This window comes from Serratia sp. SA088 (assembly GCF_049065515.1).
GTDB lineage: Bacteria > Pseudomonadota > Gammaproteobacteria > Enterobacterales > Enterobacteriaceae > Serratia > Serratia nematodiphila.
The window spans coordinates 113770-171440 of record NZ_JBAKGW010000008.1; the positions used below are offsets into that span (position 1 = coordinate 113770).

48 protein-coding genes, 2 tRNA genes and 2 pseudogenes (2 of these 52 only partly in view) are annotated in these 57671 nt (G+C 58.9%); 42 read left to right on the forward strand and 10 right to left on the reverse strand.

Annotation, left to right across the window (positions count from 1 at the left end):
* The 6 genes and pseudogenes from ACOWVD_RS19620 to ACOWVD_RS19645 form a co-directional block, all read left to right on the forward strand.
* Positions 1–44 carry the end of a cyanate transporter gene (locus ACOWVD_RS19620; protein ID WP_031299770.1) on the forward strand. The gene continues 1156 nt to the left of window position 1, outside the view, so the window shows 44 of its 1200 coding nt (coding positions 1157–1200); its start codon lies off the left edge, out of view; its stop codon occupies positions 42–44.
* 75 nt (positions 45–119) lie between these two features.
* The gene (locus tag ACOWVD_RS19625; RefSeq protein ID WP_021504137.1) at positions 120–1463 is read left to right on the forward strand and encodes an esterase-like activity of phytase family protein; all 1344 of its coding nucleotides are present in this window, start codon (positions 120–122) and stop codon (positions 1461–1463) included.
* Between the two features lie 98 nt (positions 1464–1561).
* Positions 1562–1656, forward strand: a tRNA-Sec gene (locus ACOWVD_RS19630).
* Positions 1657–1823: 167 nt separating this feature from the next.
* Positions 1824–2126, forward strand: a pseudogene (locus ACOWVD_RS19635) (hydroxyacid dehydrogenase); the annotation flags it as partial.
* Between the two features lie 862 nt (positions 2127–2988).
* Complete coding sequence (locus ACOWVD_RS19640) at positions 2989–4758, forward strand: S-type pyocin domain-containing protein (protein ID WP_421105746.1); 1770 nt, start codon at positions 2989–2991, stop codon at positions 4756–4758.
* Positions 4755–5027: a colicin immunity domain-containing protein gene (locus ACOWVD_RS19645; protein ID WP_072270057.1), complete on the forward strand. Its 273-nt coding sequence runs from the start codon at positions 4755–4757 to the stop codon at positions 5025–5027. Before ACOWVD_RS19640 ends, ACOWVD_RS19645 begins: the two co-directional genes overlap by 4 nt.
* A gap of 812 nt (positions 5028–5839) precedes the next feature.
* On the opposite strand, the gene ACOWVD_RS19650 is transcribed toward ACOWVD_RS19645, so the two are convergent.
* Entirely contained in the window at positions 5840–6199 is a 360-nt protein-coding gene (locus ACOWVD_RS19650; RefSeq protein ID WP_164096029.1) for a TonB family protein, read from the reverse strand.
* A gap of 228 nt (positions 6200–6427) precedes the next feature.
* Positions 6428–7330, reverse strand: a complete 903-nt coding sequence (locus ACOWVD_RS19655; RefSeq protein ID WP_031299766.1) for a LysR family transcriptional regulator — start codon at positions 7328–7330, stop codon at positions 6428–6430.
* Between the two features lie 140 nt (positions 7331–7470).
* Here ACOWVD_RS19655 and ACOWVD_RS19660 point away from each other — a divergent pair, with 140 nt between their 5' ends.
* The 7 genes from ACOWVD_RS19660 to ACOWVD_RS19690 all read left to right on the forward strand — a co-directional run bounded on the left by ACOWVD_RS19660 (position 7471) and on the right by ACOWVD_RS19690 (position 13709).
* The gene (locus ACOWVD_RS19660) at positions 7471–9006 is read left to right on the forward strand and encodes an MFS transporter (protein WP_164096028.1); all 1536 of its coding nucleotides are present in this window, start codon (positions 7471–7473) and stop codon (positions 9004–9006) included.
* Between the two features lie 41 nt (positions 9007–9047).
* Positions 9048–10091, forward strand: coding sequence for an HlyD family secretion protein (locus ACOWVD_RS19665; RefSeq protein WP_004934076.1), 1044 nt, complete (start codon positions 9048–9050; stop codon positions 10089–10091).
* A complete protein-coding gene (locus ACOWVD_RS19670; protein WP_004934078.1) occupies positions 10088–11533 on the forward strand; it encodes an efflux transporter outer membrane subunit in 1446 nt (481 codons plus the stop codon). The genes ACOWVD_RS19665 and ACOWVD_RS19670 overlap by 4 nt, the downstream gene beginning before the upstream one ends.
* Positions 11514–12287, forward strand: coding sequence for a siderophore-interacting protein (locus ACOWVD_RS19675; RefSeq protein WP_015376223.1), 774 nt, complete (start codon positions 11514–11516; stop codon positions 12285–12287). Before ACOWVD_RS19670 ends, ACOWVD_RS19675 begins: the two co-directional genes overlap by 20 nt.
* A gap of 21 nt (positions 12288–12308) precedes the next feature.
* Complete coding sequence (locus ACOWVD_RS19680) at positions 12309–12752, forward strand: universal stress protein (protein ID WP_049242580.1); 444 nt, start codon at positions 12309–12311, stop codon at positions 12750–12752.
* Positions 12753–12823: 71 nt separating this feature from the next.
* A complete protein-coding gene (locus tag ACOWVD_RS19685; protein WP_164096026.1) occupies positions 12824–13336 on the forward strand; it encodes a DUF962 domain-containing protein in 513 nt (170 codons plus the stop codon).
* Between the two features lie 10 nt (positions 13337–13346).
* Entirely contained in the window at positions 13347–13709 is a 363-nt protein-coding gene (locus ACOWVD_RS19690; protein WP_226988573.1) for a hypothetical protein, read from the forward strand.
* Between the two features lie 20 nt (positions 13710–13729).
* On the opposite strand, the gene ACOWVD_RS19695 is transcribed toward ACOWVD_RS19690, so the two are convergent.
* Positions 13730–14830, reverse strand: a complete 1101-nt coding sequence (locus ACOWVD_RS19695) for an alkene reductase (RefSeq protein ID WP_197763958.1) — start codon at positions 14828–14830, stop codon at positions 13730–13732.
* Positions 14831–15194: 364 nt separating this feature from the next.
* Between ACOWVD_RS19695 and ACOWVD_RS19700 the strand changes: the two genes are divergently transcribed.
* On the forward strand, positions 15195–16361 hold the full coding sequence (locus ACOWVD_RS19700; protein WP_004934092.1) for an MFS transporter: 1167 nt from the start codon (positions 15195–15197) through the stop codon (positions 16359–16361).
* A 33-nt stretch (positions 16362–16394) separates the two neighbouring features.
* Here ACOWVD_RS19700 and ACOWVD_RS19705 read toward each other — a convergent pair whose 3' ends face one another.
* Positions 16395–17144, reverse strand: a complete 750-nt coding sequence (locus ACOWVD_RS19705) for an NAD-dependent epimerase/dehydratase family protein (protein WP_004934095.1) — start codon at positions 17142–17144, stop codon at positions 16395–16397.
* A 660-nt stretch (positions 17145–17804) separates the two neighbouring features.
* Here ACOWVD_RS19705 and bglF point away from each other — a divergent pair.
* The 3 genes from bglF to ACOWVD_RS19720 all read left to right on the forward strand — a co-directional run bounded on the left by bglF (position 17805) and on the right by ACOWVD_RS19720 (position 22610).
* Complete coding sequence (gene bglF / locus ACOWVD_RS19710) at positions 17805–19670, forward strand: PTS beta-glucoside transporter subunit IIABC (RefSeq protein ID WP_197843132.1); 1866 nt, start codon at positions 17805–17807, stop codon at positions 19668–19670.
* Between the two features lie 14 nt (positions 19671–19684).
* Complete coding sequence (locus ACOWVD_RS19715; protein ID WP_004934102.1) at positions 19685–21088, forward strand: glycoside hydrolase family 1 protein; 1404 nt, start codon at positions 19685–19687, stop codon at positions 21086–21088.
* Between the two features lie 151 nt (positions 21089–21239).
* On the forward strand, positions 21240–22610 hold the full coding sequence (locus ACOWVD_RS19720; RefSeq protein ID WP_421105753.1) for a carbohydrate porin: 1371 nt from the start codon (positions 21240–21242) through the stop codon (positions 22608–22610).
* Here the strand turns inward: ACOWVD_RS19720 and ACOWVD_RS19725 are convergent, their stop codons facing one another.
* On the reverse strand, positions 22611–23210 hold the full coding sequence (locus ACOWVD_RS19725) for an HD domain-containing protein (RefSeq protein WP_015376230.1): 600 nt from the start codon (positions 23208–23210) through the stop codon (positions 22611–22613).
* Between the two features lie 97 nt (positions 23211–23307).
* Here ACOWVD_RS19725 and ACOWVD_RS19730 point away from each other — a divergent pair, with 97 nt between their 5' ends.
* The 7 genes from ACOWVD_RS19730 (at position 23308) to ACOWVD_RS19760 (ending at position 30158) form a co-directional block, all read left to right on the forward strand.
* Entirely contained in the window at positions 23308–23772 is a 465-nt protein-coding gene (locus tag ACOWVD_RS19730; RefSeq protein ID WP_004934111.1) for a MarR family winged helix-turn-helix transcriptional regulator, read from the forward strand.
* Positions 23773–23932: 160 nt separating this feature from the next.
* Positions 23933–24358, forward strand: a complete 426-nt coding sequence (locus tag ACOWVD_RS19735) for an organic hydroperoxide resistance protein (RefSeq protein ID WP_004934114.1) — start codon at positions 23933–23935, stop codon at positions 24356–24358.
* Positions 24359–24583: 225 nt separating this feature from the next.
* The gene (gene eptB / locus ACOWVD_RS19740) at positions 24584–26278 is read left to right on the forward strand and encodes a kdo(2)-lipid A phosphoethanolamine 7''-transferase (RefSeq protein ID WP_033631458.1); all 1695 of its coding nucleotides are present in this window, start codon (positions 24584–24586) and stop codon (positions 26276–26278) included.
* A gap of 123 nt (positions 26279–26401) precedes the next feature.
* Positions 26402–26992: a transcriptional regulator UhpA gene (uhpA, locus tag ACOWVD_RS19745; RefSeq protein ID WP_421105747.1), complete on the forward strand. Its 591-nt coding sequence runs from the start codon at positions 26402–26404 to the stop codon at positions 26990–26992.
* A complete protein-coding gene (gene uhpB, locus ACOWVD_RS19750; protein ID WP_164096023.1) occupies positions 26989–28533 on the forward strand; it encodes a signal transduction histidine-protein kinase/phosphatase UhpB in 1545 nt (514 codons plus the stop codon). Before uhpA ends, uhpB begins: the two co-directional genes overlap by 4 nt.
* A 96-nt stretch (positions 28534–28629) precedes the next feature.
* The gene (locus ACOWVD_RS19755) at positions 28630–29961 is read left to right on the forward strand and encodes an MFS transporter (protein ID WP_015376232.1); all 1332 of its coding nucleotides are present in this window, start codon (positions 28630–28632) and stop codon (positions 29959–29961) included.
* Between the two features lie 120 nt (positions 29962–30081).
* Positions 30082–30158 (forward strand) — tRNA-Pro (locus ACOWVD_RS19760).
* 48 nt (positions 30159–30206) lie between these two features.
* Here ACOWVD_RS19760 and ACOWVD_RS19765 read toward each other — a convergent pair.
* Both ACOWVD_RS19765 and ACOWVD_RS19770 read right to left on the reverse strand, forming a co-directional pair.
* Complete coding sequence (locus ACOWVD_RS19765) at positions 30207–30554, reverse strand: hypothetical protein (RefSeq protein WP_015376233.1); 348 nt, start codon at positions 30552–30554, stop codon at positions 30207–30209.
* Positions 30554–30841 (reverse strand): toxin-antitoxin system TumE family protein, encoded by a 288-nt coding sequence (locus ACOWVD_RS19770; RefSeq protein ID WP_015376234.1) that lies wholly within the window; start codon positions 30839–30841, stop codon positions 30554–30556. The genes ACOWVD_RS19765 and ACOWVD_RS19770 overlap by 1 nt, the downstream gene beginning before the upstream one ends.
* A 397-nt stretch (positions 30842–31238) precedes the next feature.
* Between ACOWVD_RS19770 and ACOWVD_RS19775 the strand changes: the two genes are divergently transcribed.
* The 9 genes from ACOWVD_RS19775 (at position 31239) to ACOWVD_RS19815 (ending at position 44927) form a co-directional block, all read left to right on the forward strand.
* On the forward strand, positions 31239–32930 hold the full coding sequence (locus ACOWVD_RS19775) for a glycosyl hydrolase family 18 protein (protein ID WP_004934124.1): 1692 nt from the start codon (positions 31239–31241) through the stop codon (positions 32928–32930).
* A gap of 601 nt (positions 32931–33531) precedes the next feature.
* A complete protein-coding gene (gene dppA / locus ACOWVD_RS19780) occupies positions 33532–35139 on the forward strand; it encodes a dipeptide ABC transporter periplasmic-binding protein DppA (RefSeq protein ID WP_197843134.1) in 1608 nt (535 codons plus the stop codon).
* 170 nt (positions 35140–35309) lie between these two features.
* Positions 35310–36329 carry a dipeptide ABC transporter permease DppB gene (gene dppB, locus ACOWVD_RS19785; protein WP_004934128.1) on the forward strand — a complete coding sequence of 340 codons (1020 nt, stop codon included), beginning with the start codon at positions 35310–35312 and terminating at the stop codon, positions 36327–36329.
* Positions 36330–36340: 11 nt separating this feature from the next.
* Positions 36341–37243 carry a dipeptide ABC transporter permease DppC gene (gene dppC, locus ACOWVD_RS19790; protein WP_004934130.1) on the forward strand — a complete coding sequence of 301 codons (903 nt, stop codon included), beginning with the start codon at positions 36341–36343 and terminating at the stop codon, positions 37241–37243.
* Between the two features lie 15 nt (positions 37244–37258).
* Positions 37259–38239: a dipeptide ABC transporter ATP-binding protein gene (dppD, locus tag ACOWVD_RS19795; protein ID WP_004934132.1), complete on the forward strand. Its 981-nt coding sequence runs from the start codon at positions 37259–37261 to the stop codon at positions 38237–38239.
* Positions 38236–39225: a dipeptide ABC transporter ATP-binding subunit DppF gene (gene dppF / locus ACOWVD_RS19800; protein WP_015376237.1), complete on the forward strand. Its 990-nt coding sequence runs from the start codon at positions 38236–38238 to the stop codon at positions 39223–39225. The genes dppD and dppF overlap by 4 nt, the downstream gene beginning before the upstream one ends.
* 372 nt (positions 39226–39597) lie before the next feature.
* Complete coding sequence (gene hmsP, locus ACOWVD_RS19805) at positions 39598–41604, forward strand: biofilm formation regulator HmsP (protein WP_204348668.1); 2007 nt, start codon at positions 39598–39600, stop codon at positions 41602–41604.
* Positions 41605–41877: 273 nt separating this feature from the next.
* Complete coding sequence (locus ACOWVD_RS19810; RefSeq protein ID WP_016929514.1) at positions 41878–43164, forward strand: dicarboxylate/amino acid:cation symporter; 1287 nt, start codon at positions 41878–41880, stop codon at positions 43162–43164.
* Positions 43165–43424: 260 nt separating this feature from the next.
* Positions 43425–44927, forward strand: coding sequence for a M16 family metallopeptidase (locus tag ACOWVD_RS19815; protein WP_015376247.1), 1503 nt, complete (start codon positions 43425–43427; stop codon positions 44925–44927).
* A 24-nt stretch (positions 44928–44951) separates the two neighbouring features.
* Here ACOWVD_RS19815 and ppiC read toward each other — a convergent pair whose 3' ends face one another.
* Complete coding sequence (ppiC, locus tag ACOWVD_RS19820; protein ID WP_004934175.1) at positions 44952–45233, reverse strand: peptidylprolyl isomerase PpiC; 282 nt, start codon at positions 45231–45233, stop codon at positions 44952–44954.
* 109 nt (positions 45234–45342) lie between these two features.
* Here ppiC and rep point away from each other — a divergent pair, with 109 nt between their 5' ends.
* Entirely contained in the window at positions 45343–47367 is a 2025-nt protein-coding gene (rep, locus tag ACOWVD_RS19825) for a DNA helicase Rep (RefSeq protein WP_049242600.1), read from the forward strand.
* Positions 47368–47399: 32 nt separating this feature from the next.
* On the opposite strand, the gene ppx is transcribed toward rep, so the two are convergent.
* Positions 47400–48896, reverse strand: coding sequence for an exopolyphosphatase (ppx, locus tag ACOWVD_RS19830; protein ID WP_049242602.1), 1497 nt, complete (start codon positions 48894–48896; stop codon positions 47400–47402).
* 5 nt (positions 48897–48901) lie between these two features.
* Positions 48902–50188 (reverse strand): ATP-dependent RNA helicase RhlB, encoded by a 1287-nt coding sequence (gene rhlB, locus ACOWVD_RS19835; protein ID WP_164096006.1) that lies wholly within the window; start codon positions 50186–50188, stop codon positions 48902–48904.
* 131 nt (positions 50189–50319) lie between these two features.
* On the opposite strand from rhlB, the gene trxA reads away from it, so the two are divergent.
* The 8 genes and pseudogenes from trxA to rffC all read left to right on the forward strand — a co-directional run.
* The gene (trxA, locus tag ACOWVD_RS19840; RefSeq protein WP_004934187.1) at positions 50320–50646 is read left to right on the forward strand and encodes a thioredoxin TrxA; all 327 of its coding nucleotides are present in this window, start codon (positions 50320–50322) and stop codon (positions 50644–50646) included.
* A gap of 400 nt (positions 50647–51046) precedes the next feature.
* A complete protein-coding gene (gene rho, locus ACOWVD_RS19845; RefSeq protein ID WP_004934188.1) occupies positions 51047–52306 on the forward strand; it encodes a transcription termination factor Rho in 1260 nt (419 codons plus the stop codon).
* 303 nt (positions 52307–52609) lie between these two features.
* Positions 52610–53707 (forward strand): UDP-N-acetylglucosamine--undecaprenyl-phosphate N-acetylglucosaminephosphotransferase, encoded by a 1098-nt coding sequence (gene wecA, locus ACOWVD_RS19850; RefSeq protein ID WP_049242628.1) that lies wholly within the window; start codon positions 52610–52612, stop codon positions 53705–53707.
* A 20-nt stretch (positions 53708–53727) separates the two neighbouring features.
* Positions 53728–54783 (forward strand): ECA polysaccharide chain length modulation protein, encoded by a 1056-nt coding sequence (gene wzzE / locus ACOWVD_RS19855; RefSeq protein ID WP_049242605.1) that lies wholly within the window; start codon positions 53728–53730, stop codon positions 54781–54783.
* Positions 54784–54869: 86 nt separating this feature from the next.
* Positions 54870–56000 carry a non-hydrolyzing UDP-N-acetylglucosamine 2-epimerase gene (gene wecB / locus ACOWVD_RS19860; RefSeq protein WP_049242607.1) on the forward strand — a complete coding sequence of 377 codons (1131 nt, stop codon included), beginning with the start codon at positions 54870–54872 and terminating at the stop codon, positions 55998–56000.
* The gene (gene wecC, locus ACOWVD_RS19865) at positions 55997–57259 is read left to right on the forward strand and encodes a UDP-N-acetyl-D-mannosamine dehydrogenase (protein ID WP_197800701.1); all 1263 of its coding nucleotides are present in this window, start codon (positions 55997–55999) and stop codon (positions 57257–57259) included. Before wecB ends, wecC begins: the two co-directional genes overlap by 4 nt.
* A gap of 14 nt (positions 57260–57273) precedes the next feature.
* A pseudogene (locus tag ACOWVD_RS19870) lies at positions 57274–57408 on the forward strand (glucose-1-phosphate thymidylyltransferase); the annotation flags it as partial.
* Positions 57386–57671, forward strand: the beginning of a protein-coding gene (gene rffC, locus ACOWVD_RS19875) for a dTDP-4-amino-4,6-dideoxy-D-galactose acyltransferase (protein WP_049242630.1). Its footprint extends 446 nt past the window's final position; 286 of the gene's 732 nt are visible here — the first part of the coding sequence; its start codon is at positions 57386–57388; its stop codon lies off the right edge, out of view. The pseudogene ACOWVD_RS19870 and the gene rffC, both read left to right, overlap by 23 nt.

Sequence of the window (57671 nt, forward strand, 5' to 3'; positions counted from 1 at the left end):
GGCGCTTCCACCCGCACAGCTACCGGCGGGCGTTCGCCGAATAATATTTCTGTCATTGCCGCTCCCTATAGTGACGTTGCTTTTACTTCTGGGCGATAACAACGAAAAGGGACAATGACATGCACAACACCAAAACCCGGCTGGCGCTGCTGGTCGGCTGCATGGCGCTGAGCGCCAACCTGTGGGCCGAGGCGCAGCCGGTGCAGGCGACGCTGGCCGGGCATGCGCTGCTGCCGGTAAAATCCGCCGTTTCCACGCCGAAAGATGCACCGAGCGATCTGCAACAGAGCGGCAAATACACCAGCGGCAAACGCGTCACCGAGCTGGGCAGCGTGGCGGGCAAATCGGCCGACCGCCTGACCGGGATCGGCCTGCCGATCAACGGCCAGCCGCTGCAGGGCCACTCCGGCATCAAACACATGCCCGACGGCACCTACTGGGTGCTGACCGACAACGGTTTCGGCAGCAAGGCCAACTCCCCGGACGCCATGCTGTACCTCAACCACTACAAGATCGATTTCAAAGACGGCACGGTTGCGCCGCTGAAGACAGTGTTCCTGCACGATCCGGATAAAAAGGTACCGTTCCACATCATCAACGAGAGCACCGAGCAGCGCTATCTGACCGGCAGCGATTTCGATCCGGAAAGCTTCCAGTTTGCCGACGATGCCTTATGGATCGGAGAAGAATTTGGGCCTTACCTGATCAAGGCCGACCTGAACGGCAAAGTGCTGGCGGTGTTCGACACCCAGGTGGATGGCAAAGTAGTGAAATCGCCGGACAACCCGACGCTGACCCTGCCGGGCGCGCCGGACGGCAAGCAAAACTTCCAGGTGGCGCGTTCCAAGGGCTTTGAAGGCATGGCCGCCTCGCCGGACGGCAGCAAGCTGTACCCGCTGCTGGAAGGGGCGTTGTGGGACGGCGAGCAGTTCGAGAACGTCGGCGGCAAACGCTACCTGCGGGTGCTGGAGTTTGACGTCAAACGGCAGGCCTGGACCGGCCGCAGCTGGCAGTACGTGCTGGAAGACAACCAGAACGCCATCGGCGACTTCAACATGATCGACGCCACCCACGGGCTGGTGATCGAGCGCGACAACGGCGAAGGCACGCCGGACAAAGCCTGCGCCGCCGGCGCGCCGACCGACAACTGCTTCAGCCAGGTGGCCAAGTTCAAGAGAGTGTATAAAATCGCCTTCTCGGACGCTAACGTCGGCAAACCGGTCGAAAAACTGGGCTATATCGACCTGATGAACATTCAGGATCCGAACAAGCTGGCGCGCAAGCCGCTGAACGACGGCGTGCTGACCTTCCCGTTCTTCACCATCGAGAACGTGGACGTGGTGGACGCCAACCACATCATCGTCGGCAACGACAACAACTTCCCGTTCTCCTCCAGCCGCCAGCCCAATATGGCGGATGACAACGAATTCATCCTGCTGGACGTGAAGGATTTTCTGAAGTAGCTCCCCCCCGGCCGCCGAATCGCCGGCGGCCGCCATTTCCTGCTTAGCGCAGCGAACGAACTGCGCTATAATCAGCGCCTTGCTTCCCTCTTCTCCAAGGAAGATCCTCGTCCCCGGTGGGGCGGCCGGACTTCAAATCCGGTTGGGGCCGCCAGCGGTCCTGGGCAGGTTCGACTCCTGTGATCTTCCGCCACCTTACTGTTTCCACACTTTCTTGAATTCAACGAAATAATATCCGAGCGAATCAGCTTCCAGGAATTTTTTGGGGAAACAACCGTTATTCGGATAATGAGCTTCGATGGGTTTCTCTGACATACAAGGACATTATTGCACGGTAAGTTAGATTAAAGCGGAGGCGGCATGACAGAGAAACATTTAGCCCAATCCCCGGCAGGTGAATTTGTCATGTTTGCCAGCGGTGATGGAAAGGTGCGCGTTGAATGCCGCTTTGAAAGCGATACTCTGTGGCTATCCCAGACAATGATCTGCGAACTGTACGGCAAAGCTAAAGCGACTATCAGCGAACACATAAAGCATATCTTTGCAGAAGGTGAACGGGTCGAAAATTCAGTTGTTCGGTTTTACCGAACAACTGCCAGCGACGGGAAAAACTATAAAGTTCAATATCTTAGCCTGCCGTTAATACTCGCTGTTGGCTACCGCGCCACAGTGTTCCAACCGTAGGGATACCGAGTGTTTTCACTTTGTTTGGCTATTGATTTCGTGATAAACGATTGCACCGTTTGGGATTTCAGCAGACTGAATCCCCACGCACCGTCGATCAACGAAAGATTGAATTGTGCCCCCACCGCTACAGACGCTTGTGCTTCCGGAAACAGACTCAGGTTAACGTTGCTCCCGGGATCCCTGTCCCCACCATTGTTGCCACCACCAGTATGCCCGCCAGTGTCCTTATTCTTACCTCCCCATGGGTTATTCTCCGAGCTCCAGCCAGAGTGATCGGATGCATCCACACCTCCACCCAACTCCGTCGGCCCACTATTCACCCCACCGCCAGGACCGCGGCTGTCTTTACCATCACCACCACTAATAACTCATCTCCTGTTGAAATCGCATACAAACACTGTATGCACATCCTGTTTTTAGCGAGAGTTAAAGGAGTTTACATGCCATTAACCCAGCTGGTTGTTGTGCTGTATATCAAACAAAACAGAGAGGAGGTTTGGGGTGAATGGGGTTTGAGGGCCAATGGAACGAAAACGTACGTTAAGTAGATAATTAATTGTTTAAGCTGAAATTTAATGCTCTCTACTCTCCCTTCAGAATATCCTCCGGGAGTATGACTGGTTGCAGAAGCTGGAGTGGGAACGGACGCGCAGCCGGGATTAACCCACATTTGTCAGTGTGACAGCTGTCGCAGGCGGCTGCTTTTTTGTGTCACGCTTAGCACATATGAGAATGATTATCATTTGATTGACGGGTTTGAGAGGAGGGTTTAGCATCAAACACTATATATAAACACAGTGTTTGTGTGCAAAATGACAGATATCAAAAAGGAGATTTTATGGAGCATAAATGGGAAGTTAAATACGATCCGTATAATTATAATAACGGGGTGGCACCTGAACCTGGATTATATTGGCAAAACGGATCTTGGAGTTGGGAAAATGGAGAGGAGACCCTGACAGTCACTGCAATTCCGATCCCTGGGTTGGATGAAAAAGTCAAAGAATGTCTGGCCAATAATATTTGTTTTATCTGCGGAAAGAAAAATTGCCCATATATAAAAAACGACAAGCATTATCGTGAATTGCTGGATGCCTGTCGTCGAGGCGATGGTGCGAACGCAAAAAGAATATACATGCAGCGGTTTGCGCCACTTCTCCATGTATTCAGCGGGCAACGTAACGAAGGGTTGCAACGGGAACTGGACGCGCAGGCAAGAGCGAAAGCCGAAGCAGAAGCCCGAAAGGCCGAGGAAGCCCGCAAGGCCGAGGAAGCCCGAAAGGCCGAGGAAGCCCGCAAGGCCGAGGAAGCCCGAAAGGCCGAGGAAGCCCGCAAGGCTGAGGAAGCCCGCAAGGCCGAGGAAGCCCGCAAGGCCGAGGAAGCCCGCAAGGCCGAGGAAGCCCGCAAGGCTGAGGAAGCCCGCAAGGCCGAGGAAGCCCGCAAGGCCGAGGAAGCCCGTAAGGCCGAGGAAGCCCGTAAGGCTTTGTTCGACAAAGCCGGGGTGAAACCCGCTCCCGTGTATACACCGGCGATGGTAGCAGAAGCGAATAAGGCGCTCAAAGCGCCGGGCGCTATGGTGCTGAATCAGACGCCGGGGACGGCGCAGATAGCGTTGGCTGGAGCTGGAGTGTGGACAGCTGCCGGTAATGTGGCAGGCAGTATTACCAACTGGTTCAGTAATGCGCTGTCCAAACTGTCCGTTCCGGCGGTCAGTCCGGGGCTTCTTAAGGCATCGATGGCGACTCTTTGGTTCCATTCAAAACCTGCTGGTCAGGGTAGTGATCAAGTTCCAGGGCGCGACGTTCCTGCGCTGTTTGCGTTTCCGGCGCGGGCTCTGGCGGATGCGAAGGCGATAGAGGCCGGGATGAAAACCGTGAATATGCCGGCGCGTGGGAGTCTGGTGAAGAGCAATGGGCAACTGGCGCTGCAGCTGCTGAAAACCGGTAACGGCGGTATTCCGGCGGCGGTGCAGGTGCTGACGGGGGTGCGTGATCCGAAAACAGGTCTGGACCGTATTACCGTTCCGGCAATTGCCGGTGCAGGCGTCCCTGCGCGGACCATCCTGATTAACCCGGCTCAGCCGCCCTCAGAGCCGTCAAATACCGGCACACCACCGCCTCCGGTCCCAGTGACCCCCGTCCATACTGGCACGGAAGTGAAACCGATGGACACCATCACGGTGACCACGACGCCGGTCGCAGACCACAACGGACTACAGGATTTTATCTACTGGCGTCCGGACGCGGCCGGAACAGGTGTAGAGCCGGTGTATGTGGTGCTGAGTGATCCGCTTGATTCTGGACGATTTACACGTAAACAATTGGATAGAAAATACCTCAAACATGCTAGTGATTTTGGGGTTAGTGACACGAAGAAAAATCGTGAAACGTTGACTAAGTTCAGGGATGCTATTGAGGCGCATTTGGCGGATAAAGGAACTGTGGAGAAAGGGACTTACCTTCATGAAAAAGGATCAAAAGTATTCTTTAATCCAAAAACAAATAACGTCGTTATTTTGAAGGAAAATGGTGACTTTATATCTGGGTGGCATTTAACTGTGGGAACACCGCAATATGAGGTTTACATTAAAACGGGGAGTTTGAAATGAGTATTAAATTAATTGATTTGACGAAAGATTTAGTGTCATCCAAGGTTTCACCTGAAGATTTTGAATCTCGCTTTTTTAAGTTATGGCGAGATGAGGGTAATTCAGGGGTACTGGCAAAGGATAGCAAGGAGATTAGTGGGTGTTTATACGAAATTTTTGATCTGGCTGAGCGGTACACATCAGATCCTGATCGTTCATCAATTGAAATTGATGAAAAAACGCTGAAAAAAGAAGCTGAAGTAACATTGAGAAAATTTAAATTCATCTGAGAATTCTTTGAATATGTTCTTTGCGCCATCCGAACGGGTGGCGTTTTTTATGCATGCAATTCGATGGGGGGAGACGGGGCCTGACGCTCAGTGGAACGAAAACTCACGTTAAGATATTTTCTGCCTTTGACGCCGCTTTTAACGGCCTCAGATGTCCTTGGGGTTTGAGGGGCAACCGTACGAAAACGTGCGGCAAGCTAAAAATGAACGTCTGAAAAATCGATTAGCAGACAACGCTGTCCGTTAAATGCCAATTTTCGATTAAAAAGACACCATTTTAAGGGCATTTTTCTATGCCTATTATTTTTATATATCAGATAGTTACTTCGCTAACGTACAATCGCGTTCCATTGGCCCTCAAACCCCTGAATAAACTCGCCGACATGACAACAGATAGCATTAAATGTGCATATTAAAAAATTGTTACATTGCCATTGTTGGTTTCTCTTCATAAGCCTCAAGCGCCTTTGAAACCGAAGAAGTTGTCGTCATAAGGTGAGGAATACCGACAAGATAGAGGGCTGAAACCTAACAGGGGATTTATCACGCCTTCAATTAGCTAAAATCGAACGGTCAAAATATGAGCTTAACGTACAATAATTTTCGATATCCAAACTGACCCTTAAACCCCACAAGTAAAATCATTTGGGGGCATAATAGGGGGCATGGTTCAAAATCTAACTTGATAAAACTGAGTAAATTCAAATGAATTGGCTATCAAATGCGACTCCTGTGATGTCCGGTAGGGGTAATTTGCTTCCTTCCTTTTGTGAGAGCACGGCTTGTGTGGGTAGAGAAAATTTAGCGTACGATCAGCGAAACGGAACCCCATTGCCATAGACTGAGTTGTGCGGTTTGGTGGTGAAGTTAAAAGTAAATTCACGATCCTTCACTGGCTGACCGCGTTCAAAGCGCCAGCTTTTCATGGCAGTCAGCACCGGCTCGTCAAAGATCCCGGCGGGTTTCGCCTGCATAATACGCACATGGCTGACCGTGCCGTCGTGCTCGATATCATATTTCACCTTGACGATGCCATTGGTGTTTTTCAACAGGGCCTGTTCAGGGTAAACGGGAGCCGTTTTAATGAGAGCTTTGGGGGACGGTGCGGCACCGAGCGCCAGCGCAGGCGTCAAACACAGTAGCAGGAGGGCGACAAACGTATGTTTTCTCATGTCATAATCCATTGGTTAAAAAGATAGCAAATACAATGTAAGACCGTGAGCTCCTCCTAATAGAGCGGAACTCAAGATACTGATTTTTTAACTAATTGAATAATTAATGCTTTCATCGAATATACCGAGTATGCGCAGGGCTTCGGCAAAATGCCATATTACCGGCTTATCTGGCAGGCGTATTTGGGTTCTGCCGCGAGCGTCTTCTCTCCCCAACACCTAACCCCCTCACTCCCTCTGCAAAAAGAACTGCTTGATGGTCTGCCGCAGCCAGCGATGCGCCGGATCGCGATCCAGGCGCGGGTGCCAGGCCTGCACGATAAACACCGATTCCAGCTCGAGCGGCAGCTCGATCTCCGCCAACGGCAGGTGGATGTTGCTCACCCCCTGCAGTACGTGGCGCGGCAGCGGCAGGATAAAGTCCGATTTCATGGTCAGCATCATCGCCGAGTGGAAGCCCGGCAGGGTCAGGGCGACGTTGCGCTGCAGGCCGAGATCGCGCAGCGCGTCGTCGATCGGCCCCTGCGTGCGCCCACGGCGGGAGACGCTGATATGCGGGTAATGAGTCAGGGTTTCGGGCGTTACCCGGCCGATGATTGGGTGCCCAGGGCGCACCAGCGCCTGAAAGGTGCTGGTGAACAGGCTCTGCGTCTTGATTTCCGGGTGCCAGTCGCGCGAGGAACCGATCACCAGATCCACCTTGCCGCTGCGCAGCGCGTCATCCTCGCCGTCGCTTTCAGCGATAAACTTCAGGCCGCTTAACGGCGCCATGTCCCGCAGCGTCTCCAGCAAGCCGCCCGCCAGCGCGCCGATAAAAATGTCGTTGGCGCGAATGGTGAAGGTTCGGGTCAGCTTGCCGGGTTCGAACGCATCATTCGGTGCGATCAGCGCGGCGGCCTGCTCGATGATCTCGCCGAGCTGGCGTTTCAACTCCAGCGCGCGCGGCGTCGGCACCAGATGTTTGCCGGCCCTGACCATGATCGGATCGTCGAACTGCCGGCGGATGCGCCCCAGAATGCGGCTCATCGCCGGCGCGCTCAGATTCATCTTCTCGGCGGCGCCGCTCACGCTCCCTTCTTCCAGCAGCAGATTCAGCGCATAGATCAGGTTGAAATCAATTTTTTGCGGCATGGCCTCTCCGGTGGTGGTGCGTTCAATGGATTGCGTTTTGTGCAATTAGTTAATTACATCATTTCATTTTAAACAATCGAAATAAGTCCGGATACTGCCCACGACAACAAAGATTGAGGCTGAAACAGCAGGAGTGGGGAATGGTTGAGGTGTCTGTTACGCCGCACCACAAAAATCGATGGCTCGCCAGCGCCGGCGAAATCAACGGCCGCACCTGGCTGGGGTTGTTCGGCGTGTTTTTGGCGGTGATGGCCAGCGGCGTGGGGGAAAACGCCAGCAAGTTCGCGCTGGCGGATATACAGGGCGGCATGCTGCTGAGTTTCGATGCCGGCAGTTGGCTGACCACCTGTTACGTTACCGGCTTTGTGATCGGTTCCGGGTTCACGCCCTGTTTTTGGCCGACCTTTTCGTTGCGCCGGGTGGCGTTGACGATGTGCGGCATTTACCTGGCCGGCGGGCTGCTGACGCCCTGGTTGGGAGAACAGTATGGCGTGTTGCTGGCGGTGCGCAGCCTGCAGGGCTTCGCCGGCGGCGCGTTGCCGCCGATGCTGATGACGGTGGTGCTGCGTTTTATGCCGCCGCTGATCAAGGTGTTGGGGCTGGGCGCCTACGGCTGGGTCTCGGCATGGAGCGCTACGCTGGGCGCCACCGCCGCCGCTTTCGCCTTTCACTGGAGTTGGAGTGGGTACTTCTACTGGAACCTGCCGCTGATGGCGATTGCCGCTGTGTGTATCGGCTACGGTCTGCCGCAGGATCCTCTGCGGCTGGAGCGCCTGCGGCAGTTCAACTGGCGCGGCCTGCTGCTCGGCGGCATGGCGCTCGGCATGCTGACGGTGGGCATTTCACAGGGGGAGCGGCTCGACTGGCTGAACTCGCCGCTGATCTACGTTTTATTATTGGGCGGCGGCGGATTATTGGCGTTATTTCTGATTAACGAATGGTATCACCCGCTGCCTTTTTTTAATTTGCAGCTATTAAGCAAAAGGAATTTGTCTTTCTCCTTAATTACGCTGGGTGGCGTGCTGTTAATTATGGTGTCGCTGGTCAATATTACGTCGGGATATTTATCCGCGATTCAGGGCTATCGTCAGGAACAAACTTCCGACTTAATGCTGTGGGTGGCGTTGCCGCAATTAATTACGCTGCCGATTGTCGCCATTATTTGCAATACGCCGCGGGTGGATTGCCGCTGGGTACTGGCGATCAGCCTGCTGTTGATGGCCACCGCCTGCGTGCTGGCCGCCCAGCTGACGCCGGAATGGAACGGCGAGACGTTTCGCGTTATCGCGCTGTTGCAGGCGGTCGCGCAACCGATGGCGATCATCCCCCTGCTGATGCAGGCGACCGGTGGGCTGTTGCCGACCGACGGGCCGTTTGCGGCGGCCTGGTTTAACGCGGTGAAGGGCTTCGCCGCCACCGCGGCCGGCGGCGCCATCGCGCTGCTCAGCCGACAGCGCGGAGACTATCACGCCGGCACGATCGCCGACGGTTTTGGCTCGGCCTACAGCAGCGCATCGGGGTCGGCGGAGCAGCTGGCGCAGCTTGCCGCCCGGCAGGGCCACGTGCTGGCCAGCGCCGATCTTTATCTGTTGGTTGCCGGCCTGGCGTTATTACTGACCGCGCTGATTTTAGTTATGCCGACCCGTATTTATCCGCCGCGTTCGGTCGCCGCCTGACATTTTATCATCAGAAATAAATATTAAGTGGAGTCACTTTTATGGCTAACAAAAAAGTCGCCGTCGCCGTATTGGCGGTTACCGTCATTACGCTGGGGTTATTAATGAATAAGTTTTTTATTAAAGAGACACAGCAGAATACCAACGACGCCTATATTCGCGCCGATATCTCGCGTATTTCTCCGCAGATTGCCGGTGAAATTGCGCAGGTGTTGGTCAGGGACAACCAGTGGGTTAAACAGGGGGAGTTGCTGGCGGTGATCGATCCGCGTGAATTCAACGTTGCCCTTGCGCAGGCGACGGCGCAGGAGCAATCCGCCCGCGCCCGGCAGGACGACGCCAGGGCCAACCTCACCCGGCAGAGCGCGCTGATCGCCGCCGCGCTGGCGGAGCGGCAGGCGGCGCAGGCGGAGCTGGCGTTTGCGCGTCAGGAGCAGAACCGCTACCAGAGAATGGCCAGCAGCGGCGCGGGGTCGCAGCAGGCGGCGCAGCAGGCGACAACGCGGGTGCACACGCTTTCCGCCAATGTGGCGCAGGCGGAGGCGACGCTCAAAGCGGCGCGAAACATGGAGCAGGTGCTGCAGGCCAAGCTGGCGGACAGCGATGCCGAGCTGATGCTGGCGCAGGCCAAGAAAGCGATGGCCGAACTGAACCTGTCTTACACCCGCATCACCGCGCCGATCGGCGGCGTGATCGGCAAGAAAAGTCTGCGGGTCGGGGAGTTCGTCAAACCGGGCGATGCGCTGCTGGCCATCGTGCCGCAGGACAAGCTGTACATCATCGCCAACTACCAGGAAACCCAGTTGGAAAACATTGCGCACGGGCAGTCGGTAGACATCCATATCGATACCTTTCCCGGCCAAACGCTGAAAGGGCAGGTGGACAGCATCGCGCCGGCTTCCGGCGTCAGCTTCGCGGCCGTGGCGCCGGAGAACGCCACCGGCAACTTCACCAAGATCGTGCAGCGCATCCCGGTGAAAATTGTATTTGATATCAACAAAGAGCATGCCGCCTTGTTGAGCGCCCTGCGCGTCGGCATGTCTGCGGACGTCAGCATCAATACGCTGGACGGAGGCCTGCAATGAACAGAGCCGTGATCCCGCTGCTGTTGATGGCGCTGAGCGGCTGCCGGGCGGTAGGGCCGGACTACGCTCGGCCGCAGAGCGCGCTGCCCGAGAGCTGGGGTGAGCAGGCCGGCGGCGGGGCATTGCCGGTGGCCTGGTGGTCGATATTCAACGATGCGCCGCTGTCGCAGCTGGTGCAGCGCGTGGCGGCCGGCAACCTGGATCTGCAGCTCGCCACGGCGCGCCTGCAACAGAGCCGCGCCCTGCTGGGGGTGACGGAGGCGGCGCTGATGCCGGATCTGAGCCTGGATGGCGCCTATCAGCGCCAGCGCGCTACCTCGGTGGGCAGCATGGATCCGTCCGGCAACGGCGGAGAGGCGGATTACAACCTCTGGCGCGGCGGCTTCAGCGCCGCCTGGGAGCTGGACATGTGGGGCAAGCTGCGCCGCGCCTCGGAAAGCGCGCGCGCCGGCTTCGCCGCTTCGCAGGAGAATCGGCGCGCGCTGCTGACGTCGGTGACGGCGGAGGTGGCGAGCGACTATCTGCGCCTGCGCGCCACGCAGCAGCAGCTGGCGGTGGCGCAGGAAAACCGCGCCACGGCGCTGCGCACGCTGCAGTTGACGCAAAGCCGCTATCAAAGCGGCGCGGGCAACGAACTGGATATCGATCAGGCGCAGGTGCAGTTGGCGCAGGTGGATGCCCTGCTGCCGACGTTGGCCGACCGGCAAGAACGGCTGATTAACGCCATCGGCCTGTTGTTGGGCGAGCGGCCGGGCGCGCTGAACGCGATGCTGTCGCCGCCGGGGCCGCTGCCGACGCTGGCGCGCGCGGTGCCGATGGGGGTGCCGTCGGATCTGGCGCTGCGCAGGCCGGATATTCGCGAAGCGGCGGAGCGTTTGCATCAGGCGACCGCCGAGATCGGTGTCGCCACCGCCGACTACTACCCGCGCATCACGCTGACCGGCAACGCGGGCTACCAGGCATTGGCCTTGTCGGATATGGGCAGCTGGTCCACGCATACCTTCGCCATCGGCCCCGTTTTGTATCTGCCGTTGTTCGACGGAGGGAAAATCACCCAGCGGGTACGCCTGAGCGAATATCGCCAGCAGGAAATGGCCATCGCCTACCAGCAAACGGTGCTGCGCGCCTGGCACGAGATCGACGACGCGCTTTCCGGCTATCGCGCCCAACAGCGCCGCCAGACGCACCTGGCCGAGGCGCTGGCCGCCAACCGGCACGCGTTTGCGCTGGCGCGCGACAGCTATCTGAACGGCGCCAGCGATTTTATCCACGTTCTGAGCACGCAGCGCGCGCTGCTGGATCTGCAGTCCGCGCAAATTGTTTCAGAGGAGGAGACGGCGATCGCCGTGGTGAATATCTATCGAGCGCTGGGCGGCGGCTGGGAACTCACCTACCCGTCTGCGGCGCCACAGGAGAAGGCTGATGCACAACACGCTGAATAAGATTGTCGACGAGATGCTGGAAAGGGACACCCGCCGCAAACGAGAGGCCCGGGTGAGCGCCGTGCGGCAAGTCACCGCTCGGATCAGGCGCATCACGTTGAGCGGCGACGATGTGGATAAGTTTATCGCCGATCCGCGCGCGCAGGAGCCGGCCAGCTGGGTCAAGGTGTTCTTCCCGTGGCGCGACACGCTGGCCGGGCGGGCCTACACCCTGAGCGGCATCGACAAACTCGCCCGCACCTTCGATATCGACATGGTGCTGCACGGCGAAGGCCCGGCGTCGAACTGGGCGCGCGACGCGATGCCGGGCGACAAGCTGGGGTTCGCCGGCCCTTGCTCCGGCGGCTTTCGGCTGTTGCCGCAAACTCGCTGGCTGCTGTTGCTGGGTGATGAGACCGCGCTGCCCGCCATGCGCACCATTATCGCCTCGCTCTCCGCCCCGTTGCCGGTGCTGTGGTTCGCCGAGGTGGGCGATGCGCAGGAGATCCAGGACGTCGATTGCTCCTTTTTGCAGGTGAACAGCTGGCAAATCCGCACCCGACATTTCGACAGCGTGATGAACAGCCCGCTGGTGCAGGCCGTCAGCCATTGCGAGCTGCCGGCCGGCGAAGGGCAGGTGTGGCTGGCCTGCGAGCATCAGGTCGCCGCCTATCTGAAGGCGCGTTTTATCAACGAAATGGGCATTTCCCGCGCCGCCTTGTTTGCCAAAGGTTATTGGAAAAAGGGCGAAGCCAATTTCAAGGGCGCGATTTAACTCGGGCGAGTGAGGATGGTTATGATTGAGAGAGTGTTATTGGCGGTGGACTGCTTTGAACACAGCGGCAACGCCCTGGAATTTATGGCGCGCCTGCAAGGCAGCATCGGCGGCGTGATTGTGCTGACGGTGGTGGACAATGCCTTCACGCTCAGCCGCAGCGGCCTGCGTTTCGACAGCGATGAGCGCGAGGAGTATCCCGCCGCCCAACGGGAAGAAGCGCTGGCGGAAAAGCAGGTCGGGCAGGTGACGCGGGCGCTGAAACAGCAGGGCTTCAATGCCCAGGGCTTGCTGGCCGCGGGGTCGCCCATCGAGGTGATCCCGGAACAGATGGCGCTGTTCAACTGCGATCTGTTGATCATCTCGCACCGCCACCTGTCTTCGTTGGGGCGCTGGCTGAACGCTTCCATCACGCGTGGCCTGCTGGATGAGATCGGTCAACCGGTATTGGTGATCCCGCGCTAAGCTATGGGTAAGGGCAGCCGCATGCGGCTGCGCGCGTTCGGCGACGAAGGCCGCACATACCGGAGGTCAACATGCGAAGTCTGGAAGATCACCTTGCCGCTTATGCCGCCTATCACCGCGATGCGCGCAATATCGCCACGCATTTTATCGGTATCCCGCTGATCGTCATCAGCCTGCTGGCGCTGCTCTCCCGGCCGGCGTGGGGCGCGGGAGGGCTGCCGTTTTCGCCGGCCTGCGCGGCGGTTATCGTCTCGGCGCTCTATTACCTGCGGCTGAACCTGCGCCTTGGCATCATGATGCTGGCGTTGCTGCTGCTGTGCCTCGTGTTCGGCGCCTGGGTGGCGTCGCTGTCGACGGCGGCGTGGTTGAGCGTCGGCATCGGCGGCTTCGTCATCGGCTGGCTGTTTCAGTTTGCCGGGCACTTTTGGGAGGGGCGAAAACCGGCGTTTATGGACGACGTGACGGGCCTTATCATCGGCCCGCTGTTCGTGCTGGCGGAAGCCTGCTTCCTGGCCGGCGGGCTGCGCGAACTGCAGCGGAACATCGAACTGCGCGCGGGCAAAGTGCGCAGCGGGAGGGGATGAGGTGGCGTTGATGAAGCGTTGGCGCCGGAGCATCGCGCTGGCGGTCAATGCTGATTTACGGCCCGCGTTGGCGCGTTATCGGGAGCAACTGCTGCAGGCAAGGACGGTATCGGATGAGAGGCGCTTAAAGCGCGAAGCGGCCAGAAAGCTGATCCGCGCCACCAATATGTTGCGCGCCGAGGGGAGCCCGTTCTGGCCGATAACGCTAACCGACTATGCCGATCAGCTGTTGGCGCTTTATGCAGAGCAGCGCGATGAAATGGACTATTGGTTAGCGCACGCGGCAGGGGAGGCGAATGACGCGGATTTTAGCGACAGAATGATGCAATTTCTTGACTGGATCGAAGCACAGAAAAAAATAACGCCGGCTTGAGCCGGCGTTGTCGGCGATCGTTACCCGATCGCCGGGTAATCGGTGTAGCCTTCCCGGCTGCCGCCGAAGAATTTCTCTTTAATGGGCGCATTCAGCGCCAGCCCGTGTTGCAGGCGGTGAGGCAGATCCGGGTTGGCGATGAACGGGCGGCCGAAGCCGATCAGATCCGCCCAGCCTTTGGCCAGCGCTTCTTCAGCGCGTTCACGCGTGTATTTGCCCGAGTAAATCAGCGTGCCGCGGAAAATCAGGCGCAGTGATTCTTTGAACGCCGCCGGCATCACCGGGGCGTCATCCCAGTCCGCTTCGGCGATGTGAATGTAAGCGGCGCCGATATCGTTCAGCACGCTGGCCGCCGCCAGATAGGTGGCTTCCGGGGTATCGTCCTGCGAGCCCATCAGGGTGGTCAGCGGCGCCAGGCGCACGCCCAGTTTCTCTTTGCCGATGGCGTCCGCTACCGCCTGCGCCACTTCCCGCAGGAAACGCAGGCGATTTTGCAGTGAACCGCCGTATTCGTCGTCGCGCTGATTCTCCCGCGAGTCGATAAACTGATTGATCAGATAGCCATTCGCGCCGTGCAGCTCTACGCCGTCGAAACCGGCGGCGATGGCGTTGCGGGCCGCCTGAGCGTAGTCATTGACGATCGCCGGAATTTCTTCCCGCGTTAAGGCGCGCGGTGCGGAGTGTTGCACCATTTCACCCACGCCATGTTCCGGTCCGCGGCCTTCGACATCCACAAATACCTTGACCCCATCGGCCTGGATGGCGGAGGAGGAGACCGGCGCGGCGTGGCCAGGCTGTAGAATGGTATGCGACACGCGGCCGACGTGCCAAAGCTGCGCGAAGATCTTGCCGCCGGCCTGATGTACGGCGTCGGTGACTTTTTTCCAACCGGCGATGTGTTCCGGGGTGTAAATGCCGGGCGTCCAGGCATAACCCTGGCCTTGCTGGCTAATCTGCGTGCCTTCGCTGACGATCAGCCCGGCGCTGGCGCGCTGGGCATAATATTCAGCCATCATGTCGGTGGCGACGTCGCCGGCGCCGGCTCGAGAGCGGGTCATGGGCGGCATGACGATGCGATTGTTCAGCGATAAACCGCTTAAAGAATACGAGTCAAAAAGCATGGCGCTTCCCTCTGTGTGAATGGGGCCGTAGGGCATTGATGTTTTACTGAGGCCATTATATTTCGTCGTTTAATTCTAAAAACGCGCACAATAACAAAACACTTTTGCTCTGTGTTCAATAGTTGCGGTGGCCGCCGGCTTGCCGCCGGTGGCGGGAATGAACCCGATGTGCGCTCGGGCGACGGCGGCTATTGCCTGTCGGCGCGTGGTTGAGATAGAGTCGGCTGCTGTTTTTCCCCACGATTTTTAACAAAATCGCAAAAGTCTTTTAGCCTCCCGCCTGCTTATCTTTGGTGTGATCAATGTCATACTTTTGGCATCTTAACTTTCCCGCGCTTCGGCAGCGGTTAACCGGAGTTGTTGAATGAAAATTAACTTTCCCTTATTAGCCCTGGCGGTGGGGGCGTTCGGCATCGGCACGACCGAGTTTTCCCCGATGGGGTTGCTGCCGACCATCGCCAAAGGGGTGGACGTCTCCATCCCGATGGCCGGCATGTTGATCAGCGCCTACGCCGTCGGCGTGATGGTCGGCGCACCGCTGATGACGTTGCTGCTTTCTCACCGGGCACGCAGAAGCGCGCTGATCTTCCTGATGGCTATCTTTACTCTGGGTAACGTGCTGTCGGCGGTTGCGCCTGACTACACCACCCTGATGCTGTCGCGCATCATCACCAGCCTGAACCACGGCGCGTTCTTTGGCCTCGGATCGGTGGTGGCCGCCAGCGTGGTGCCGAAGGAGAAACAGGCCAGCGCAGTGGCGACCATGTTTATGGGCCTGACCATCGCCAATATCGGCGGGGTGCCCGCCGCGACCTGGCTGGGTGAAACCATCGGCTGGCGCATGTCGTTCCTGGCGACGGCCGGGCTGGGCGTGATCGCCATGCTGGGGCTGTGGTTCTCGTTGCCGCAAGGCAGCGCCGGCGCGCGTCCTGATGTGAAACGCGAGTTGTCGGTATTGGTGCGCCCTCAGGTGCTGTCCGCCTTGCTGACGACCGTGCTGGGCGCGGGCGCGATGTTCACGCTCTATACCTATATCTCGCCGGTGTTGCAGCACATCACCGATGCGACACCGCTGTTCGTGACGTCCATGCTGGTGTTGATCGGCGTCGGTTTCTCCATCGGCAACTATCTCGGCGGCAAGTTCGCCGACCGCTCCGAAAGCGCGACGCTGAAAGGCTTCCTGTTGCTGCTGGTGGTCATTATGCTGGTGATCCCGTTCCTGGCGCGCAGTGAAATCGGCGCTGCAGTCAGCATGGTGATTTGGGGCGCAGCGACCTTTGCCGTGGTGCCGCCGCTGCAGATGCGCGTGATGCGTGTCGCCAGTGAAGCGCCGGGGCTGTCGTCTTCGGTCAATATCGGTGCCTTTAACCTGGGCAATGCGCTGGGCGCCGCCGCCGGTGGCGCGGTAGTCTCCGCCGGGCTGGGATACAGCTTCGTGCCGGTGATGGGGGCGATTATTGCCGGATTGGCGCTGCTGCTGGTGCTGTTCACCCACCGTCAGGCCGAAAAAGTGGCCTACGCCAACGGTTAAAACGACAGCGTGCGGCGGGGTTCCCCGCCGCGCTCACTCAAAGCCGAGCAGGCTGAACGCATCGTCCTGCGGGGCGTAGCCGAGCAGGCGACGGGTCTCTTCCAGCGATAAACGCGTGTAGCGGTTATTGGAAACCCCGTGCACCACCGCATATTGCACCCCGTCGACACGAATGCAGCGCTCCAGCAGATCGGCGGCGTCGCGATGGCTGAGAAACGCGCTCATGTCGCGGGCGCTGAGCCGATCGCCCGGGCTGAGGGTGGTGAAGTTGGCGATGCGCACCGACAGGGCGGAAAGCCCTTCCTGATGGGCGAAGTAGGCGGCGATGCCTTCGCCGAACGCCTTGCTGGCGCCGTACAGGTTTTTCGGTTTCGGCGCGTCATCCGGGCGGATTTGGTAATCGAGCGGATAGCCTTCCACCGCCTGCGCGCTGCTGGCGAACACTACCCGGCGGCAGCCGGCGTCTTTCGCCGCGCGGAAGATATTGAAAGTGCCGAGAATATTATTGTCCATCAACGAACCGCAAAAGTCGGCATCGGGGGAGGGATCGGCCGCCAGGTGCAACACGGTGTCGATATTGGCGCAGGCCGCGCGGCAGGCGTCGAGATCGGCGATGTTGAAGCTGATGACTTCGTCGCCGGGCTGCAGATCGCGCAGCAGGCTGACATCCCTTTCCGCCAGCCGCAGCGCGTAGCGATCGCCCATCGCCTGGCGAAACGCCGTGGCTACCCGGCCGCCGGCGCCGGTGATCAGAATCCGTCCCAACTCAGTCCGCAACGTCATGGTCGCTGTCATCCTTACAATCGATTACGCGTTGACCAGTAATAATCGCCCGCGTGACTTTTGTCCAGTCGTTTTAATTAGTCATTCTGATGTTTCTTTCACCATTATCAATTGCGCATGGTGATTTTTGCACAGGTGAATATCGTGGAATGTTAACGATGCGCAATCAAGTTTGGCGATCTATTTGCCTTATGGATTGCCGATTTCGACCAAAAAAGCGGGGATTGACAGTGGATGGACGAGCGCTTTGCTTTCGCCTGACTGTGAATTATTAGGTTAGTTAATCTTATGTTTTTGCCTGAAGCGGGCGATATTCCGCCCCCTCTCTATTCCGCCTGCGCGATATATCACTGCTGTGCTGAAGCCGATAGAGGGCGACAGGCCTTATTTGGTACCTCAGTTCGGTTTTGCCCGCCCGATCACAGTTCGGCAATTTGCCGACGCAAAGGCTTGCCCCGGCAAAATCCGCGGTGTTAACGTCATAACTCAACCGATTTAGGGTTGTTACTGCTACGGCAGGCAAAACCTAAACCTCGCGTTTCTGTTCCCCGATGGGGCAGAGGCCGCGAGGTTTAGGTTTTTTTTTGCGCCGAATTTTGCCTCAGCGCCAGGCCAGCGTGGGGCGGGGAGCGGCAGAACGCGAAGTCTAAGGATAACTGTATGAAATATGACACATTAGCCAGTGAGATTTTGGCCGGCGTCGGTGGCCGCGACAATGTGAAAAGCCTGGTGCATTGCGCTACCCGCCTGCGTTTCAAGCTGCACGACGACAATCGCGCCAACGCGGCAGCGCTGAAGAAAAACCCCGGCGTCATCATGGTGGTGGAGAGCGGCGGCCAGTTCCAGGTGGTGGTGGGCAACCATGTGGCGGAAGTGTTCGACGCGGTTAACCGCGTTGGCGGATTGGCCGAAGGCGCGCCGAGCGACGACGCGGGCGGCAAAAAAGACAACTTGCTCAGCCGCTTTATCGATCTGGTGTCCGGCATTTTTACCCCGCTGCTTGGGGTGATGGCCGCTTCGGGGATCCTGAAAGGCTTCCTGGCGCTGAGCCTGGCCTGTGGCTGGCTGCTGGAGAGCGGCGGCACCTTCAAAATGCTGTTCGCCGCCAGCGACGCGCTGTTCTACTTCTTCCCGATCATGCTCGGCTACACCGCCGGGAAAAAATTCGGCGGCAACCCCTTCGTCACCATGGCGATCGGCGGCGCGTTGACGCATCCGCTGATGATGGCGGCCTTCGAAGCGGCGCAGCAGCCGGGCGCGGTGCGCGAGTATTTCTTCGGCATTCCGCTGACCTTCATCAACTACAGCTCGTCGGTGATCCCGATCATCTTTGCGGCCTGGGTGTCCTGCCGCCTGGAGCCGCTGTTTAACCGGGTGATCCACAGCGCGCTGCGCAATTTCATCACGCCGCTGCTGTGCCTGGCGATCACCGTGCCGTTGACCTTCCTGCTGATCGGCCCGGCGGCAACCTGGCTCAGCCACCTGCTGGCCAACGGCTATCAGAGCATTTACGCCTTTAACCCGATCATCGCCGGCGCCTTTATGGGGGCGATGTGGCAGGTGTGCGTGATCTTCGGCCTGCATTGGGGATTGGTGCCGTTGATGATCAACAACCTGAGCGTGCTGGGGCGCGACACCATGGTGCCGCTGCTGTTGCCGGCGGTGATGGGGCAGGTCGGCGCCACGCTGGGCGTGATGCTGCGCACTCGCGACGCCAAACTGCGGGCGCTGTCCGCTTCAGCCATCGGCGCCGGCATTTTCGGCATCACCGAGCCGGCGGTGTATGGCGTCACGCTGCCGAACAAACGCCCATTCATCTTCGGCTGCATCGGCGGCGCGCTGGGCGGCGCGGTGATCGGCTACTTCCATACTTCGGTTTACTCGTTCGGCCTGGTGAGCGTGTTCACCTTCGCGCAGATCATCCCCGGCGGCGGCATCGACGCCACGGTATGGGGCGCGATCGGCGGCACCCTGCTGTCGTTCGTGTTCGCCGCGCTGGCCAGCTATCTGTTCGGCGTCGCGCCGGCGGAAGAGGCCGCCGCACAGCCTGAAGCCGCCGCGCCGCTCAACCGCAAACAGGCGATTCTCAGCCCGATCGCCGGCGACATCGTGCCGCTGGATCAGGTGAACGACGCGACTTTCGCCAGTGGCCTGCTGGGGAAAGGCGTGGCGATCGCGCCGCAGCAGGGGCGCGTGGTGGCGCCGGTGAGCGGCAGCGTGGCGTCGCTGTTCAAAACGAAACACGCCATCGGCATCGAATCGGACGACGGCGCGGAGATTCTTATTCACGTCGGCATCGATACCGTGAAGCTGGACGGGGCGCATTTCACCGCCTACGTGCGGGAAGGCGAGCGGGTCGCCCCGGGCGATCTGCTGATCGAGTTCGACCAGGCGGCGATCCATGCCGCCGGCTATGACACCACCACGCCGATCATCATCAGCAACAGCGATGATTACGTGGACGTGTTGACCAGCGGCCTGTCTCCGGTGCAGGAACAGGCGCCGCTGCTGACTTTATTACGCTAATTGAGGAGCAAGCGATGAACGGCAAGTTTCCGCAACATTTTCTGTGGGGCGGCGCGGTAGCGGCGAACCAGGTTGAAGGCGCGTATCAGGCCGACGGCAAGGGGCTGTCGACTTCCGATCTGCAGCCGCAGGGCATCTTCGGCGCCATCACGCCGCGCGCGGCGGGCGACAGCGGCATCAAGGACGTGGCGATCGATTTCTATCATCGCTATCCGGAAGACATCGCGCTGTTCGCCGAGATGGGCTTCAAATGCCTGCGCACCTCGATCGCCTGGACGCGCATTTTCCCGCAGGGTGACGAAGAGACGCCGAACGAAGCCGGGCTGGCGTTTTACGATCGGCTGTTCGACGAGATGGCGAAGTACGGCATTCAGCCGCTGATCACGCTGTCGCACTATGAAATGCCTTACGGCCTGGTGAAACGCTACGGCGGCTGGGGCGATCGGCGCACCATCGACTTCTTCGAGCGCTACGCGCGCACGGTGTTCGAACGTTACAAGCACAAGGTCAAACACTGGCTGACCTTCAACGAGATCAACATGTCGCTGCACGCGCCTTTCACCGGCGTCGGTCTGCCGCCGGAGAGCGACAAGAGCGCCATCTATCAGGCGATCCACCATCAGCTGGTGGCCAGCGCCAAAGCGGTGAAGGCCTGTCACGAGATCGTGCCGGAGGGCAAAATCGGCAACATGCTGTTGGGCGGCATTCTGTATCCGCTGAGCTGCAAGCCGGAAGATCTGCTGGAAACCCAGCGGCAAAACCGCGACTGGCTGTTCTTCGGCGACGTGCAGGCGCGCGGCTATTACCCGGCCTATATGCAGCGCTTCTTCCGTGAAAACGGCATTCAGGTGGCGATCACCGAGGAAGATCGGCGAACGCTGCGTGAAACCATCGATTTCATCTCGTTCAGCTACTACATGAGCGGCTGCGTCACCGCCGACCCGGAGCAGTATGAGACGGCGCGCGGCAACATTCTCGATATGGTGCCGAACCCGCATCTGGCCAGCTCGGAGTGGGGATGGCAAATCGACCCGATCGGGCTGCGCTACCTGCTCAACGTGCTGTACGACCGCTATCAGAAACCGCTGTTCATCGTCGAAAATGGGCTGGGCGCCAAAGACCGCGTCGAGGCCGACGGCAGCATCAACGACGATTACCGCATCAACTACCTCAATGATCATCTGGTGCAGGTGGCGGAAGCGATCGACGACGGCGTCGAGGTGATGGGCTACACCAGCTGGGGACCGATCGATCTGGTCAGCGCTTCGAAGGCCGAAATGTCGAAGCGCTACGGCTTCATTCACGTCGACAGGGACGATGCCGGCAACGGCAGCCTCGAGCGCCGCCGCAAGAAGAGTTTCTACTGGTACCGCGATGTGATCCACAGCAACGGCGCCAGCCTGAAAGACCGACGCTAACCCTTCAGCCCGGCGGCAAGCGCCGGGCGTTAACCTAACGTTATTCGCTGCTGTTCATGATGGGAAATTCTCTCCCAGGGAATGCTGTTGCCCGCAGTCAGCCGTTATGCGGAGAAATATAATAATGATGAAAAGCTTATTACCTCGTTCCATGACCCTGGCGGCGCTGGCGCTGCTCTGTAGCCAGGCGCAGGCGGAAACGCTGCAAACCGGCAAGGACGTCGAAGCCCCCACCGCCAAATGGGAAGGGGTGGCGCTCGGCTTTGAGCCGCCGCAGCCCGGGCTGTTGGGGGATATGCTGGGGATCAGGCCGATCCTGGAGGATCACGGCTTCCACTATAATCTCGGCTACCTCAGCCAGCTGTCGTATAACGCCGGTGGCGGTTACAACCACGATAAACAGGCGTCGTATATCGACCAGTTTTCGCTGACCTTCAGCCAGGATTTGCAGGCGCTGACCGGCATTCCGGACGCGGCGATCGAAGGCAATATCGTCAACCGCAACCATGACAACAACCTGACCCGCGATCGCCTGCAGGATCCGCGCGTCGGCCTGACCGATCTGTCGCAGGAGAGCTTTGGCGGGCAGTCGATTACCCGGCTGGGTTGGTTGACCTTTAGCCGCTCCTTCCTCGATCGCCGGCTGCAGTGGCGCATCGGCATGATGAACAAGGTGCAGGATTTCGATCAGATCATCCCCTGCGATTTTCAGACGCTGACGCTGTGCGGCGGCAAGTCCGCCAACTCGTTGACCTGGTACAACTGGAACGTGCATTACTGGGGCACGACGCTGCAATACAAACTGACCGACGGCCTGACGCTCAAGGGCGGCGTGATGGAACAGAACCCGAGCGCCCCCAGCCGCAGACACGCCTGGAGCTGGTCCACCAAGGGCAGCAAAGGCTTTCTGCTGCCGATGGAGCTGGAGCTGAAAACCCACGCCGTCAACCAGCTGCCGGGGGTGTATAACCTGGGCGTGCTGTTCACCAACGCGCGCCAGAGCGATCTTTATGAAGGGGTGTCCGGCGGGCCGGGCGCCAGCGATCCGCAGGGCTATCGCAGCCACGATCGCACCTGGTTCCTGTATACCGGTTTCAACCAGCAGGTGACGCGCCATGCGGACGACGTCAACCGCGGTCTGAGCGTGTTCTACAGCCTGGGGCTGGGAGATCAGCGCAGCAACTACCTGCACTGGTCCACCTCGACCGGCATCCGCTATCGCGGGCTGTTCGATGCGCGGCCGGACGACTGGCTGGGGCTGGGTGTTTCGGTGGTGAAGCTGAGCGACCGCTACAAAGACAATCAGCGTTATCTCAACCAGATGAGCGGCATCAGCGATTATCACGATCCGAACTATCGGCCGGTGCCGGGCCATTCGGTGACGGCGGAGCTCTATTATCGCGTTAACGTCACGCCGTGGCTGCAGCTGCAGCCGGGCCTGCAATACTGGCATCACCCCGCGGGCGTCAGCGAGACGCAGGACGCCTGGGTGACGGCGTTGAAAACGGTGGTGACCTTCTGATCAGGCCGCGTCGCTCTCGCGGTAGCGCCGGCGGGCGTGCTCAAACCAGCTGGCCGGCACGTTGTGCGGCGGCTGCTGCAATCTGAGCAGCCCCTGTTCGACGATATGGCTGGCCTGGCGCCACAGCGTCGGGTCGCCTTCGGTCAGCACTTCCAGCAGGCGCTGTTTCTCGATCAGATAGGTTTGGGCGAAGTGGCTGTCGTAGTCCAGCAGCGAGCGGGTGTTGTCGATCAGATCCGCCAGCTTGATGGTTTTGGCCTGCGGCGACGCGCCGGCGCTGTGGCGCCGATCGCGGTTTTTACGCTCGAAGCGGTTGCCGTCCTCGGCGCGGCTGACGTTGGTCAACATTCGCACCAGTTCCGCCACTTTTGGCCCAAAGTGGCTTTCGATATCGCCGAGGGTGGTGGGCGTATCTTCCACCGTGTCATGCAGCCAGGCGGCCGCCAGCATCTCTTCGGTGTGCGGCACGCTGCGCACCAGCTCCATCACCGCCTGTGGGTGGACGATGTACGGATCGTCGGTGTATTTGCGGCGCTGATCGATGGCCGCATGCGCCTTGGTGGCGTAGCGACGCGCGCGTTCTGCAAGCGTATTCGTCATTTCCTTTCCCTCCGAGCATCCTCTGCATGAAAAAAAGGTAGCATACCTCACAAGAAATAGCTTGCGATTACATCGTGCACTATCTATATTCACAAACATGAAAAGCACCGATACCGCACAACCCAACGCGAAGAACCTGCTGCAGCTCGATCAGCAGCTCTGTTTCGCGCTGTACTCCGCCAACCTGGCGCTGCACAAAGTCTACCGCAAGCTGTTGAATCAGCTCGAACTCACCTACCCGCAATACCTGGTGATGATGGTGCTGTGGGAGCGCGATCGGGTGACGGTATCGGATATCGGCGAGCGGCTGTTCCTCGATTCCGCCACGCTGACGCCGCTGCTGAAGCGGCTGGAAACCGCCGGTTTGCTGGTGCGCTATCGCGCCACCACCGACGAGCGGCAGGTGATCATTGCCCTCACCGAAGCCGGCCGCGCGCTGCGTGAGCGGGCTCAATCGGTGCCCGAGGCGGTGATGTGCGCCACCGACTGCAGCCTGGACGAGATCGTCTCGCTCAAACAGCAGTTGGAAAAGCTGCGCGGCAGCCTGATCGATCAGATTTGATCCTCCAGTGCCGGACGCAAGAACGGCAGGGGTGGTCTACACTGGTTAATAAGCGTCAAAAATAAGTAGTGCGCGATTTAATCGCAAAAGATAAATATGTGACCGGCTTTACCTCGTGGAAGCCGTAGTCATCTCGCCAACCAGCAAGAAGGAATGAACGATGTCTATTGAGAAAGTGGTTTACCGCGCTCACGCCACCGCAACCGGCGGCCGCGACGGCCGTGCGACCTCCTCCGACGGCGTGTTGGACGTGAAACTGGGCGTGCCGAAAGAGATGGGCGGCGCCGGCGGCGAAGTCACCAACCCCGAACAGCTGTTCGCCGCCGGTTACTCGGCCTGCTTCCTCGGCGCGTTGAAGTTTGTCGCGGCGAAAGAAAAGGTCAAAATTCCGGCCGAAGCCAAGATCGACGGCACCGTCGGCATCGGTGAAATCCCGAATGGCTTCGGCATCGAAGTGCAGCTGGATATCTCGCTGCCGGGCATCGAGCGCAGCGTGGCGGAAGATCTGGTGAAAAAGGCGCATGTGGTGTGCCCATACTCCAACGCCACCCGTGGAAATATCGATGTAACTCTGAACGTTAAGTAAAATTTTTGTCGATATCTGGAAAAAATGGAGGGTTTATCCCTCCATTTTCTTGCGTGCCCTGTCTGAAAACCGCTCAAAAAAACGGTAAATTTTGTCCGTTTTGTGAGAATTCTCTTGATTATTACCCGCAAAATAACGCTTATTGCCGGTTGGCTGAACCAGAAGCCGCAATCAGTGTCTGACTGAGTCAGAACCGCTACACCGTCCCCGGAGCCACCGCGTTACATGAACAAAGTTAAATCGCTATCACAGCAGAATTTATCGTTATTGTTAGCGATCTATATCGGCATCTTTCTAAACCTGTCCGTTTTTTATCGCCGTTTTGATTCGCTGGCGCACGGCATTCAGGGAATTAAGCTTATTTCGGCGGTGACGGAAGTCATCGCTATCGTCCTGTTTACGTTCTTCATTATGCGGCTGGTATCGCTCGGCGGCCGGCTGTTTTATCGCATCGTCGCCTCGCTGCTGGTGTTGATTTCGGTTGCCGCCAGCTACTACATGACGTTTTTCAACGTGGTGATCGGCTACGGCATCGTGGTGTCGGTGATGACCACCGATATCGATCTGTCGAAAGAGGTGGTTGGCCTGCACTTCGTGCTGTGGATGGTGGCGCTCAGCGCCTTGCCGCTGCTGCTGATCTGGAAAAACAACCTGCGCTATACCCTGATAGAACAGCTGAAAACCCCTGGTCATCGCATCAAGCCGCTGCTGGTATTGCTGGCGGTGGTGGCGCTGGTCTGGCTGCCGCTGCGCATGCTGGACGACGAGCAGAGCGTGCAAGAGAAGCTTTCCAACGTCGATTTGCCAAGCTACGGCGGCGTGGTGGCGCACTCGTATCTGCCGTCCAACTGGCTGTCGGCGTTGGGGCTGTTTGCTTACACCCGCTATGACGAAAGCCAGGATCAGAGCACGATGTTCGATCCGGGCAAACACTTCACCTACGTACCGCCGGCGGACATCGACGACACCTACGTGGTGTTCATCATCGGCGAGACCACGCGCTGGGATCACATGGGCATGCTGGGCTACGAGCGCGATACCACGCCGCGGCTGTCTAAAGAGAAGAATCTGGTGGCGTTCCGCGGCGAGTCGTGCGATACCGCCACCAAGCTGTCGCTGCGCTGCATGTTCGTGCGTGAAGGCGGCACCGAAGACAATCCGCAGCGCACGCTGAAAGAGCAGAACGTGTTCGCGGTGCTGAAGGATCTGGGCTTCTCTTCCGAGCTGTTCGCCATGCAGAGCGAGGTGTGGTTCTACAACAACACCGAGGTGAACAACTATTCGTTCCGCGAGATGATCGCGTCCGAGAAGCGCAACGACGGCAAGGCGGTCGACGATATGCTGCTGGTGGACGAAATGAAGGAGTCGCTGGCGCGCTATCCGAAGGGCAAACACCTGGTGATCCTGCATACCAAAGGCTCGCACTACCTGTACTCGCAGCGTTATCCGCGCAGCTATGCGCGTTATCAGCCGGAGTGCATGGGGGTGGACGATTCCTGCACCAAGGCGCAGCTGATCAATGCGTTCGACAATACGGTGCTGTATACCGACAGCTTTATCGCCAATGTGATAGACCAGGTGCGCGACAAGAAAGCGATCGTGTTCTATGCCGCCGATCACGGCGAATCGATCGGCGAGAATACGCACCTGCATGGCACGCCGCGCGAAATGGCGCCGCCGGAGCAGTTCCGCGTGCCGATGATCGTGTGGGCGTCGGACAAGTTCCTCGAAAACCCGCAGCACCTCAGCGCTTTTGAGCAGCTGCAGGCGCAGCAGCGCATCGGCAAAACGCATCGCCACGTCGAGCTGTTTGACACCATCCTTGGCTGCCTCGGCTACACCTCTCCTGATGGCGGCATCGTGGATAAAAACAACTGGTGCCATCTGCCGCAGGATAAAACGGCGCCTGCCCGCCTGTGATCCCTCCCGCCGGGTGCCTGCCTTGCGCACCCGGTAATTTCACCCAATACATTCTCTTCATCAATTATTCCGGTGTGCGCATACGGTATACTTGCGCACTTCCCCTGCTAACCGGAGATTTCCATGACCCTGCGCGTGGCGTTTATCGACGATCATGACATTGTGCGTTCGGGCTTTGTGCAACTGCTGTCGCTGGAGGCCGATATTCAGGTGGTGGGCGAGTTCAGCAGCGCGGCACAGGCGCGCGCCGGCCTGCCGGGGCTGGAGGCGGAAATCTGCATTTGCGACATTTCGATGCCGGACGGCAGCGGGCTGGATCTGCTGGCGGACATTCCCTCCGGCATCCGCGTGGTGATGCTGTCGATGCACGATAACCCGGCGCTGGTGGAAATGGCGCTGGAACGCGGCGCCAGCGGCTTTCTCTCCAAGCGCTGCAAGCCGGAAGATCTGATCACCGCGGTGCGCACCGTCGCCGGCGGCGGCGTCTACCTGATGCCGGAAATCGCGCAGCAGCTGGCGCGGGTGAGGGTCGATCCGTTGACCCGCCGCGAGCGCGAGATCTCGCTATTGCTGGCGCAGGGCCAGGAGGTGCGTGAGATCGCCGCCGCCTTGGGGCTGTCGCCGAAAACGGTGCATGTGCACCGCGCCAACCTGTTCGCCAAGCTGGGCATCAACAACAACGTCGAACTGGCCAGACGGATGCTGAACCTGTGACGCAGCGCCTGATCACCCAGCTGGCGCTGTTTTTCATCTACGCCGCCAGCGCGTTTTGCCTGTGGGGCATCGGCACCGCGCTGATCGACCCCCCCTGGCAGGCGCTGCTGCTGTTTCCGTTCGGCCTGCGCATGGGCATTTTGCTGCAGAGCCCGTACCGTTTCTGGCCGGGGATCCTGCTGGCTGAGCTGCTGCTGATGGCGTTGCTGGCGGATCAGTTCGGCTACGGCCCGGCGCTGTGGGCGTCGGTGGCGGTGCTGGTGTTGACGGTGCTGCTCAGCCTGCTGGCCTCGCCGTGGCTGTTGCGCCATCAGCAGAGCGACAGCGAATGGCGCTGGCCGCTGTTGCAGGGCGCGGTGGTCGCCATCGCCGCCTTGCTGCAGGCGTTGGTCTGGCAGCTGGTGAGCGGCGAAGGCGCCCGCGCGCTGCTGCTCGGCCTGACCGGCGGTTTCACCATCGCGCCAACCTGCCTGCTGTTGTGGCACTATCTGGCGCGCCAAATCTGGGTGCCGCTGGAGCCGGGGCTGATCCACAAGCCGGTGGATCTGCGTCTGGGCCACCTGGCCAGCTATCTGTTGCTGTTTGCGTTCAGCATCTGGCTGCAGCAGCAGGTTAACGCCGCCGAGCTGCGCCGTTTCGCGCCGTTCTGCCTGGCGATCCCCATCGTGTTCATGTCTTATCGCTATGGCTGGCAGGGCGCGCTGTTGGCGACGCTGCTCAACGGCGTGGCGCTGATGGTCAACGAGCCGCCGCAGCCGGAGTCGCACCGCGATCTGTTGCTGTCGCTGCTGGCCCAAAGCCTGACCGGGCTGCTGCTGGGCGCCGGCATTCAGCGCCAGCGCGAACTGAATCAGCAACTGCGGCTGCGGCTGGCGGAGAATCGGCAGCTGGCGCGGGCGCTGGTGACGGCGGAGGAGCAAACCCGGCGCGAGGTGGCGCGCGAGCTGCACGATGAAGTGGGGCAGACCATCACCGTGATCCGCACTCAGGCCAGCATCGTCAAGCGTCTGGCGCCGGAACCGGCGGTGATCGGCTGCGCCGACACCATCGATGCGCTGGCGCTGCGGGTCTACGACGGGGTGCACGATGTGCTGACCCAGCTGTGGCCGGCGGCGCTGAACAACCTGCCGCTGTCGGCGGCGGTGGCGGCGATGCTGCGGGAGTCGCTGCCGCAGGACGCGTCGCTGGTGAGCAGCATGCAGTGGCAGGTGCCGGACGAGCTGCTGGATGAAACGCTGAAAATCACGCTGTATCGGGTGTGTCAGGAAGGGGTGACCAATGTGTGCCGCCACGCCGGCGCCAGTCGCCTGGAGCTGGATGCGCGGCTGCAGCCGCGCAAAGGCGCCGCGCCGCAGATCGCCCTGACCATCCGCGACAACGGCGTGGGCTTCGATGCGGAAAACCATCAGCCGGGGTACGGCCTGCGCGGCATGCAAGAGCGCATCAGCGCCCTCGGCGGCAGCCTGCGGTTCACCGCTGAGCGGGGTGCCTGTTTGAGTGTGATCTTGCCCACAGTTTCACCGGCGCAAACGCAAAACTAGGAAAAACTCCTAACCGCCTCGAGAATCCGGCGTAAGCCCCCTGCGCGCGCGAGGAGCATCATAGCGGCACTTTAATTCAATCCTCTGAGGTTCCACATGTGGTCTTTCCTTAAAAGCCGCCCGGATGCGCCGCAGGTCACCGATCAACGGCAGATCGACGCCAGCTACAAATACTGGCGCATTCAGCTGATGTGCACCATGTACATCGGTTATGCCGCGTTTTACTTCACGCGCAAAAGCTTCAACTTCATCATGCCGGCGATGCTGAGCGATCTGGGTCTGACGATGTCCGACGTCGGCATCCTCGGCACGCTGTTCTACATCACCTACGGCTGCTCGAAATTCATTTCCGGCATGATCAGCGATCGCTCCAACCCGCGTTACTTTATGGGGCTGGGCCTGATCATGACCGGGGTGCTGAATATCTTCTTCGGCCTCAGCTCGTCGTTGATGATGCTGGGCACGCTGTGGATCCTCAACGCCTTCTTCCAGGGCTGGGGTTGGCCGCCGTGCTCTAAAATCCTCACCAGCTGGTATTCGCGCTCCGAGCGCGGCAGCTGGTGGGCGATTTGGAACACTTCTCACAACGTCGGCGGCGCGCTGATCCCGCTGCTGGTCGGCTTTATCTCGCTGCACTTCAGCTGGCGTTACGGCATGATCATTCCCGGCATCATCGGCGTGGTGCTCGGCCTGCTGATGTGCTGGCGCCTGCGCGACAAGCCATCCACCCTGGGGCTGCCGAGCGTCGGCAAATGGCGCAACGACGCCATGGAGCTGGTGCAGGAATCGGAAGGCCAGGGGCTGAGCAACCGCGAGATCATCAAGCGCTACGTGCTGACCAACAAGTACATCTGGCTGCTGGCGGTCTCTTACGTGCTGGTGTATATCGTGCGTACCGCGATCAACGACTGGGGCAACCTCTACCTGACGCAGGAAAAGGGCTATTCGCTGATGACCGCCAACTCGGCCATCTCGCTGTTTGAAGTGGGTGGCTTTATCGGTTCGCTGGTGGCCGGTTGGGGTTCCGACAAGCTGTTCCGCGGCAACCGTGGCCCGATGAACCTGATCTTCGCTATCGGTATCTTCCTGTCGGTAGCCGCGCTGTGGCTGATGCCGGGCGTGACTTACCTGCTGCAGGCCTGCTGTTTCTTCGCCATCGGCTTCTTTATCTTCGGTCCGCAGATGCTGATCGGCATGGCGGCGGCGGAGTGCTCGCACAAGGATGCGGCGGGCGCCGCGACCGGTTTCGTCGGCCTGTTCGCCTACCTGGGCGCGGCGCTGTCCGGCTACCCGATCGCGCGGGTGATGGAGATCTGGCACTGGAACGGCTTCTTCGTGGTGATTTCCATCGCCGCCTGCCTGTCGGCGCTGTTCCTGCTGCCATTCCTGCGCGCGCAGACGCCGGCGCTGAAACCGGCCAACGCCTGAGTAAAATACGCTGCGCAACCCCCGGCGCAGCGTATTATGGCGCTTTTATCACCACTTGAAATGCAGGGGCAAAAAAGTGATTGACGCCTATAACCGCCAGCAGTAAGATGCGCCCCGCATCGGCGAGTAGCGCAGCTTGGTAGCGCAACTGGTTTGGGACCAGTGGGTCGGAGGTTCGAATCCTCTCTCGCCGACCACCATTCGAAAAACCTGCTTTTTAAAGCAGGTTTTTTTTCGCCTGTCGTTTAGGCGGCTTTGCCTACAACGAAGTCAAAATGGATTTCGTCATAGGGGAAAATCACGCCTTGTTGACCTTTATCGACGATGCCGCAGCCTAACAGCGCCTGCAGATCGGTATGCACCGCTTTCACATCGCGTTTCACTCGGCGTGCAACTTCCCGAATGGAAAGTTCGCCGGCGCCGGTCATGGTATGCAAGATATGCATTTTCTTGGGTGATAAGGCTTTCCACAGACTCTCCCAATCCAGGAATGTGATGTAATGCCCTTGAGCGCTTTGCTGGCCTGTTGCGGCTTCCTTCAGTGCGAGTTTCATTTCTTCGACGGAAGCGACTCGAATGGTGACTGTATTCATCATGACTCCTCTGTGAGCAGCATAACCTCGCGCCAGAAACTGTCGAGCAAGGCATCAATGGTCGTGAAATTAAGCGGCTCTTCTTTTCCATCGATATGTTTGTGATCGCCTTTACCCGCTTCATTGTCATAGCGCAGTCGACAAATGCCGTCTTTTACATAAGCAAATCGGTATTTATAACTGTGGCCGCTGGCCTTGACGGGCGGCACCACCCGCCAAATGACGAGCTGCGCAAATGCGGCAGGCGTCAAGGGTATCCTGTCTTGGTAGATTAGCTGCGAAGGCATGCTCTTTCCTTAAGTGTTGTTCACAGTACCAACACAGTCAGGGTGTTGTCAATAATGACAACACCCTGACTGCAGAGTGTGGTGCAATCCTGATAAATATTTATCTTTCCTTAATAAAAAATTCACTATCCATATTTGTCGTGCTTTCTTTTATTTATATTAAAATAAATTCACGCTTGCTGAATAAAACCCAGTTGATAGCGCTCTTGTTTTCACGCCTTTTTTATTTATAGTCTGAATGTACGCGGTGGGAATGATTATTTCGCCACGTGGAAAGACGCTGTTGCTATTTATTGATTTTAATCTTCGAGGATTATTGCGGAATTTTTTCGCTTCGGCAATGCATCGCGACGATTAACTCTTTTATGTTTATCCTCTCGGAATAAAGGAATCAGTTATGCGCAAATTTAATAAACCGCTGTTGGCGCTGTTGATCGGCAGCACGCTGTGTTCCGCGGCGCAGGCCGCCGCGCCGGGCAAGCCGACCATCGCCTGGGGCAACACCAAGTTCGCCATCGTTGAAGTTGACCAGGCGGCTACCGCTTATAATAATTTGGTGAAGGTAAAAAATGCCGCCGATGTTTCGGTCTCCTGGAATTTATGGAATGGCGACACCGGTACGACGGCAAAAGTTTTATTAAATGGCAAAGAGGCGTGGAGCGGCCCTTCAACCGGTTCTTCCGGTACGGCGAATTTTAAAGTCAATAAAGGCGGCCGTTATCAAATGCAGGTGGCATTGTGCAATGCCGACGGCTGCAGCGCCAGCGACGCCACCGAAATTGTGGTGGCCGACACCGACGGCAGCCATTTGGCGCCGTTGAAAGAGCCGCTGCTGGAAAAGAATAAACCGTATAAACAGAACTCCGGCAAAGTGGTCGGTTCTTATTTCGTCGAGTGGGGCGTTTACGGGCGCAATTTCACCGTCGACAAGATCCCGGCGCAGAACCTGACCCACCTGCTGTACGGCTTTATCCCGATCTGCGGCGGCAACGGCATCAACGACAGCCTGAAAGAGATCGAAGGCAGCTTCCAGGCGCTGCAGCGCTCCTGCCAGGGCCGTGAGGACTTCAAAGTCTCGATCCACGATCCGTTCGCCGCGCTGCAAAAAGCGCAGAAGGGCGTTACCGCCTGGGATGACCCCTACAAGGGCAACTTCGGCCAGCTGATGGCGCTGAAACAGGCGCATCCTGACCTGAAAATTCTGCCGTCGATCGGCGGCTGGACGCTGTCCGACCCGTTCTTCTTCATGGGCGATAAGGTGAAGCGCGATCGCTTCGTCGGTTCGGTGAAAGAGTTCCTGCAGACCTGGAAGTTCTTCGATGGCGTGGATATCGACTGGGAGTTCCCGGGCGGCAAAGGCGCCAACCCGAACCTGGGCAGCCCGCAGGACGGGGAAACCTATGTGCTGCTGATGAAGGAGCTGCGGGCGATGCTGGATCAGCTGTCGGCGGAAACCGGCCGCAAATATGAACTGACCTCCGCCATCAGCGCCGGCAAGGACAAGATCGATAAGGTGGCTTACAACGTTGCGCAGAACTCGATGGATCACATCTTCCTGATGAGCTACGACTTCTATGGCGCCTTCGATCTGAAGAACCTGGGGCATCAGACCGCGCTGAATGCGCCGGCCTGGAAGCCGGACACCGCTTACACCACGGTGAACGGCGTCAATGCGCTGCTGGCGCAGGGCGTCAAGCCGGGCAAGATCGTGGTCGGCACCGCCATGTATGGCCGCGGCTGGACCGGGGTGAACGGCTACCAGAACAACATTCCGTTCACCGGTACCGCCACTGGGCCGGTCAAAGGCACCTGGGAGAACGGCATCGTGGACTACCGCCAAATCGCCGGCCAGTTCATGAGCGGCGAGTGGCAGTATACCTACGACGCCACGGCGGAAGCGCCTTACGTGTTCAAACCTTCCACCGGCGATCTGATCACCTTCGACGATGCCCGCTCGGTGCAGGCCAAAGGCAAGTACGTGCTGGATAAGCAGCTGGGCGGCCTGTTCTCCTGGGAGATCGACGCGGACAACGGCGATATTCTCAACAGCATGAACGCCAGCCTGGGCAACAGCGCCGGCGTTCAATAATCGGTTGCAGTGCGTTGCCGGGGGATATCCTTTCGCCCCCGGCTTTTTCGCCGCCGAAAGTTTTTTTACGCCGCACAGATTGTGGCTCTGCCCCGAGCAAAACGCGCTCATCGGACTCACCCTTTTGGGTAATCCTTCAGCATTTCCTCCTGTCTTTAACGGCGATCACAAAAATAACCGTTCAGATATTCATCATTCAGCAACAAAGTTTTGGCGTTTTTTAACGGAGTTAAAAACCAGTAAGTTTGTGAGGTTCAGACCAATGCGCTAAAAATGGCCGCTTAGCATAAATTTTCATGCTGGAACTGTTAACAAAAGGTTTTTTTTATGTTTGTTTGCTGTTTCTCACAGTCTGCGTAAATCCCCACTGGTTATATTGACGACACCCCAAACAGTTGGCAACTTGATAGCCTCAGGGGTAAGAGCGAGAGTTGTTTGAGTGAATTCCACGCGCTCAGACGTCCCCGCCGCGATGCGTTCCATCCGGCATTCTCTTCTCGTACGCCTTCTGCCTTCGGGCGCCGATCGCACAGGCCACGCAATAAAAAATACAGGTCTGGCGGCAATTACACACATCACATCACACAATGGAGCACTAACGATGACACGTTCCTTGGGTAAATCGGGGATTCTGAAATTCGGTATTGGGCTGATCGCGCTGACCGTGGCGGCCAGCGTACAGGCCAAGACGTTGGTTTACTGTTCTGAAGGTTCCCCGGAAGGGTTCAACCCGCAGCTGTTTACCTCCGGCACCACCTATGACGCCAGCTCGGTACCAATCTACAACCGGCTGGTCGAATTCAAGACCGGCACCACCGAGCTGCAGCCGGGCCTGGCTGAGAAGTGGGACGTCAGCGAAGACGGCAAAACCTACACCTTCCACCTGCGCAAAGGCGTGAAGTGGCAGAGCAGCAAAGACTTCAAACCGACGCGCGATTTCAACGCCGACGACGTGGTGTTCTCCTTTGAACGCCAGTTGGATGCGAACAACGCCTATCACAAAGTGTCCGGCGGCAGTTACGAATACTTTGAAGGCATGGACATGCCGAAGCTGATCGCCAAGATCGAAAAAGTGGACGACAACACCGTGCGCTTCGTGCTGAACCGCCCGGAGGCGCCGTTCCTGGCTGACCTGGGCATGGACTTCGCGTCCATTCTGTCCGCCGAATACGCTGACGTGATGATGAAAGCCGGCACGCCGGAGAAAGTCGATCTGAACCCGATCGGCACCGGCCCATTCCAGCTGCTGCAATACCAGAAAGACTCCAAGATCCTGTACAAGGCGTTCGACGGTTTCTGGGGCACCAAGCCGAAGATCGATCGCCTGGTGTTTTCCATCACGCCTGACGCCTCCGTGCGCTACGCCAAACTGCAGAAAAACGAATGCCAGGTGATGCCGTATCCGAACCCGGCCGATATCGCCCGCATGAAGCAGGACAAGTCCATCAACCTGATGGAACAGCCGGGCCTGAACGTGGGCTATCTGTCGTTCAACGTCGAGAAAAAGCCGCTGGATAACCTGAAGGTGCGTCAGGCGTTGACCATGGCGGTCAACAAGCAGGCGATCATCGACGCGGTCTATCAGGGCGCGGGCCAGGCGGCCAAGAACCTGATCCCGCCGACCATGTGGAGCTATAACGACGCGGTGCAGGATTACGCTTACGATCCGGCCAAGGCGAAAGAGCTGCTGAAAGAAGCGGGCATGGCCGACGGTTTCAGCATCGATCTGTGGGCGATGCCGGTACAGCGTCCTTACAACCCGAACGCGCGCCGCATGGCGGAAATGATCCAGGCCGACTGGGCCAAGATCGGCGTGAAAGCCAAAATCGTGACCTATGAGTGGGGTGAATACCTCAAGCGCGCCAAAGCGGGCGAGCACCAGACGGTGATGATGGGCTGGACCGGCGACAACGGGGATCCGGACAACTTCTTCGCCACGCTGTTCAGCTGCGCGGCGGCGAAAGACGGCTCCAACTACTCCCGCTGGTGCTACAAGCCGTTTGAAGATCTGATTCAACCGGCGCGCGCCGAATCCAACCACGACAAGCGTATCGAACTGTACAAACAGGCGCAGGTGGTGATGCACGATCAGGCTCCGGCGCTGATTGTCGCACACTCCACCGTGTATGAGCCTGTGCGTAAGGAAGTGAAAGGCTACGTCGTGGATCCGCTCGGTAAGCATCACTTCGAGAATGTCTCTGTAGACTGATTTCGACCGCTTTACCGGAGACGCACGAATGGACTTGCAGGGGCGCAACAGGTTTGCGCCTCTGCTGACCAGTCTCCGGCGTATGGCCGTCGAATCGTTCAAAGGCATGTGAGCGTTAATAAGCCTGGCGGACGATGAGCTGCCGGGCATTGATACAGAGAGTTCGGGATATGTTGCAGTTCATACTCCGACGTTTGGGGTTAGTTATCCCAACGTTTATCGGCATTACGTTGCTGACTTTTGCATTCGTCCATATGATCCCCGGCGACCCGGTGACCATCATGGCCGGGGAACGCGGTATCTCCGCCGAGCGCCACGCGCAGCTGATGGCGGAAATGGGGCTGGACAAGCCGCTCTATCAACAATATTTCTCCTACGTGTCCAACGTGCTGCACGGCGATCTGGGCACCTCACTCAAAAGCCGCATCTCCGTCTGGAGCGAGTTCGTTCCGCGCTTCCAGGCCACGCTGGAGCTGGGTTTCTGCGCGATGCTGTTCGCGGTGCTGGTGGGCATCCCGGTCGGGGTGCTGGCGGCGGTCAAACGCGGTTCGGTCTTCGATCACACCGCGGTGGGCATCTCGCTGACCGGCTATTCGATGCCGATTTTCTGGTGGGGCATGATGCTGATCATGCTGGTGTCGGTGCAGCTTAACCTGACGCCGGTGTCGGGGCGCATCAGCGACACGGTATTCCTCGACGACAGCCAGCCGCTGACCGGCTTCATGCTGATAGACACCCTGATCTGGGGCGAGCCTGGCGACTTCGTCGACGCGGTGATGCACATGATCCTGCCGGCCATCGTACTGGGCACCATCCCGCTGGCGGTGATCGTGCGCATGACCCGTTCCTCGATGCTGGAAGTGTTGGGCGAAGACTATATCCGCACCGCGCGCGCCAAGGGCGTGAGCCGCATGCGAGTGATCGTCGTCCACGCGCTGCGCAACGCGCTGCTGCCGGTGGTGACGGTGATCGGGCTGCAGGTTGGCACCATGCTGGCCGGCGCTATTCTGACGGAAACCATCTTCTCCTGGCCGGGGCTGGGCCGCTGGCTGATCGACGCGCTGCAGCGCCGCGATTACCCGGTGGTGCAGGGCGGGGTATTGCTGGTCGCCTGTATGATCATTCTGGTTAACCTGCTGGTAGACGTGCTCTACGGCGTGGTCAACCCGCGTATTCGCCACAAGAAATAAGGGGCGCTCTCATGTCTCAAATCACTGAGTCTGCAGTTAAAGGTGCGCCGAAGCCGATGACCCCGTTTCAGGAGTTTTGGCACTATTTCAAGCGCAATAAAGGGGCCGTGGTCGGCCTGGTGTATATCGTTCTGATGCTGGTGATCGCGCTCGGCGCCGGCGTGCTGGCGCCGCATGCGCCGGCGGACCAGTTCCGCGACGCGCTGCTCAAGCCGCCGGTGTGGCAAGAAGGCGGCAGCTGGCAATATATCCTCGGCACCGACGACGTGGGCCGCGACGTGCTGTCGCGCCTGATGTACGGCGCACGGCTGTCGCTGTTGGTCGGCTGTCTGGTGGTGGTGCTGTCGCTGATCATGGGCGTGATATTCGGCCTGCTGGCCGGTTACTTCGGCGGCGTGGTGGACGCGATTATCATGCGCATCGTCGACATCATGCTGGCTCTGCCGAGCCTGTTGCTGGCGCTGGTGCTGGTGGCGGTATTCGGGCCGTCGATCGTCAACGCCTCGCTGGCGCTGACCTTCGTCGCCCTGCCGCACTATGTGCGTCTGACGCGCGCGGCGGTGCTGGTGGAGGTCAACCGCGACTACGTCACCGCTTCGCGGGTGGCGGGCGCCGGCGCGCTGCGCCAGATGTTCGTCAATATTCTGCCTAACTGCCTGGCGCCTTTGATCGTGCAGGCTTCTCTCGGTTTCTCGAACGCCATTCTGGACATGGCCGCTCTCGGCTTTCTGGGCATGGGCGCGCAGCCGCCGACGCCGGAGTGGGGCACCATGCTCTCCGACGTGCTGCAGTTCGCGCAAAGCGCCTGGTGGGTGGTGACCTTCCCCGGCCTGGCGATCCTGCTGACGGTGCTGGCATTTAACCTGATGGGGGACGGTTTGCGTGACGCTCTCGACCCCAAACTCAAGCAGTAACAGAGGACGAGAGAGATGGCGTTATTGAATGTAGACAAGCTTTCGGTGCACTTCGGTGACGAAGGCACCCCGTTCCGCGCGGTAGACCGCATCAGTTACAGCGTGGAGCAAGGTCAGGTGGTCGGCATCGTCGGTGAATCCGGCTCCGGAAAATCCGTCAGCTCGCTGGCGATCATGGGCCTGATCGATTTCCCCGGCAAGGTGATGGCCGACAAGCTGGAGTTCAACGGCCAGGATCTGCGCAAGATCTCCGAAAAAGAGCGCCGCCAGCTGGTGGGCTCCGAAGTGGCGATGATCTTCCAGGATCCGATGACCAGCCTGAACCCGTGCTATACCGTCGGTTACCAGATCATGGAGGCGCTGAAGGTGCATCAGGGCGGCAACCGCCGCACCCGCCGTCAGCGCGCTATCGACCTGCTGACGCAGGTGGGCATTCCCGATCCGGCTTCGCGGCTGGACGTATACCCGCACCAGCTTTCCGGCGGCATGAGCCAGCGCGTGATGATCGCCATGGCCATCGCCTGTCGGCCGAAGCTGCTGATCGCCGACGAGCCGACGACCGCGCTCGATGTGACTATCCAGGCGCAGATCATCGAACTGCTGCTGGATCTGCAACAGCGCGAAAACATGGCGCTGCTGCTGATCACTCACGATCTGGCGCTGGTGGCGGAAGCGGCGCATCACATCATCGTGATGTACGCCGGCCAGGTGGTGGAATCCGGCAAGGCGGCGGAGATTTTCCGCGCGCCGCGCCACCCGTACACCCAGGCGCTGCTGCGCGCGCTGCCGGAGTTCGCCGCCGACAAGGCGCGGCTGGCTTCGCTGCCGGGCGTGGTGCCGGGCAAATACGATCGCCCGACCGGTTGCCTGCTCAACCCGCGTTGTCCGTACGCCAACGAACGCTGCCGTAACGAGGAGCCGGAACTGCGCAGCATTCCCGGCCGTCAGGTTAAATGTCACACACCGCTGGATGATGCGGGGAGGCCGACCGTATGAGCCAGAATCAACCTTTACTGCAGGCGATTGACCTGAAGAAGCATTACCCGGTGAAAAAGGGCCTGTTCGCGCCGGAGCGGCTGGTCAAGGCGCTCGACGGCGTGTCCTTCACCCTGGAGCGCGGCAAAACGCTGGCGGTGGTCGGTGAGTCGGGCTGCGGCAAATCAACGCTCGGCCGCCTGCTGACGATGATTGAAGTGCCGACCGGCGGCGAGCTGTATTACCAGGGGCAGGATCTGCTGAAGCCGGACGTCTCGGCCGAGAAACTGCGGCGCCAGAAGATCCAAATCGTGTTCCAGAATCCTTACGGATCGCTCAACCCGCGCAAGAAGGTCGGGCAGATCCTCGAGGAGCCGCTGTTGATCAACACGTCGCTCAGCGCCGCCGAACGGCGGGAAAAAGCGCTGGAGATGATGGCGAAGGTCGGCCTGAAGACCGAGCATTATGACCGCTACCCGCACATGTTCTCCGGCGGCCAGCGCCAGCGTATCGCTATCGCCCGCGGGCTGATGTTGAATCCGGACGTGGTGATCGCCGATGAACCGGTGTCGGCATTGGACGTGTCGGTGCGCGCGCAGGTGCTGAATCTGATGATGGATCTGCAGCAGGAGCTGGGGCTGTCCTATGTGTTCATCTCGCACGATCTGTCGGTGGTGGAACACATCGCCGACGAGGTGATGGTGATGTACCTCGGCCGCTGCGTGGAAAAGGGCAGCAAAGAGGCGATCTTCAACAACCCGCGCCATCCGTACACCCAGGCGCTGCTGTCGGCGACGCCACGGTTGAACCCGGATATGCGCCGCGAGCGCATCAAGCTGACCGGCGAACTGCCCAGCCCGATGAATCCGCCGCCGGGCTGTGCGTTCAATGCCCGCTGCCGCCGCGCTTTCGGCACCTGCGTGCAGCTGCAGCCGCAGCTAAAACAGTACGGTGAGCAGATGGTGGCCTGCTTTGCGGTCGATCAGGACGAACATCCGGGGGCGTAAAGCGTCGAACGTCATCGCTTAAATTCACGCCGGCATCACGCCGGCGTTTTGATCTGCAGCGAGTCACGTTCCGTTCTTTCTGCGTTACTCTCTGGCGGCTGACAAGATGATCTCGGCTTGCCGCCTGTGAAGTCTTCAAGGAACTGGAAGGGGAAAGATTCGGAGTGTCGGAGCCGGGGAGTTTTGTTACCCTGTGTCCGGGTCGCGTTTGTTCGCTTTAGGAAAAGACTGAAACCCGCGATTTTCTTGGTTTTGCCTGCGGCATAGCCAGATAAAAACAGCCGATGATCGAGTATACTCAGCCCGGTTCGAGGGGGCGGGTGAGAGTCAGCCCCCTTTTTTTGTTTCAGCCCGATTTCACGGAGAGCAGGTTTGCGGGTCAGGCGTTCGTTAACGATTAAGCAGATGGCGACAGTGTCCGGTGTGGCGCTGGTCACGATCTGCATTTTTATCGTGATCCAGTTATTCCACTTTGTGCAGCAGCGCAGGGATGACTACGCCCAGCAACTGGAGAATATCGCTCACTCCGTGCGCCAGCCGCTGGCGGAAGCGGTGCTGCGCATGGACGTGCCGGAAGCCAAAAGGGTGCTGAACACGCTGTTGCCGGTCGGCATTCTCAGCCGGGCGGATATCGTGTTGCCGAACGAGTTTCAGGCGCTGCACGCCAATTTCCCGCCGGAGCGGCCGGTGCCGACGCTGATCGCCCGGCTGTTTGAGCTGCCTATCCAAATTTCCGTGCCGCTCTATTCGCTGGAGCGGGTGCCCGCCAACCAACAGCCGCTGGCCTATCTGGTGCTGCAGGCCGATTCGTTCCGCATGTACCAGTTTATCCTCAGCATTTTGTCGACCATGCTGTCGACCTACCTGCTGCTGGCGCTGATCCTGTCGGTGGCCATCACCTGGTGCATGAACCGGTTGATGGTGCATCCGCTGCGCGCGATGGCCAAAGAGCTGGAGAACATCTCGCAGGACGAAGCGCCCTATCACCAGCTGATGCTGCCGGCGCTGCACCAGGACGACGAGCTCGGCCTGCTGGTGCGCAATTACAACCGCAATCAACAGACGCTGGCCAAGGCGCATGCCGATATGAGCCGCCTGAGTACCCGCCACCCGGTGACCGAACTGCCGAATCCTGCATTGCTGAACGCGTTGCTGGAACAGCATATCGCCTCCAGTCTGCGCCCTGAGCGTTTTAACCTGCTGGTGATCGGCATCGAGACGCTGCATGAAGCGTCTGGCGTGATGAGCCCGGCGATGCGTGAAGCGCTGCTGCTGGCGCTGGCGAAGAAGCTGCGCGGCTGCATCGACGAAAACGGCGTGCTGGCACAGCTGAGCAATACCGAATTCGCCATTCTGGCCAAGGGCATTGAGCGGCCGTTCCACGCCATGCAGCTGGCGCGGCGCATCATGGCGGAGATCAATGCGCCGTTGACGCTGGAAGGTCTGGCGCTGCGGCCCAACGCCAGCATCGGCATCGCGCACTACCTCAATCAGGGGGAGAGCGCGGAACAGCTGCTGCGCAGCGCCACCTCGGCGATGATGTCCGCGCACCGCGAAGGAAAAAATCAGATCCTGTTCTTCGAACCCAGCCTGACGGAACGCACGCAGAAGCGGCTGACGCAGGAGAGCGAGATCCTGCACGGCATCGAGCAGCGGCATTTCACGCTGTTCCTGCAGCCGCAGATCGACATGCAGTCCAACGAGGTGATCGGCGCCGAAGCGCTGCTGCGTTGGCAGCAGTATGACGGCAGCTATACCCTGCCGGCCGACGTTATCCCGCTCGCGGAAGAGCTGGGCGTGATCGTGCCTCTCGGCAACTGGGTGCTGGAAGAGTCTTGCCGTATCCTGGCGGACTGGCAGCAACGCGGCATTGCGCTACCGCTGGCGGTTAACGTTTCCGGTATTCAGATGCAGGATGAAGCGTTCGTCCCGCATTTGAAAAACCTGCTGGCGCAGTATCGGATCGATCCGCGCAAGCTGCTGCTGGAGATCACCGAGACGGTACGCATCGACGATCTCGATCGCGCCCTGGCGCTGCTGCGCGAGCTGCACGACCTGGGGCTGTCGATCGCGCTGGACGACTTCGGCATGGGCTACTCCAGCCTGGAGTACCTCAACCGCTTGAAATCCCTGCCGATCGATTTGATTAAGATCGACCGCAGTTTCATTCAGGGGCTGCCGGGCGACGATGCGATGGTGCGCATCGTCAGTTCGATCTCCGAAGTGCTGGCGTTGCCGGTGATGGCCGAAGGCGTGGAAAACGCCGAACAGCGCGACTGGCTGCTGCAGCACGGCATTTGCAGTGGGCAAGGATTCCTGTTCGCTCGGCCGCTGCCGCGCGAAGCGTTCGAAGCCGAGTTTTGCCGCGCGGCGCCGTGAGCGTCGCGATACCTTTCCGGTACTTTTCCTCGTCCGAAAATCGCCATTCTTTATCTACCTCTTTTGCGTTAGTGCAAACAAAGGCTTACGCAATTTTCAGCTTTGCACCCTGACTGACGCGTTTCAGCTCTTAAATTCACATCAACCCCACACGGTGGGTGCAACAAATTATTTCCATGTTGTTAAGTGGGTGTTATTTTCCGCGCAAGCGATGAACAGGCTGGATTTTTAGACTGCTGCCTGGTGCGTGTCTTCCCCCCATAGGATGTTCATATGAAAACAACGATCTTTAAGAGCCTCTATTTTCAGGTGCTGACGGCGATCACGCTGGGTATCCTGCTTGGCCATTTCTACCCTGACCTCGGCGCCGAGATGAAACCTCTGGGCGATGGTTTCGTCAAACTGATCAAGATGATCATCGCGCCGGTGATCTTCTGCACCGTGGTGACCGGCATCGCCGGCATGGAAAGCATGAAGGCGGTGGGGCGCACCGGCGCCATCGCGCTGCTGTATTTTGAAATCGTCAGCACCATCGCGCTGATTATCGGCCTGGTGATCGTCAACCTGGTGCAACCGGGCGCCGGCATGAACGTCGATCCCGGCACGCTGGACGCCAAAGCGGTGGCAGTCTACGCCGAGCAGGCGCAGCAGCAGGGCATCATTCCGTTCCTGCTGGACATCATCCCCGGCAGCGTGATCGGCGCGTTCGCCAGCGGCAACATTCTTCAGGTGCTGCTATTCGCGGTACTGTTCGGCTTCGCCCTGCATCGTCTGGGCGACAAAGGGCAGCTGATCTACAACGTGATCGACAGCTTCTCGCGGGTGATTTTCGGCATCATCAACATGATCATGCGCCTGGCGCCGCTGGGGGCCTTCGGCGCCATGGCGTTTACCATCGGTAAATACGGCGTCGGCACGCTGGTGCAACTCGGCCAGCTGATCGTGTGCTTCTATATCACCTGCATCCTGTTCGTGGTGGTGGTGTTGGGCAGCATCGCCCGCGCCAACGGCTTCAGCATCTTCAAATTCGTCAACTACATCAAAGAAGAGCTGCTGATCGTGCTGGGAACCTCGTCGTCCGAATCCGCGCTGCCGCGCATGCTGGATAAAATGGAGAAGTTGGGCTGCAAGAAATCGGTGGTGGGTCTGGTGATCCCGACCGGATACTCCTTCAACCTGGATGGCACCTCTATCTACCTGACCATGGCTGCGGTGTTTATCGCTCAGGCGACCAACACCCACATGGATATCATGCATCAGATTACCCTGCTGGTGGTGTTGCTGCTCTCCTCCAAAGGGGCGGCGGGCGTGACCGGTAGCGGCTTTATCGTGTTGGCCGCCACCATCTCCGCCGTCGGCCACCTGCCGCTGGCCGGCCTGGCGCTGATCCTCGGCATCGACCGCTTTATGTCGGAAGCCCGCGCGCTGACCAACCTGGTGGGCAATGGCGTGGCGACCGTGGTCGTGGCCAAATGGTGTAATCAGCTGGATGAGAAACAGCTGAAAGACACCCTGAACAACAAAAACACCGGCGCGGACAAAACGCTGCCTTCCGCCTGATTTCGGTGGTAAATCACCGGCCGCAGCCGCGGCCGGTGAGCTTCTTCCCCTGCCTCGTAACGATTTTTTGCATTAAAAACCCCGCAATCTATTATTTTTCACTCTAATGGGTGACATCCGCAAAGGCGCGCGGTCTAACACGATGGTACACTTTCTGCTTTCCGCCCCACTGTGAAACTCAGGGCGTATTTTTATGATTCCATTGAATGGAATACACGCATTTGCATAAGAAATTGGATAGTCATTAAGTAGGGGTTCACATGCAGGGCACCAGAATTCATCTTATAGTTGGTGGGCTGCTACTGGCGGCAGCCAGTAGCAGCGTGCAGGCTGAAGCACTACAACCCGATCCTGCCTGGCAGCAGGGGGCGCTGGCCAACGGGTTTTCATGGCAGATTCTCGATACGCCGCAGCGGCCAAGCGACCGCGTGGAACTGCGGCTGATCGTCAATACCGGCTCTCTGGTGGAGTCTTCGCAGCAGACCGGTTTCGCCCATCTGCTGCCGCGGCTGGCGTTGGCGCGCAGCGAAAGCTTTACCGCGCCGCAGCTGCGCGCCCTGTGGCAACAGAGCGTGGATAACGAGCGGCCGCTGCCGCCGGCGATCATCTCGTATGATTTCACCATGTATAACCTCAGCCTGCCGAACAACCGGCCCGACCTGCTGAAAGAAGCGCTGGCCTGGCTGGCGGACACCACCGGCAAACTGGCGATCGACGAGCATACGGTGCACGCGGTGATGAATTCCAGCATCAATCCGGTCGGCACTTTCCCGCCCAATACCCAAGATGCCTGGTGGCGTTACCGCCTGAAAGGCTCGACGCTGCTGGCGCACGATCCGGCGCAGCCGGCGAAACGGCCGGTCAATCTCGAGCAGCTGAAGAAATTCTATCAACAGTGGTATACCCCGGACGCCATGACGCTGTTCGTGGTCGGCAAGGTCGACAGCCGCAGCCTGGGCGAGCAGATCAACAAGGCGTTCTCGCCGCTGCAGGGCAAACGTGAAACCCCGGCCCCGATGCCGACCCTGACGCCGCTGCCGCAGCAGCCGGTGAGCCTGATCAGCGAGCAGGTGAAACAGGATACGCTGTCGATCATGTGGGATTCGCCGTGGCACCCGATTCGCGATTCGCAGAGCCTGCTCCGTTACTGGCGTGGCGATCTCGCCCGCGAGGCGCTGTTCTGGCATCTTCAGCAGACGCTGGAAAAAAGCGACCAGAAGAGCCTGCATCTGGGCTTTGACTGCCGCGTGCAGTACCAGCGGGGGCAGTGCGCCATCCATCTGGATACGCCGAACAACAATCTGAACGGCAGCCTGGGCTTTATCGCCCGCGAGCTGGCCAACGTGCGTGATAACGGTCTGTCGAAAGAGGAATTCGATGCGCTGCTGGCGCAGAAAAACGATCAGCTGAGCAAGCTGTTCGCCACCTACGCCCGCACCGACACCGATGTGCTGATGAGCCAGCGCCTGCGTTCGCAGCAGAGCGGGGTGGTGGATATCGCGCCGGAGCTGTATCAGAAGCTGCGTCAGGAATTCCTGTCCAGCCTGACGCTGGAGACGCTGAATCAGGCGCTGAAGCTGCAGCTGTCTCAGGAGGCGACCCTGGTGCTGATGCAGCCGAAAGGCGAGCCGGAAATGAGCATGAAGCAGCTGCAGGAAACCTATGATGGCATTATGATGCCGGCGCCGGCGGTGGTGACGGAAGAAGCCAAACCGGCCGACACCGCGGTGGCTGCGCCGGTGACGGACGCCGGCGCGCAGTAATTCGCAGCAGGGGGCGCAGGCCCCCTAGTTACGGTACAGCACCTTGATGATGTGGTAACCGAACTGGGTTTTGACCGGGCCGTAAGGTTTGAGCAGCGGGATGCTGAACACCGCTTTATCGAACGCCGGCACCATCGCGCCCTTGTTGAATTCGCCCAGCGAGCCGCCGTTGCGTTTTGACGGGCAGCTCGAATATTTGCGCGCCAGCGTGTCGAAGCTGACGCCGCGCTTCAGCTTGGCCAGCAGCTCGTTGGCCAGCTTTTCATTGTCTACCAGAATGTGCAGGGCGCACGCCGTTTTTGCCATGGTATTGCCTTTGTCGATGCGAAAATTGCGCTGATTATACCCGCTAAATCTCATCGGCGCTTTCTGCTACAATTCCCTTCCACGTTTTACAGTCGAGCAAGCCAGCACCATGCGATTAAACCCCAGCCAACAACAAGCCGTCGAATTCGTTACCGGGCCCTGCCTGGTGTTGGCCGGTGCCGGTTCCGGCAAGACGCGCGTTATCACCAACAAGATAGCCCACCTGATCCATCATTGCGGCTATCAGGCGCGGCACATCGCCGCCGTGACCTTTACCAACAAAGCCGCGCGCGAGATGAAAGAGCGCGTGTCGCAAACCCTGGGGCGCAAAGAGGCGCGCGGGCTGATGATTTCCACCTTCCACACCCTGGGGCTGGAAATCATCAAGCGGGAATATGTGGCGCTGGGGATGAAGTCCAACTTCTCGCTGTTCGACGACCAGGATCAGCTGGCGCTGTTGAAAGAGCTGACCGAAAAGTGGCTGGAAAGCGATAAAACGCTGGTGGCGCAGCTGATTTCGACCATCTCCAACTGGAAAAACGACCTGATCGATCCCCAGCGCGCGGCGGAGCTGGCGCGCTCGGAGCGCGACAAGCTGTTCGCCCACTGCTACAGCCTTTACCACGCCCATATGCGGGCGTGCAACGTGCTGGACTTCGATGACTTGATCCTGCTGCCGACGCTGCTGTTGCAACGCAACGAAGAGGTGCGCGAACGCTGGCAGCAGCGCATCCGCTATCTGCTGGTGGATGAGTACCAGGATACCAACACCAGTCAGTACGAGCTGGTGAAGCTGCTGGTGGGCAACCGCGCGCGCTTTACCGTGGTGGGCGACGACGACCAGTCGATCTACTCCTGGCGCGGCGCGCGGCCGCAGAACCTGGTGCTGCTGAAGGAAGATTTCCCGGCGCTGCAGGTGATCAAGCTGGAACAAAACTACCGTTCCAGCGAGCGCATTCTGAAGGCGGCCAACATTCTGATCGCCAATAACCCGCACGTGTTTGAAAAGCGGCTGTTTTCTGAACTGGGGTATGGCGAAGAGCTGAAGGTGGTGACCGCCAACAATGAGGATCACGAAGCCGAGCGGGTGGTGGGGGAGTTGATCGCCCACCACTTCGTGAAAAAGACCAATTACGGCGACTATGCGATCCTGTACCGTGGCAATCACCAGTCGCGGGTGTTTGAAAAGATGCTGATGCAGAACCGTATCCCGTACAAGATTTCCGGCGGCACCTCGTTCTTCTCGCGCCCCGAGATCAAGGATCTGCTGGCTTACCTGCGCGTGCTGACCAACCCGGAAGACGACAGCGCCTTTCTGCGCATCGTCAATACCCCCAAGCGCGAGATCGGCCCGGCAACGCTGCAGAAGCTTGGCGAGTGGGCCAACCAGCGCAACAAAAGTTTGTTCCATGCCAGCTTCGATCTGGGGCTGAGCCAGCACTTGACCGGACGCGGGCTGGAATCGCTGCAGCGCTTCACCCATTGGCTGGGCGGCATCGCCCAGCAGGCGGAACGTGAGCCGGTGGTGGCGGTGCGCGATCTGATCCGCGGCGTGGATTATGAGAGCTGGCTGTTTGAAACCTCGACCAGCCCGAAGGCCGCCGAAATGCGGATGAAAAACGTCAACACGCTGTTCGGTTGGATGACGGAAATGCTGGAAGGCAACGATCTGGACGAGCCGATGACGCTGACCCAGGTCGTGACGCGCTTCACCCTGCGTGACATGATGGAACGCGGCGAAAGTGAAGAGGAGCTGGATCAGGTGCAGCTGATGACGCTGCACGCCTCAAAGGGACTGGAGTTCCCCTACGTGTTCCTGGTGGGCATGGAGGAGGGGCTGCTGCCGCACCAGAGCAGCATCGACGAAGACAATGTCGATGAAGAGCGGCGTCTGGCCTATGTAGGGATCACCCGCGCGCAAAAAGAGCTGATCTTCACCCTGTGCCGCGAGCGCCGTCAGTACGGCGAGCTGGTGCGGCCGGAGCCGAGCCGGTTCCTGTTGGAGCTGCCGCAGGACGATTTGGCGTGGGAAACCGAGCGCAAAGTGGTGAGCCCGCAGGAGCGGATGCAGAAGGGGCAGAGCCATCTGGCCAATATCCGCGCCCAGCTGGCCAAGGCCAAAGGCGGGAATTAAAAAGAAAGGGCGCTCATCGCGCCCTGGTCATGTCAACGTTGTTCTTCCAACCGCAGCGTCCAGTGGACGTAGCTCTGCCAGTGGCTCTCCTGCTCCAGCGCCTCGGCGCGCAGCGGATGCTGTTCCAGCCAGCCCGGCGGCAAGATCACCGTCAGTTCATCGTCCTGATTGGCGCGTAACCGCACCGCCGGCAGCGTGTCGTCGCGGCGGCGGCTGGCGAAGATGATCGCCAGGCGCAAAATGCGGCACAGGCGCTGCGCAGTGCGCGGCGGCAGGGCGTTTTGCTGGTTCAACAGCGACAGGTCGAGGGTGTTGCTCTGATTTTGCAGCAGGGTGGCCAGCAGTTTTTTCTGCGCCGGGGTAAAGCCGGGTAAGTCCAGGTGGCGGATCAGGTAGGCGGCGTGTTGCGGCGCCTGCTTGAAATCGACGCTGAGGCCGAGTTCGTGAATTAGACTGGCGCTGTGCAACAGCTCGCGACATCGCGCATCCAGCTGCCACTCGTTGGCGACCTGCTGCGAGAAGTTGGCGGCGAGCTGGCTGACGCGTTCGGCCTGCTCGGTGTCGATCAGGTAGCGGCGCTGCAGGTTGCGGATGGTGCGGATGCGAATATCCTGCTCCACCGGCAGATGCAACATGCCGTAAACCAGACCTTCACGCAGCGCCCCGCCGGCCAGCATCATGCTCTCGATGCCCAGCTCCTGGAAGATGGCCAACAGGATGGACAGGCCGCTCGGGAACACCAGCGCGCGCTCCAGCGTCAACCCTTCGATCTCCAGCTCTTCCAGCTTGCCGCACTGAATGGCGCGCTGTTTCAGCTGGCGCAGTTTGGGCAGGGTGATGCGCTCATCCATGCCCTGCGCCACCATGATCTCCTGCAGCGCTTGCACGGTGCCGGAAGCGCCGACGCAGATCTGCCAACCTTGCTGGCGCAATTGCGCTGCGATCGGCCGCACCATTTCGCGCGCGGCCTGTTCGGCGCGCTCGAAGTTTTCTTGCCCAAGGTTGCGGTCGCTGAAGTAGCGTTCCAGCCAGGTGACGCAGCCCATCGACAGGCTATACAGCTGCGTTGCCTGTGCGCCGGTGCCGGTGACCAGTTCGGTGCTGCCGCCGCCGATGTCGACGACCAGCCGACGATCCGGCCCGCCGGTGGTGTGCGCGACGCCGTGATAGATCAGCCGTGCCTCTTCTTCGCCGCTGATCACCTGTACCGGGCAGCCGAGGATTTGCTCGGCGGCCTGCAGGAACTCATCGGCGTTGGACGCCAGACGCAGCGTGGCGGTGGCGACGACGCGGATCTGTTCGCGCGGAATGTCCTGCAGGCGTTCCGAGAACAGCCGCAGGCACTGCCAGCCGCGTTGCATGGCCTCATGCGACAGGTGATTGTTCTGATCCAGCCCGGCCGCCAGGCGCACTTTGCGCTTGATCCGCGCCAGAGTCTGAATGCTGCCGGCCACCTCGCGCACTACCAACATGTGGAAGCTGTTGGAGCCGAGATCGATGGCAGCATAAAGCGTGCTGGAACTGAGCATGGCGATCAGCTCGAACGTTTACGGTTGTTGCGCGGCGCGCCGCCGCGACGAGGCGCGGAGTTGCGACGTGGGCCGTTGCCGCCGCGCGGGCGCGACAGGCGCTTCGGCGCCGGCAAATCGGTCAGCAGCGCATCGCTGTTGTACTTGCTCACCGGAATGCTGTGGTCGATATAGGTCTCGATCGCCGGCAAGTTGAGCGCATACTCTTCACACGCCAGGCTGATGGAGTGGCCGCTGGCGCCTGCGCGGCCGGTACGGCCGATGCGGTGCACGTAGTCTTCGCAGTCGTCAGGCAGATCGTAGTTGAAAACGTGCGTGACGGAAGGGATGTGCAGACCGCGCGCCGCGACGTCGGTGGCGACCAGAATATCGAGATTGCCTTTGGTGAAGTCGTCGAGGATGCGCAGGCGTTTTTTCTGCGCCACGTCACCGGTCAGCAGGCCCACGCGGTGACCGTCGGCGGCCAGATGGCCCCAGATGTCTTCGCAGCGGTGCTTGGTGTTGGCGAAGATGATGGCGCGATCCGGCCACTCTTCTTCGATCAGCGTCTGCAGCAGACGCATTTTTTCTTCGTTGGACGGGTAGAACAGCTCTTCTTTAATGCGGTGGCCGGTTTTCTGTTCCGGTTCCACTTCAACATATTCGGCGTTGTTCATCTGCTCGAAGGCCAGTTCGCGTACGCGATAGGACAGGGTAGCGGAGAACAGCATGTTCAGGCGTTGATCGGCCGCAGGCATGCGGCGGAACAGCCAACGGATGTCTTTGATAAAGCCAAGATCGTACATGCGATCGGCTTCATCCAGCACGACGACCTGTATCGCGCCGAGATCGACATAGTTCTGTTTGGTGTAATCGATTAAACGGCCGGTGGTGCCAATCAGAATGTCCACGCCGCTTTCCAGCACTTTCAGCTGTTTGTCGTAGCCGTCGCCGCCGTAGGCCAGGCCCAGTTTCAGGCCGGTGCTCTGGGAGAGCGCTTCCGCATCGGAGTGGATTTGCACCGCCAGTTCACGCGTAGGCGCCATGATCAAGGCGCGCGGCTGATTGGTCTGGCGATCCTGTTTCGCCGGGTGAGTCAGCAAATAGTGAAAAGTAGACGCCAAAAACGCCAGCGTCTTTCCGGTACCGGTTTGCGCCTGACCTGCAACGTCACGCCCGGAGAGCGTGAGCGGCAATGCTAACGCCTGGATGGGCGTGCAATTGTGAAACCCTTTTTTCTCAAGGGCTTCAAGGACTAACGGGTGCAGGGCGAAGTCGGAAAACTTCTGTTCGGTCAAGTGTGTTTTGCTCATAGTGTGGTAGAATATCAGCTAACTATTGCTTTACGAAAGCACATCCGTTGAAATAAACGCGGTGCAATAAAATCACCTTGAGTTGGTTAATGCTACACCAACAAGGTAGACATAATCCTGTGGAGTAGAACATGAGCGATAAAATTATTCACCTGACTGACAGCAGCTTCGAAGCTGACGTGCTGAAAGCGGAAGGGCCGATCCTGGTCGATTTCTGGGCTGAATGGTGTGGGCCGTGCAAGATGATTGCTCCGATTCTGGATGAGATTGCCGAAGAGTTCGAAGGCAAACTGACCATCACCAAGCTGAATATCGATCAGAACCCGGCTACCGCGCCTAAGTACGGTATCCGTGGCATCCCTACGCTGTTGCTGTTCAAGAACGGTGAAGTGGCCGCGACCAAGGTTGGCGCGTTGTCCAAAGGTCAGCTCAAAGATTTCCTGAACGCGAATCTGTAATCGGGCGGGAAGCCCAGTATCAGGCGCCTGGCGGTGATGTTCAATTCACCGCTAGACGCCTGCCAAGAAGCGTGTTAAGTTTAACCACACTGCATATAGAACTTGCCCGAAGTTTTAAATCTAAAGAGTTTGAATCTAAAGCTATACTCTGTGTCGAACCACTGGCGTTGAAAGTAAACTGAACTCAGCCCGTGTTTTGGCAATCAAACGGTTTTGCAAAAATCATTTTTAAGGTACCTTCGATCTTCAACCGTCAATGCGTGCGCCCGATGTAAGCCATTTCTTACCGCGACGGCTCTGCGCCCGGTGATCGAACGTCCAGTAAACAGGCACGCATTTCGCTGCCATACCATTCACGATACAAGTTCGAGACATACCCCGAGTTTAAGAACCCACCACTATGAATCTTACCGAATTAAAGAATACGCCGGTTTCTGAGCTGATTACTCTCGGCGAAAATATGGGGCTGGAAAACCTTGCCCGCATGCGCAAGCAGGACATTATCTTCTCCATTCTGAAGCAACATGCGAAAAGCGGAGAAGATATCTTCGGCGACGGCGTGCTCGAGATATTGCAGGATGGATTCGGTTTCCTCCGCTCTGGAGACAGTTCCTACCTCGCCGGTCCCGACGACATCTACGTATCCCCTAGCCAAATCCGCCGCTTCAACCTCCGCACTGGTGACACCATTTCCGGTAAGATTCGTCCGCCAAAAGAAGGCGAGCGCTATTTTGCCCTGTTGAAAGTCAACGAAGTCAACTACGACAAGCCGGAAAACGCCCGCAGCAAGATCCTGTTCGAGAACTTGACGCCGCTGCACGCCAATTCCCGTCTGCGGATGGAGCGCGGCAACGGCTCGACCGAAGACCTGACGGCGCGCGTACTCGATCTGGCGGCGCCTATTGGCCGCGGCCAGCGTGGCCTGATCGTGGCACCGCCGAAAGCCGGTAAAACCATGCTGCTGCAGAATATTGCGCAGAGCATCGCCTACAACCACCCAGACTGCGTGCTGATGGTGCTGCTGATCGACGAACGTCCGGAAGAAGTGACCGAGATGCAGCGCCTGGTGAAAGGCGAAGTGATCGCATCGACCTTCGACGAGCCGGCTTCGCGTCACGTGCAAGTGGCCGAAATGGTGATCGAGAAGGCCAAGCGCCTGGTTGAGCACAAGAAAGACGTGATCATTCTGCTCGACTCCATCACCCGTCTGGCGCGTGCCTACAACACCGTGGTGCCGGCCTCTGGCAAGGTGCTGACCGGTGGTGTGGACGCCAACGCCCTGCATCGTCCGAAGCGTTTCTTCGGTGCGGCGCGTAACGTGGAAGAGGGCGGCAGCCTGACCATCATCGCGACCGCGCTGGTTGATACCGGTTCGAAGATGGACGAAGTGATCTACGAAGAATTTAAAGGTACCGGCAACATGGAATTGCACTTGGCGCGTAAAATTGCCGAGAAACGCGTATTCCCGGCGATCGATTACAACCGCTCCGGTACCCGTAAAGAAGAGCTGCTCACCACCTCCGAAGAGCTGCAAAAAATGTGGATCCTGCGCAAAATCATTCACCCGATGGGTGAGATTGACGCGATGGAGTTCCTCATCAATAAGTTGGCGATGACTAAAACCAACGATGAATTCTTCGATATGATGAAACGCTCATAATTCGTTAAAAAATTCGCTGAACGCCACGCCTAGTCGTGGCGTTTTTCGCTTTTGGCGGATACGATAAGTAGCAATAATGGAAAAGTAAGTTGTTTCCGCGACTTATTGAGAGTTTTTCTTGTTTGTGATGTACGTGAAATCTGCTGACGGCATACCGTAGCCGGGGAGTATTCCGGGTCAGTACAGGCGCGAAACGGGAATGAATTCTGGCGTCATAGGAAATGACTGAAAGGCAACGGGACCTCATGGCACAACCTGTCGCCCATGTTAAGCTGCCTTATCTTCTTACGAGATCTGTTAATTGTGAACTTACTCACTATGAGTACTGAAATCCTATTTGTTTTCCTGTTTTCCTTAGTTTTCCTTTTTGTTGCCCGCAAGGTAGCAAAGCGCATCGGTTTGGTTGATAAACCCAACTACCGCAAACGTCATCAGGGGCTGATCCCGTTGGTTGGCGGCATTGCGGTCTACGCCGGGCTATGTTTCGCTTTCCTTATATCGGAACAACACATTGCCCACGGTGAACTTTACCTCACTTGTGCGGGTGTTTTAGTGTTCATCGGTGCTTTGGACGATCGCTTTGATATCAGCGTCAAGATCCGCGCGTTGGTTCAGGCGCTGGTCGGTGTCGCCATGATGGTGTTCGCCGGCCTGTATCTGCGCAGCTTCGGCCATGTGCTGGGCGACTGGGAAGTCTTGCTGGGGCCATTCGGGTATTTGGTGACGCTGTTCGCCGTGTGGGCGGCGATCAACGCCTTCAACATGGTTGACGGCATCGATGGCTTGCTGGGTGGCCTGTCGTGCGTTTCCTTCGGCGCGCTGGGTCTGCTGCTGTACCTGAGCGGCCATAGTGCGCTGGCGTTCTGGTGCTTTGCGATGATTGCCGCGATTGTTCCCTATATTTTGCTTAACCTCGGCATTCTCGGCCGCCGCTATAAGGTGTTTATGGGGGATGCGGGCAGCACGTTGATCGGTTTCACCGCCATCTGGCTGCTGCTGCAAAGCTCGCAAGGCGCCACTCGTTCGATCAACCCGGTAACTGCGCTGTGGATCATCGCTATTCCGCTGATGGACATGATTGCAATCATGTATCGTCGTTTACGCAAAGGCATGAGCCCTTTCTCTCCCGATCGCCAGCATATTCATCACCTGATCATGCGCGCAGGCTTTACGCCGCGGCAGGCTTTCGTGCTGATCACCCTGGCGGCCGCGTTGCTGGCGGCAGTGGGCGTGATCGGAGAACGGCTGACTTTCATTCCTGAATGGGTGATGTTGGCATTATTCTTGCTTGCTTTCTTCCTATATGGTTATTGCATTAAGCGAGCCTGGCGCGTCGCGAGATACATCAAGCGTATCAAGCGCCGTTTGCGGCGTTCGAGCGATAACAAGCAAGTATCTTAACCAGAGGCTTTTGGGCTGTGATGAATCCAGAAACAACGTCTGACAACAAGAATACCCCGACGATGGATAACGAACTCGATATCCGCGGCCTGTGCTGCACCTTATGGCGCGGAAAATTATGGATTATCGGCATTGCGGCGCTGTTTGCAGCGGTTGCGCTGGGCGTTTCTTATTTGGTTAAACAGGAATGGAGCGCCACCGCGATCACCGACAAACCCACGGTGAATGCACTGGGCGGTTACTATTCGCAGCAACAGTTCCTGCGCAATCTGGATGTACGTACGTTACCGGCGACGGTCGGCGAGCAGCCGAGTATCGCGGACGAAGCCTACAATGAATTCATCATGCAACTGGCGGCTTACGATACGCGTCGCGATTTCTGGCTGCAGAGCGATTACTACAAACAGCGCCAGGAAGGGGACGCCCGCGCCGATGCGGCGTTGCTCGACGAGCTGATCAACAACATTCAGTTCACACCGCGCGACGACAAAAAAGCGCCGAACGACGGCGTTAAGCTGACGGCAGAGAGTGCGGCGGAAGCCAACCGCCTGTTGCGCCAATATGTGAATTTCGCCAGCCACCGCGCCGCCCTGCATCTGAACGAAGAGATCCAGGGGGCCTGGGCCGCCCGTACCACGTCGATGAAAGCGCAGGTCAAGCGTCAGGAAGCGGTGGCGGAATCGGTTTACAAACGTGAATTGAACACCACCCAACAGGCGCTGAAAATCGCCGAAACGCAGGGCTTCAGCCGCACGCAAACCGACACCCCGGTCGAACAACTGCCGGATTCGGATCTGTTCCTGCTGGGGCGGCCGATGCTGCAGGCGCGTCTGGAAGGGCTACAGGCTTCCGGCCCGGCCTACGATCTGGATTATGAGCAAAACCGCGCCATGTTGTCGACGTTGAACGTTGGCCCGACGTTGGATGAGAAGTTTCAGACTTATCGCTACCTGCGTACGCCGGAAGAGCCGGTAAAACGCGACAGCCCGCGTCGGGCATTCTGGCTGATCCTGTGGGGGGCGATGGGTGCCCTGGTCGGCGCGGGCGTTGCCCTGGCGCGTCGGACGCGTAGTTAAAAAATAATATAATAATCTGACGAAGGGCGCGTAAGCGCCCCATTCGCAGGCGGTGCCTGCGATTAACCGACCAAAAGAGATTCGCTGTGAAAGTGTTGACTGTTTTCGGCACCAGGCCTGAAGCCATTAAAATGGCGCCGCTGGTACATGCACTGGCTCAGGATGAAGCCTTTGAATCAAGAGTCTGTGTAACGGCACAGCATCGCGAGATGTTGGATCAAGTATTGCGGTTGTTTGAGATTACGCCGGATTACGACCTGAACATCATGAAACCCGGCCAGGGGCTGAGTGAAATCACCTGCCGCATCCTGGAGGGATTGAAGGGCGTGCTGGAGGAATTCAAACCGGATGTGGTGCTGGTGCACGGCGACACCACCACGACGTTGGCGACCAGCCTGGCGGCGTTCTATCAGCGCATTCCCGTCGGGCATGTCGAGGCCGGGCTGCGCACCGGCGATCTTTACTCTCCCTGGCCTGAAGAGGCTAATCGCAAGCTGACTGGCCATCTGGCGATGTATCATTTCGCGCCGACCGAAAACTCGCGCAAAAATCTGCTGCGCGAGTCGCTGCTGGATAAGCATATTTTCGTGACCGGCAACACGGTGATCGACGCGCTGTTCTGGGTGCGCGATCGGGTGATGAGCCATGCCGCGCTACAGGCCGATCTGGCGCAGCGCTACCCCTACCTAGACGCCACCAAGAAATTGATCCTGGTCACCGGCCATCGTCGCGAAAGCTTTGGCGGCGGTTTTGAACGAATTTGCAGCGCGTTGGCGGAAATTGCCCGTACCCATCCGGAAGTGCAGGTGGTGTATCCAGTGCACCTCAATCCGAACGTCAGCGAACCGGTTAATCGCATTCTCAAGGGCATCGACAATGTCATGTTGATCGATCCCCAAGACTATTTGCCTTTTGTCTACCTGATGACCAAGGCTTATATGATCCTCACCGATTCCGGCGGCATTCAAGAAGAGGCGCCATCGTTAGGCAAACCGGTGCTGGTGATGCGCGACACCACCGAACGTCCGGAAGCGATAGATGCGGGCACGGTGCGTCTGGTCGGCACCGATGTGGCCAAAATTGTTGAAGCGGTGACCCGGCTGTTGACGGACGAAAGCGAATATCACGCGATGAGTCGGGCGCACAACCCATACGGTGACGGACATGCCTGTCGCCGTATCCTCGAAGCTTTAAAGAATCATCAGGTGAAACTATGAGTTTTGACACTATTTCGGTTATTGGCCTGGGTTATATCGGCTTGCCAACGGCGGCGGCGTTTGCTTCCCGCAAGAAAAAAGTGGTGGGTGTAGATGTTAACCAACATGCGGTAGATACCATTAACCGCGGCGCGATCCATATCGTTGAGCCGGATCTGGACAAAGTGGTCAAGGACGCCGTCGACGGCGGTTTCCTGCAGGCGGTGACCAAACCGCTGGCGGCCGATGCCTTCCTGATCGCGGTGCCTACGCCGTTCAAAGGCGATCACGAGCCGGATCTGGCCTATGTCGAAGCGGCGGCGAAATCGCTGGCGCCGGTGCTGAAAAAAGGCGATCTGGTGATCCTGGAGTCCACCTCGCCGGTGGGAGCCACCGAACAAATGGCGGAATGGCTGGCGCAGGCGCGCAGCGATCTCAGTTTCCCGCAGCACGCGGGTGAAGCGGCGGATGTGAATATCGCCTACTGCCCGGAGCGTGTGTTGCCGGGGCAGGTGATGGTGGAGCTGATTCAAAATGACCGCGTGATCGGCGGCATGACGCCGAAGTGCTCGGTGCGCGCCAGCGCGCTGTACAAGATTTTCCTCGAGGGCGAATGCGTGATCACCAATTCGCGCACCGCCGAGATGTGCAAGCTGACGGAAAACAGCTTCCGCGATGTGAACATCGCCTTTGCCAATGAACTGTCGCTGATTTGCGCCGAGCAGGGGATTAACGTCTGGGAACTTATCCGCCTGGCAAACCGCCATCCGCGGGTGAATATTCTGCAGCCGGGACCGGGCGTCGGGGGGCACTGCATCGCCGTCGATCCGTGGTTTATCGTGGCACAGAATCCGCAGCAGGCGCGCTTGATCCACACCGCACGCCTGGTGAACGACGGCAAACCGCTGTGGGTGGTCGACCGTGTGAAAGCGGCGGTGGCCGATTGCCTGGCCGTTACTGACAAGCGCGCGTCCGAGGTGAAAATTGCCTGCTTCGGCCTGGCCTTCAAGCCGAATATCGACGATTTGCGTGAAAGCCCGGCGGTAGAAGTCGCGCACCTGATCGCCGAATGGCACGCTGGCGAAACGCTGGCGGTGGAACCGAACGTCGAACAGTTGCCGAAGTCGCTGGCGGGCCATGTGACGTTGACGCCAATTGCTGAGGCGTTGCAGCAGGCCGATGTGATCGTGATGTTGGTCGATCACCAGCAGTTCAGGGCCATCCGGCCGGAAGAGATCAAGCAAACCTGGGTGGTTGATACCAAAGGAGTTTGGCGTTGAAACGTATCTTCGTTTGCCTGGAAGAGTGTGTTTGGCGTAATGACTGTCTGAATGATGACGGCGTGAAATGCGCCGTTGAGCCGCTGTCCAAAGCCAGATATGGCAAATATTTACTGGATCTATTGCATGCGCGTCCACGCCAGTATTGAGCCTTTAGCGTGGGAAAGCGAGTTTTTCGCGCTCAACAGCGCGAAGCTCAGTTTCTCGCCCTCGGCTCCGGCGCTTGCCAAGGCCGATGTGGCGGCTTACGCCCTGGTGCAGGCCAAGATCCCCGCGCAGCACGTTGCGTTGGCGGATGGTTTGGCCGATTTGGGATTCCGATTGGTTGAGGGCGAAGTCGATTTTGTTTTGGACCTCGATGTCGGGCGAGCGGATGAGCCGAGTCACGGCACACAAGCGATTCGTCAGGCGA

Bases quoted from the DNA above. Each gene is read 5' to 3' on its own strand.
- ACOWVD_RS19625 (WP_021504137.1), top strand. From the start codon at position 120: ATGCACAACACCAAAACCCGGCTGGCGCTGCTGGTCGGCTGCATGGCG.
- ACOWVD_RS19640 (WP_421105746.1), top strand. From the start codon at position 2,989: ATGGAGCATAAATGGGAAGTTAAATACGATCCGTATAATTATAATAAC.
- ACOWVD_RS19645 (WP_072270057.1), top strand. From the start codon at position 4,755: ATGAGTATTAAATTAATTGATTTGACGAAAGATTTAGTGTCATCCAAG.
- ACOWVD_RS19650 (WP_164096029.1), bottom strand. From the start codon at position 6,199: ATGAGAAAACATACGTTTGTCGCCCTCCTGCTACTGTGTTTGACGCCT.
- ACOWVD_RS19655 (WP_031299766.1), bottom strand. From the start codon at position 7,330: ATGCCGCAAAAAATTGATTTCAACCTGATCTATGCGCTGAATCTGCTG.
- ACOWVD_RS19660 (WP_164096028.1), top strand. From the start codon at position 7,471: ATGGTTGAGGTGTCTGTTACGCCGCACCACAAAAATCGATGGCTCGCC.
- ACOWVD_RS19665 (WP_004934076.1), top strand. From the start codon at position 9,048: ATGGCTAACAAAAAAGTCGCCGTCGCCGTATTGGCGGTTACCGTCATT.
- ACOWVD_RS19670 (WP_004934078.1), top strand. From the start codon at position 10,088: ATGAACAGAGCCGTGATCCCGCTGCTGTTGATGGCGCTGAGCGGCTGC.
- ACOWVD_RS19675 (WP_015376223.1), top strand. From the start codon at position 11,514: ATGCACAACACGCTGAATAAGATTGTCGACGAGATGCTGGAAAGGGAC.
- ACOWVD_RS19680 (WP_049242580.1), top strand. From the start codon at position 12,309: ATGATTGAGAGAGTGTTATTGGCGGTGGACTGCTTTGAACACAGCGGC.
- ACOWVD_RS19685 (WP_164096026.1), top strand. From the start codon at position 12,824: ATGCGAAGTCTGGAAGATCACCTTGCCGCTTATGCCGCCTATCACCGC.
- ACOWVD_RS19690 (WP_226988573.1), top strand. From the start codon at position 13,347: ATGAAGCGTTGGCGCCGGAGCATCGCGCTGGCGGTCAATGCTGATTTA.
- ACOWVD_RS19695 (WP_197763958.1), bottom strand. From the start codon at position 14,830: ATGCTTTTTGACTCGTATTCTTTAAGCGGTTTATCGCTGAACAATCGC.
- ACOWVD_RS19700 (WP_004934092.1), top strand. From the start codon at position 15,195: ATGAAAATTAACTTTCCCTTATTAGCCCTGGCGGTGGGGGCGTTCGGC.
- ACOWVD_RS19705 (WP_004934095.1), bottom strand. From the start codon at position 17,144: ATGACGTTGCGGACTGAGTTGGGACGGATTCTGATCACCGGCGCCGGC.
- bglF (WP_197843132.1), top strand. From the start codon at position 17,805: ATGAAATATGACACATTAGCCAGTGAGATTTTGGCCGGCGTCGGTGGC.
- ACOWVD_RS19715 (WP_004934102.1), top strand. From the start codon at position 19,685: ATGAACGGCAAGTTTCCGCAACATTTTCTGTGGGGCGGCGCGGTAGCG.
- ACOWVD_RS19720 (WP_421105753.1), top strand. From the start codon at position 21,240: ATGACCCTGGCGGCGCTGGCGCTGCTCTGTAGCCAGGCGCAGGCGGAA.
- ACOWVD_RS19725 (WP_015376230.1), bottom strand. From the start codon at position 23,210: ATGACGAATACGCTTGCAGAACGCGCGCGTCGCTACGCCACCAAGGCG.
- ACOWVD_RS19730 (WP_004934111.1), top strand. From the start codon at position 23,308: ATGAAAAGCACCGATACCGCACAACCCAACGCGAAGAACCTGCTGCAG.
- ACOWVD_RS19735 (WP_004934114.1), top strand. From the start codon at position 23,933: ATGTCTATTGAGAAAGTGGTTTACCGCGCTCACGCCACCGCAACCGGC.
- eptB (WP_033631458.1), top strand. From the start codon at position 24,584: ATGAACAAAGTTAAATCGCTATCACAGCAGAATTTATCGTTATTGTTA.
- uhpA (WP_421105747.1), top strand. From the start codon at position 26,402: ATGACCCTGCGCGTGGCGTTTATCGACGATCATGACATTGTGCGTTCG.
- ACOWVD_RS19755 (WP_015376232.1), top strand. From the start codon at position 28,630: ATGTGGTCTTTCCTTAAAAGCCGCCCGGATGCGCCGCAGGTCACCGAT.
- ACOWVD_RS19765 (WP_015376233.1), bottom strand. From the start codon at position 30,554: ATGAATACAGTCACCATTCGAGTCGCTTCCGTCGAAGAAATGAAACTC.
- ACOWVD_RS19770 (WP_015376234.1), bottom strand. From the start codon at position 30,841: ATGCCTTCGCAGCTAATCTACCAAGACAGGATACCCTTGACGCCTGCC.
- ACOWVD_RS19775 (WP_004934124.1), top strand. From the start codon at position 31,239: ATGCGCAAATTTAATAAACCGCTGTTGGCGCTGTTGATCGGCAGCACG.
- dppA (WP_197843134.1), top strand. From the start codon at position 33,532: ATGACACGTTCCTTGGGTAAATCGGGGATTCTGAAATTCGGTATTGGG.
- dppB (WP_004934128.1), top strand. From the start codon at position 35,310: ATGTTGCAGTTCATACTCCGACGTTTGGGGTTAGTTATCCCAACGTTT.
- dppC (WP_004934130.1), top strand. From the start codon at position 36,341: ATGTCTCAAATCACTGAGTCTGCAGTTAAAGGTGCGCCGAAGCCGATG.
- dppD (WP_004934132.1), top strand. From the start codon at position 37,259: ATGGCGTTATTGAATGTAGACAAGCTTTCGGTGCACTTCGGTGACGAA.
- dppF (WP_015376237.1), top strand. From the start codon at position 38,236: ATGAGCCAGAATCAACCTTTACTGCAGGCGATTGACCTGAAGAAGCAT.
- ACOWVD_RS19810 (WP_016929514.1), top strand. From the start codon at position 41,878: ATGAAAACAACGATCTTTAAGAGCCTCTATTTTCAGGTGCTGACGGCG.
- ACOWVD_RS19815 (WP_015376247.1), top strand. From the start codon at position 43,425: ATGCAGGGCACCAGAATTCATCTTATAGTTGGTGGGCTGCTACTGGCG.
- ppiC (WP_004934175.1), bottom strand. From the start codon at position 45,233: ATGGCAAAAACGGCGTGCGCCCTGCACATTCTGGTAGACAATGAAAAG.
- rep (WP_049242600.1), top strand. From the start codon at position 45,343: ATGCGATTAAACCCCAGCCAACAACAAGCCGTCGAATTCGTTACCGGG.
- ppx (WP_049242602.1), bottom strand. From the start codon at position 48,896: ATGCTCAGTTCCAGCACGCTTTATGCTGCCATCGATCTCGGCTCCAAC.
- rhlB (WP_164096006.1), bottom strand. From the start codon at position 50,188: ATGAGCAAAACACACTTGACCGAACAGAAGTTTTCCGACTTCGCCCTG.
- trxA (WP_004934187.1), top strand. From the start codon at position 50,320: ATGAGCGATAAAATTATTCACCTGACTGACAGCAGCTTCGAAGCTGAC.
- rho (WP_004934188.1), top strand. From the start codon at position 51,047: ATGAATCTTACCGAATTAAAGAATACGCCGGTTTCTGAGCTGATTACT.
- wzzE (WP_049242605.1), top strand. From the start codon at position 53,728: ATGAATCCAGAAACAACGTCTGACAACAAGAATACCCCGACGATGGAT.
- wecC (WP_197800701.1), top strand. From the start codon at position 55,997: ATGAGTTTTGACACTATTTCGGTTATTGGCCTGGGTTATATCGGCTTG.